Raw genomic sequence first — 57,671 nt, 5'->3', positions numbered from 1 at the left:
AACGTTCGCCTCTTTTTTTTATATTTTTTGTTAAAAAAACTAAATAGTTACATCGGTTACATAATCTTGGTTATCTTGTCCGCTGAACCAACTATTTAACGTCATGAAAAAAACTCTTCTTTTTGGAATTGTCAGTTTACTATGGCTGTCAATTCCTGTCAAAGCACAACTTCAACAGGGTACGAAGTATCTTGGAGCAACGATTAATTTTAATGGCACACATCGGGCTATTGATTACACGCCGAGTGCGAGTGATAATAACAGTAAGTATGATGTATTTAATCTGAATCCTTCTTTTCAGTATGGGAAGTTTGTAAAAGAAAACAGAATGATAGGAATTGGCTTTGGTACAAGTATGGCTTTTTCCAAAAACAAAAGTACCTATGCCGGCCAGGATTTTGTTTATAAAGGCACAAGTATTGCTTACAACCTGTCACCATATATCAGACAGTACAAATCGCTTAGTCCAAAATGGGCAATCTTTTTAAATTCTTCGGTACGTCTATCTTATATGCATTTCAAGAATTCAAGTAACGACGAGGTTAAAAAAACAGACGGCTACGGTGCCGGCATATTTCTGGTGCCAGGTATTTCCTACTGGATAACACCAAGGTTTGCTCTGGAAACTGATCTGAATTTTTTGTCACTTTCAGCAGGTTATAATCATCTGCCAACATCTAAAAATGTGTATTTCAATTCGATTGTGACCACCAATTTAAGCAGCTATTTTTCCGTAAGAGCATCCTGGTATCTTCAAAAAAACTAAAATCCTGTTATGAAAAATATACATTACTTAATTGCATTGCTCATCCTGGCTTCATCCCAGATGGTGTTTGCACAGTTGGAAGGCCAGAAATTTATTTCCGGAACCGCGTCTGTTAATTTTAATAACACCGATCCCGATTTACAAGAATCTTCCAACAATTACGGCTATAGTTTCAACATAGGTCTGGGTAATTTTAAGACCAATACGAGGGCTTCAGGCTGGAATCTCAGCACGTCATTAGCTGGTAGTAAGCAAAATTTCCTTACCAATGTTAACGGGAATCCGATAAATAGAGAGAAAAATGGAATCAACGGTTTTGGGGTAGGCGTGGGGCATTTTTGGCAATTTTACAAACATTTTAACGAGAAGGTCGGGATTTATGCAGGACCTGAGATTAATGCTCGTTATGATAATTCAAAGACTTATCAAACTAGCCGCGATGGTTCGGCTTTGGAGGAGAACAAAATAAATACGTTGTCACTTTCAGCCGGTTTAAGTGCGGGATTATATTATAAATTGTCCCAAAAATGGTGGATTACGGGTAATATCGCCTTATCGGATTTTGTTGGCGTAGATTATTCCTATCTGAAATCCGGTGTTGAAAGCAGTGATAATACATCCCGGCAAAAAACATTTAATTATCAATTTTCTCCGTCATTCCGTTTTCCGGTCGTAGGGTTTGGAGTGCGCCGCTTTTTATGACAATGCCATACATTTGATAAATAATTAAAAAGGTAGTATTAGAAAAACGATAGAAACGCCTTCTTTGGGTATCTATCGTTTTTTTCTTTTTAATGAAAAAATATCTTGTTCTCCTTGGCGTGTTGTTAATTTCTTCATGCCACAAGCCAAATTTTACATCCATAGCTCAACCATGGACACCCGATTATCCACTCGGCCGCTCCGAAAGTGCCATTAAAGAATTTGAGAAAAAGGATGCTGAAAAGATGCCTGAACCCGGAGGAATCGTGCTGGCAGGAAGCTCAACATTTACCAAATGGACGAATGCTGCAAAAGATCTTGCTCCTTTACCCATTATCAACCGCGGTTTCGGCGGTTCAACTTTACCGGAAGTGATTCATTATGCCGATCAGACGATCCTTAAATATCACCCTAAAACAGTAGTCATTTATTGTGAAAATGATATGTTTGGCAGCAAACCTAAATCTCCTGAGCAGGTGCGCGATGCTTATGTGACACTTACCAAAATCATTCACGACAAAGAACCGGATGCAAAAATTTATGGTGTGTCGTTAAAGCCGTCACCATCCCGCTGGAATAAACGTCAGGATGTCGAGAAGGCCAATAAGCTGATTCAGGATTTTATAAAAACCGACCGCAGTCATGAGTATATTGATATTTGGCCGGTGATGATGAAGGACGGAAGACCAGATGGTACAATATTTTTAGATGACAGCCTGCATATGAACGAAGAGGGATATCGTCGTTGGACAACAGTTTTGAAACCGATTCTTGAAACATCGAAGTAGAAAACTGATCTTCCGGCATTAAGCTATTCGTTGAATAAGTAAGATTTTAAAAAGTCAGGTTAGGGGTATAGCTTTTAAAGTAAAGTCACTATATTAACCGAAAAAATAGGTTTCCGTAGATTAAAAGTGATAGCGCATTCAAAATAATGAAAGTAACGGCGGTTTTTGATATTGGCAGGACCAATAAAAAGTATGTACTTTTTGATGAAAAGTATCAGATAATTGAAGAAGTTACGGAATCACTTCCGGAAACTACGGATGAGGATGGATTTCCAACAGAGAACATTGAACTTCTTACCGAATGGGTTCAGGAGCGTTGGGCTGATCTGAAAAATAATCCTAAATATCAGATCCAGGCTGTGAACGCGGCTGCTTATGGCGCAAGTTTGGTGCATTTGGATGCTAGTAACAAACCGGTCACACCGTTATATTCTTATTTAAAACCGCTACCTGAGTCTTTATTAAACCAATTTTACAGCACTCATGGCGACCCGACGAGAATTGCTCTTCAAACGGGTTCACCACCAATGGGCATGTTAAATTCGGGTATGCAGCTCTACTGGCTGAAATATACCAAACCGGAAGTTTATGCCAAGATTGTTTCTTCGCTGCATTTGCCCCAATATATTCTTTATCTGTTGACTGGTAGAAAAGCGAGTGATTACACATCAATAGGTTGTCATACAGCACTCTGGAGTTTTGAGATGTGGGATTATCATGACTGGGTGAAGAATGAAGCGATTCAGAAAAAACTTCCTCCGGTACTTGCATCGTCCTCTTTCATCTATCGTGACGGTGAAAAAGCGATTCAGTCAGGATTTGGTTTGCATGATAGCTCTTCTGCGTTGGTACCATACCGGATGGCTGTCAAAAAGCCGTTTGTTCTTTTGTCAACAGGGACCTGGTGTATCAATTTTAACCCGTTTTATTCTAAGCCGTTAACATCTCAGCAGCTCGACCGGGATTGTATGAATTACCTGACTCCGGAAGGAAGCGGGGTGACTACTTCCCGTCTTTTTATGGGCCGAGAACATGATTTTCAGGTAAAAAGAATTGCTGATTATTTCCATGTTGATGGTGATTTTTACAAGAAAGTGGCCTTCAACGAAGATATTTTAAAAGCAGATACACCCAAATTTTATGCTGCCTGCATGACTGGAAACGGGCCGTTCCCGGAAGCAAACACAAAGGAATGGCAAGTGAGCGCTTTTGCTACTCCGGAAGCTGCATATCACCATTTATTGAAAGGACTTACCGATATGCTGACCGTTTCCTTGAACCTGATTGGTATAAACGAAGTACAGGCAATTTATATTGATGGTGGATTTTCGAAAAATGAGATCTTTACCAGACTTGTAGCGCGAAATTTCCCTGAGCATAAAGTTTATGCAACTGATCTGCCTTATGCCACTTCGCTTGGTGCGGCACTTCATGTTACACGTCCTCAGTCATTTGAGTTTATAAATGAGATCCTGGAAGTTGTAGCTTAGATAGTTTTTGATAAAAAATAGCGGGATTCTGGTTTTGCAGAATCCCGCTATTTAGTTTTAGTATCTATCAACTAATCCGACTCCAGTTCGTTTCCTCCTTCCGCATGTTATTAATGTGATTCCGAATCGGGGCATTTTCGGGTGTTAGTAAATCAGGATCCGTATTTAAAATCGCTTCTGCTGAAATTCTGGCTGCTTTTAAAATTTCCCCATCCTGCGCAAGATTAGCAATCAACAAATCCATCAGTCCGCTTTGCTGCGTTCCGGAAATATCTCCCGGACCACGAAGTTGCAAATCAACCTCAGCGATTTCAAAGCCATCGTTTGTTCTGCACATGGTTTCGAGCCTGAGTTTTGTTTCCTTGCTGATTTTATAATCCGTTATTAAAATACAGTAAGATTGCTCGGCACCCCGGCCAACACGTCCACGTAGCTGATGAAGCTGTGATAAACCAAAACGTTCCGCATTCTCAACGACCATTACCGACGCATTAGGAACATTCACGCCCACTTCAATAACGGTGGTTGCCACCATTATTTTCGTTTCGCCTTTTACAAAACGAGCCATTTCAAAGTCTTTGTCCTTGGGCTTCATTTTGCCATGCAGTATGCTCAGTGGAACATCCGGAAAAGCACGGGAAACACTTTCGTAACCATCCATGAGATCCTTCAAATCCAGTTTTTCAGATTCTTCGATCAGCGGATAAACCATATAAACCTGCCGTCCTTTCGCGATTTCATCTTTTAAAAAGCCAAAAACAGAAAGGCGGTGTGCGTCGTATCGGTGAACGGTTTTGATCGGCTTTCTTCCGGCCGGCAATTCATTGATCGCAGAAATATCCAGATCTCCATAAAGGGTCATCGCCAGCGTTCGGGGTATCGGCGTTGCCGTCATCACCAGCATGTGCGGATTTGTGGATTTATTTTTCGCCCATAATTTGCTTCGTTGCGCCACGCCAAACCTGTGTTGTTCGTCAATAACACAAAGCCCAAGATTTTTAAACTGGACAATATCTTCAATCAAAGCATGGGTGCCCACGATGATCTGCATGGAGCCGTCCAGCAGCTGTTCATGAATCACTTCCCGGTCTTTCTTTTTTGTAGAACCGGTGAGTTTGCCGATATTCACGCCCAGCAAGTCTGCAAATTGTTTCAGCCCCTGGTAATGCTGATCCGTCAGGATTTCCGTCGGTGCCATTAAACAGGCTTGTGCATCATTATCCAGAGCCAAGAGCATTGTGATGAAAGCAACGATTGTTTTTCCCGAACCCACATCGCCCTGCAGCAGGCGGTTCATTTGCTTACCCGTTTTCAGATCTTCACGGATTTCATGCAGCACGCGAACCTGCGCTCCCGTTAATTCAAAAGGCAGATGATTGTCATAAAATTCTTTCAGCAGAGCCGTTTTGGTAAAGACAAGTCCGGGAAATTCTGTCTTATGAAGAAGCTTGTTTTTGATCAGCCTGAACTGATTGTAAAACAATTCTTCAAATTTTAGTCGTCGCTGAGACTGGTGAAGCCAGGCCTGACTTTGTGGATTATGAAGATTAAAAAGCGCGTCAGATTTCGTGACCATCCGATATTTCTGAACCAGGTTTTCCGGTAAAGTTTCCCGAATGTAGGGTCTGGCAATTTCCAGAAGATTGGTGATCATTTTGGTGATCGCCTTACTATCAACAAATTTCCTGCGAAGTTTTTCTGTAAGCGGATAAACTGGTTGCCAGTAGCCGCCTTTTTCATTGTCCGGCGTCAATAATTCGATCTCCGGGTGCGTAATACTCCATTTGGAACCAAACAACACGGGTTTTCCATAGACGATATATTCACCATTCGGACGAAGATATTTTTCGAAATAATTTATGCTTTGAAACCAAACGAGGTCCATGGTCCCGGTACCGTCCGTAAATTGTCCGACAAGACGTTTTTTGCCTCCTTCCCCAACAATTGCCCACTCTCTAAGCCTGCCTTTGATTTGGGCTGCCGGCATCACTTCTGTTAACTGGCTGATCCGGTGAAAGATGGTTCTGTCTTCATGGCGAAATGGATAATGCTGAAGTAAATCGCCATAAGTAAAAATCCCCAATTCCTGGTTGAGCAAAGCCGCTCTTTGCGGGCCAACGCCTTTGAGGAATTCGATTTTAGTATCGAAGAAATTGTTACGTACTGGTATTTGTGCTCCGGAACTCATTTTCCAAAAGTACGAAATTTGAACTAAATCACTTGATTAACAACTTTTGAATTGCGTATTTCGTTAGTCAAAATAACAACCATCATCTTAACCAAATTTATGAAAGCAACATTTTTCACTTTATTCTTAACATTAGTAGGATTTACGTTTGCATCGGCACAAAAAGCGCCTGACAGTCCAAGAATTACAGCAGAAAGTCAGAATGTTTCTGTTGCTTACGGACAGCCATCAAAACGCGGACGCGTTGTTTTTGGAAAAGAAGGTTCTGAGGGCTTAGAAAAATATGGTAAAGTTTGGAGGATCGGAGCGAATAACGCAACCGAGATCACTTTCAAGAAAGACGGCAAATTTGCTGGCAAACCTGTAAAAGCGGGTACTTATTCTTTGTTTGCTATTCCTACTGAAAAAGAATGGACGCTTATCCTGAATAGCGAATTGAAGCAATGGGGTGCGTATAAGTATGAAGAAATTAAAGGAAAAGATGTTTTGAAAGTTACTGTTCCTGCAAAGACATATCCAACTTCTCAGGAAAAACTTACTTTCACTGTTACAGATAGCAAACTTGATTTTCAATGGGATAAAGCTGGATTCTCAGTTCCTATGAAATTCTAAAATAACACCACGTAACTAAAAAGCAGAGCCTTCACGCTCTGCTTTTTTTATGGGTAAACTTTGAAATGATCACTCACATATTGGAGCGAATCATATTTTCCAATACTTGCAGGTGGTCTGTGAAAGCTTTCTGACCAGCTTCGGTTGCTTTGTATGTAGTATTTGGCTTTCTTCCTAAAAACTGTTTTTGAACAAGAATGTATTCTATTTCTTCCAATGCTTTTAAGTGTGACGCAAGGTTGCCATCAGTAAGCTGAAGCAATTCCTTTAATTCATTAAAACTTACGGCATCATTAACCACTAGGACCGACATCAGTCCAAGGCGAATTTTACTTTCAAAAACTTTATTAAATTTCTCTAACCATTCCATCCTGCCTGCAAGTTATGAAGTCATTTTTTAACTACTTGTTGACTTCCATAAAAAGTAGTGCGTCACGATTTCTCAGCCATACTGCCTGGTCGCGCTCATTGTTGGCCTGTGCTGTGATGATCGTAGAGGCCAGGCCTGTCCCCAAAGAAACCCAGAAAAACTTTCTTAATGCATCCCGGTTGCCTGTTATCAAAGAAGCAATGGACCCCGCCGAACCGGCAAGAGATATTACCAACGCAATATTTCTTTTCTTTCTTGAACTCAGATACAATTGCATACCACCCGGAGAAATCATGAACTCTCTCTTGATGGCACTTTGTCCTTTATAAATAATGTTATTCTTGATAAAACTGTTACTGCCTTGCAGATAAATAGTTTCTTTATCATACCACTTTCTAGCCGTACTGTCAATCGGAATTGCGATTGGCGTGGAGATCTGCGCGTGGCAAAATGACGCTCCGAAAAGAATAAAGAGAATCGTTACGATGCCGCCTTTTTTTGATGTACTAACGGTCTTTTCTCCTTCACGGTCATATTTATTATACATGGCAAAACCATAAACGATATGTAATACTCCGAAACCAATTGCCCAGAATAGCAATGAAAACCCGGTAAAGAACAGGGCGAGACAGCCGATAAAAATTTCAAAAATTCCCATGTAGAAAACCTCCGGCCAGGTGTAGCGGCTTGCGTTAACCAGAGCAAGACCATAAAAAATCAGTGTTGCCGGCAAAACGAGCCAGATATAACCATAGGAAAGCACTGCCAGGCAAAATACCCCACCTGTTACCAGCGGGATCATCATACTCAAAACCAACCGGCGGGAATTTTTATTCCAGACCTGAAAACCTTTTTTCTGGCTTTTTCGAATGGTTAGAAATATACCAAAGGCCAGAGAAAGGAATAAAACAAGAAATCCGTCAAGAAGCAAAAAGCGGATAACCTCACTTTGACTGAGTGCATTGGTGTTGTCGTAAGAAGAAAAACTTTGCGTAAACCAGTCGGTTTTTAAACGTACGTAAGCCACCGCTGCGCCGATGAGAGCAAAGACGCCGGCGAATACACCACTTAATCCGCTTAATGACAAAAACTTATTTGACCGCTCCATCAGGTCGCGGATTTCATTCAAGGTATGTAAAGACTCCTGATTTGATGACATGTTGAAATCTGGTTCGGACATTAAAATATTAATTCAGGCACATCCAAATTTTAGGGAAAAAGATTATAGCTGCTACGATAACTGCTGAAATAGCCAGGATCAAAACACCAGCCGCAGCTACATCCTTGACGATTTTGATGGAAGGATGGTAATCCGACGTAACCGTATCAGCGAGTTTTTCAATGGCTGTATTAAATGCTTCTGCTGACCACACCAGGGCGACCTGGATAATGATAATGCACCATTCTGTTACGGAAAGACTAAACCAGAAACCTGCAATAACAATCAGTGCAGCAGCAATTAAATGGATCTTCGCATTGTTTTCCTGCCGGAACAGATCGTACATGCCGACGCCGGCATAACGGAAACTTTTAAGCGCTTTACGAATATTTATGGGTTGACTCATTTCTTTTAAGTTCTGCGAAAATATGGAACGCAAAGTACAACAACATCAGCACGAACGAAAACGTGAAGGTATGTTTTATGGCGAAAGGATCTTTCATACTATACAAAATACCACGCGCCAAAGACATGGGTTGTGTAATGATATCCCAACTGTTCCACCGCCCATATCTTCCCAGAAAAACCCCAAAGCCACTCAGAAACATAGATCCTGCAACGAAAAACCAGGCAGCTTGTTGATTGAAGCGATAGGTAATCAGCCGGTGTACGATCCTGATTGAGTACAGTCCGGTTAGAAATCCTGAAACAGCAAATGTGAAAATCATTAATGCGTCAAACCAGATCATATCCTCAGGTGTCGCTCTGAGATGTAACAGGTCGGTGATGATATAGGGTGCATTGGGGAAAAATAATAACCAGATACTTAGGTGTATCGCCAATAGCCAGATCGGTTGAGGTTTTGACAATTCTTTTTCCCATACCCATTTGATATAAAATAGCGGAATCCAGGCAAGAAATAAATTCCAGGGAAGAAAAGCGAATCCAAGATGTCGTGTGGTTAATATCCTGAAAAACAGCAGTATCAACGAAGAGGCGGAAACCAGCGCGAGGAGCGCAATTTTATGATTTCCTTTGAAATAGCGGAGTAGTTTTTCTAATATCATATTTTATATAAAGTACTTTGTATTGCAAAGTAAATAGATAAATGTTGACTTATTCAAATCTTCAAAGATAATTTATCTTCAAAGCCTGCTTTTATCCGAATCCTGGTATTTCAAAAAGTGCTAAAAACAATGACCCGACCAGGAAAATATCCTGATCGGGTCATATATTAAAAAGGGAAAAATTTTATTTCTTAGCTGAAAACTCTTCCATCATCTTCCATTCTCTGCCGGCTGTTGGTGCTTTAAATGTTTCCAGGCAACCGCGGTCCTGCAATGTGATGTAGCACGTTTTTCCATTTTTTCCTCCAAAACATATATTGGAAACTTTTTTGCCAATGGTAGTAATCGTGTGAAGAACTTTTCCTTCCGGGGACAAAACGGCAACTTCACCTTTTCCGTGACGGGCGATGTATAAATTGCCCAGAATATCGCAGCGCATTCCGTCCATTCCGCCATCTGCAAAAGTATGGATCAGGCGTTTGTTTGATAAACTGCCGTCCGTCGCCAGATCAAATGCCCAGACATTTCGCTGAACGCTCTCGTTGACATAAAGAGTTTTTTCATCGGGACTGATATCAATACCATTTGTGGTACCCATTTTTTCGGCAACAAGCCTGGTTTTTCCTTGTGGAGATACGTGCCAGATTTGCCCTGTTCCTTCTTTCCAGTTCGGATCCGAGCAGAAAATATTTCCGCTTTTTGTTATCGCCAGATCGTTTGGCTGATTCATGCTGGGCTCATTAGCGAAGACGGTGATATTTTTCGTTATAATGTCAACCTTCAAAATATTATGACCTGTAAAATCGGCTACGAAAAATGTATTCTTATCTGCAAAACGAATGCCGTTTCCAGTGCTCCCTTTTGGTAAGGTCACAAAAAAACCAGATTTCCCTTTTTTGTTCATTTGAGCAATTGTACCATCCCTCGCAAAATTCACCGCATAGACATTTCCTTCGGAGTCAACGGCCGGTCCTTCGCAATTGGCAGTAAATTCACCTTCTGCAGAAAACTTTTTGCTATTTTGGGCAAAGGAAATAACGCTTAAAAAAAGCAGTGTCAGGGACAGGGGATAGGAGAGGTTTTTCATGCGCTAAAACTAAAAAATTACCTTGGTATTGATTCGATTAAAATGAATTTAATTTTTCCATTTAATTGCGCAACCAATAGGTTTGGTAGACATTGTTACGACTGGTTTGCCGGAAATTAAATTGCTGACCGCTTCATCCACATAAAATTTACTTGCACCAGCCGGGTCCTGTGGGTTATCATCAAGCATACCCATATACCGCAAAGTGAATTTGCCATTGCTTTTTGACAAAACATACACTTGCGGCGTACGCGCTGCGCCAAAAGCCTTCGCAACAGCCTGAGATTCATCAGCCAGGTATGGATAATTATATCCCTTCGAAGACGCACGTTCTTTCATTTTGTCAAATGAGTCGTCCATATGCGTTCCCGGATCGCTGGGATTAATGGCAACAACCGGAAATCCCTGAGACGCATATTTATTATTTAGCGCAATAATGCGATCTTCATAAGCTTTGGCAAAAGGACAATGATTGCTGGTAAAAACAACAATAATTCCTTTGGAAGCACTGAAATCAGAGAGTGAGATCATTCTTCCATCAACATTTTTCAGGCTGAAATTTCCGACAATATCGCCGATCTGATAACCGCCTGCTTGAAAAATTTCACTTTTACCGTCCTTTGTTGAAGGAAAGTGGATAGATGCAAACGAGGCAACGCCTGTAACGGCAATAAGAGAAATCCACAAAATGAGTCTCATCTTTATAAATTTAGTATTCATTCAATGCTCATGACGTTAGAAAATGTAAAAGTAACCGAATGAAATGTTATCTATTGTTAATGAAAACAAAAGTGTCTTCATTAACCTGATTTAAGGTATTTACAATCCAATATTCAGGTTGGATCGAACTACTTCTAGAACGTACGAATTTACCTAATTATTCGGGTTTCCAACAAGCCGCTGCTCCAAATGGTAATAAGAAGTAATTTATTTTTCCATAGGGTGCAGGAAATTTACTTTAAAGCATTGTGATTCTGTGGATATCTGCATATCTTTGCACCTCGTTTTTGAATATCAGTTTATCATAAATTATTATCATGTACGCAATCGTAGAAATCGCAGGTCAGCAATTTAAAGTTGAAAAGGGTCGCGAAATCTTCACGCATAGGCTTGAAGGTGACGTGAACGCTGCTCTTGTGTTTGAAAAAGTCCTACTCGTTGACAACGAAGGCGCAGTACAAGTAGGTGTTCCTACAGTAGCAGGTGCTTCTGTAAAAGTTACGATACTTGAACACCTGAAAGGTGAAAAAGTGATCGTCTTCAAAAAGAAGAGACGTAAGGGTTACAAAGTTAAGAATGGTCACCGTCAGTATTTGACTAAGATCAGCATTGACGAAATCGTAGCTTAATTAAAGGCGGTATTCCGCTGCGGCTGAGATTTTCAGGAATTGCAGCTTATTCACAATCATCGAAAAAACAAAAAAGTAAGATATCATGGCACATAAGAAAGGTGTAGGTAGCTCAAGAAACGGACGTGAATCAGAAAGTAAGCGTCTTGGTGTTAAATTGTTCGGCGGTGAGCACGCGAAAGCAGGAAATATTCTTGTTCGTCAGCGCGGAACAAAACACAATCCAGGTAATAACGTAGGTATCGGTCGTGACCATACTTTGTTTGCTTTGGTTGAAGGACATGTTGTTTTCCGTAAAACACGTCTTAACAAATCTTTCGTTCACATCGAACCTATCGCGGTTGCAGCTGCTCCGGTTGAAGTTGTTGCAGAAGCATAGTCAAAAGATTTTCGGCTAAGTCCGTAAGAGATTTCAAAAACCCGCAGGAGTAATCCGGCGGGTTTTTGTTTTTATTTGGATTGGTTTAAACCAAAATATAAAAACCAGTGTTCTAAGCAAGGATCGAAAGAATTGTCCTATACCAGATATTATTGAATACCATGTTAAAACGTCCCGTATTTGTATATACAGAATTAAGCCCGAACCCTAATTCTATGAAATTCGTTTTGAATTTCGAATTGGTTCCCGAAGGGCTTTCATTTGATTATCCTTCGCTTGCATCGACCATGGAAGAGGGTAGTGGTTCTCCTTTGGCGGGAGATCTTTTTCAGTTTCCTCATGTAAAAAGAGTATTTATTGCGAGTAATTTCATTACGATTTCAAAGAGTGAGGATATTGCATGGGAAGAAGTTCTACGCGACACCAAGCAATTTATAAAAATATATTTCGAAGAAAATCATCCTGTATTTTTCGAAAAAACCATCGAGAAAAATACACTGATCGTTGATTCAAGAGATTCCGATACGGTTCAAAAAATAAAAGCAGCTTTGGATACATACGTTCGTCCGGCAGTTGAGTCGGATGGAGGAGCAATCAATTTTCATTCGTTTGATGAGGAAACGGGTAGGGTTAAAGTGCTTTTGCAAGGATCGTGCAGTGGATGTCCTTCATCTACTTTAACCTTAAAAGCGGGTATTGAAAACCTGCTTACCAGAATGGTTCCTGACGTTAAGGAAGTGGTTGCAGAAGGCGTTTAATCGTTTCTGAAAATATATAAATGAAACCTTGTCTTACCGGCAGGGTTTCTTTTTTTGTGGTAATTGGTTAGTTTTCCGTTGATGAATGAAAATATAGAATCCTTTATTGAAAAAATTGACGCTCTTCAATCAGATGGAGATCGGTATTTTCCTTCCGGAATATTTCCTGCATACCGAACCAATAAACTAGCAGGTTACAAAAGGGCGGATACAACGATTTTTTTTTCAGCAATTATTTGCTTTACGCTGCAATCAATTCGTGGCAAACTCACTTCTGAGCAGACTTTAATAGTTGACAGAATTTGTGAAAAAGTCGTCAAAAACTACCCTGATTTTCAAAACAAAGATGGTTTAAAAACCTATAATTTCTGGAAAACAAAGCCATCCCGGCACTTTCCAAACGGGAACATTTTTCATCGTTTTGAACATTTCAGAATTCCCGACGATATTGATGATACCGCATTTGTTTATCTGACAACAACGCCATCTTCAGATGAATTATCCTGGTTAAAACAGAAATTACAATTACATGCAAACGGGTCAAAACAATGGATTAAAAACACTTATCCTGAGTACAAACGCTTGAAAGCATATTCAACCTGGTTTGGGAAGAATATGTATATTGAGTTCGATGTCAGTGTACTTTGTAATATGCTGTATTGTGTTTTTAAATATGAACTGCCTTTGAACGAACATGATGAAGCAAGCCTTCAATACATTCGCTCGGTAATTGAAACAGATCGCTATTTACATGAACCCTTCCGTTGCGCACATCAATATCCGCGCACTTCTCTGATCATTTACCACGTTTTCCGCTTTATCGCTGCATTTAATCCTGTTGAGTTAATGGATGTAAAAACGAAATTGATAACCGACACGGGACGTTTGCTTACGAAAACTGTGAGCCCAATGGACAAAGTTATCTTGTCAACATCATTAATGAGATTGGGGGTCAGAACAGAACGTATTGCGGTTGAAGAGTTTACTTCAAAAGAATTTGACGGGTTTTACTTTTTTATCGCAGGCTTATTAACGGCCTACGAAAATTCTATTTTATACCGTTTCTCAAATTCTCCTTTGTTTCACATGCATTGGATTTGCGAAGCACATTGCTGGACATTACTTGCAGAATATGAAGTTTTGTGGAGTTCTTTGGAAACAGAGTCTTAGTAATTTTAATAATTAATGCCTTAAATTTTCTATGTCCGATTCACTCATTTTTTTACGGGTAAGAAATATAATTATTGAAAAATTCAATGTTAAAACATTTGTCTTCGAGCGAACAGATGGTGAAAAGCTAAATTATTCAGCTGGACAATTTCTGACATTTTTGATTGACATGCACGGTCATGAAGTACGTCGTTCTTATTCAATGAGCTCTGCACCGGAAGTAGATGCGTTTCCTGCCATTACTGTGAAAAGGATTTCGAATGGAGAGATATCGCGTTTCTGGCTGGATCATGTTGAGGAAGGTGACGTTTTTAAATGTTTGCCGCCCTCCGGTCGGTTCATTTTAGAGATATCCAAAGGAGAACCGAGAGATATTGTACTGATTGGCGCAGGAAGCGGAATTACACCACTTTTTTCCATTTTAAAACAAGCGCTTATTACCGAAAAAGAAAGTGTTGTCACATTAATTTATGCAAACAGAAGTCAAAACCACACCCTGTTCTGGGACCATATTCTGGATTGGCAACATCAATTTCCTGCAAGGTTAAAAGTGATTCATATTCACAGCCAGCCTTCTGACGAATGGAACGGTATCCGCGGGAGGATCAACAATACCCGGCTTGAACAAATGATCGGCAAGTCGCTGGTTCATGACAAAAACAAAGCGAAATTTTTTATTTGCGGGCCTTTTGAGCTGATGCGCTCGGTTGAGATCACGCTGCACTATTTGCATTTTCAAAAAGATCAGATTCGCAGGGAAAATTTTGTGATCAGAAACCCACCTTCGGAGCCAAGAGTAGAAATTGCACAGGATGTGCGACTGATTTTTAAAGGTAAAAGATATGATTTGCATGTTCCGGTAGATAAGACCATTCTTCAGGCTGCGCTCGATTCTGGCATTCATTTACCATATAGCTGTAAAGGTGGGATTTGTGCGACATGCGCCGGTATTTGCAGATCAGGACAAGTGTTTATGACAATCAACGATGTTTTGACAGACGCAGATCTCTCGCAGGGATGGATTCTGACCTGTACAGCTTATCCGCAAAGCGAAAATGTGCTGATTGAAATGCTGTGATGTAAACAAAAAACGTGCAGAAGTTGCCTTCTGCACGTCAGGTTCAAGAGTCTAGAACTAGTGGGTATTTTTATAAGAGTTTAGGAATAGTAATACAATCAGAAAGTAAGTGCCTGAAATAACGTCGTCGTTTCAGTTGGACAAATTTTCTTTTTATATTTTTATCTAATGCAAAATTACTTGTAATACGTTACCAAGCAAGAGTTTTCTTATAAAAGTGTTCGAACACGCATGATTTTTTTCGGGATGTGTTCGTGCACATACGTTTTTGTACCTATAAGTGGTTAGATTTGTAAATATGTTATAGCGTTATTTAAAACCTAAAAAATATTTAAATATCTGTTGAAATTTTATTGTTTTACCAACTGGTTGACCAGTAACTAAGATTTTGACGCGTGATATTTTGATTGTATTATTTTTATACAAATGAAAAACCGGGTATATTCCCGTTCGTTAGCGTTGACACAGTGAAAAAAAAGATTGTTCGAATAAAAGATATTGCCGAACGGGCCGAAACATCCAAAGGAACGGTAGACAGGGTTTTGCATAACCGGGGAAGGGTTGCAGAAGATGTGCGTGAAAGAGTATTAAAAATCATAAAGGAAATGAATTATGAGCCCAATTTTCTGGCTCAATCGTTGAAAACACAACGCACTTATAGTTTTATTGCACTTGTCCCCGACCCAAAATCGGATCCATACTGGGAGGCTCCTGAACACGGAATTGCGAAGGCAGAAAAAGAACTAAGGCAATATGGTATTTCGATTACCCGCTTTACGTTCGATCCGCATGATGTTAATTCCTTCATAGAAAAAGCAAAACTCGCAAGTAAGGAACATCCCGACGGACTTTTGGTTGCTCCTTTGTTTTACAAAGAAGTGCTGCCGTTTTTCGAAGAGTGGGAAGCATTGAAGATTCCCTATGTGCTCTTTAATACCCAGATCTCAAACATTAATCCACTTTGTTATATAGGTCAGGATTCTTACCAGAGCGGGTTTTTAGCGGCTAAAATATTAAGCTTTGGTTTGCCTGAAAAATGTTCGATGGTGGTTTTGCATATCGACGAGGACTTGCCAAACTCTGCTCACCTGATCACGAAGGAACAAGGTTTTAAAGACTATTTCGTCAAAAAGAATCTGACAGATAAATACCGGGTAATTGGCGCGGAGCTGGATTTTGCAGAGAATGATAAATTTGATCAGAACATGGATCAGTTATTACGCAAAGAGCAGAATCTGAGGGCAATTTATGTTACCAACTCCAAAGCTTTTGCGATAGCGCAATATTTTGAAAAGAAAAAAATTGACCATATAAAATTGGTTGGTTATGATTTGATTCCTCAAAATCTGAGTTATTTAAATCTTGGATTAATTGATTTTCTAATCAACCAAAATCCGTTGGGGCAAGGATACTGGGGTATTTATCAACTGGCAAATCACCTCGTTTTCAAAAAAGACATCCTGCCGATCAAGTTCTTACCGCTGGATATTATTACACAGGAAAACCTGGAATACTACCTCGATCCGGAAAAATAATAGTTGATATAAACGAAAAACGGGAACCTGATTGTCAGATTCCCATTTTTTGTTTACAAATTTTCGAATCAAAACTCGCCAAACTGCGTATACATTTCTTTAAGCTTTGGCTCAGTTTCTTTCGCACGAATATCTTTTCTGATCGCCGGTACGCCTTGAATGTCGGTCAGCAAACCAAGTGCCTGATAAGCTCCAAATCGTACAAAATAAGACGGACTGTTCCTTGCCATACCTTCAAGCACCGGAATACTTTGGCGCTGAACATCCTGTTTCGACTTGATCAGATATTTTCCGAAAACCTGCAAGAAATTATATTTCTCACTCGCTTTCATGCGCTTCATTTTTTCTAAAAACCAGTCATAACGTTCAGGTTGAGCGAGTCCTGCATAATAATTACCAACGGAGGTTACAATGGCGTCATTCGGCGAATCCTCAAATTGCGCAGCCACATCATTTGCGTCTGAAGGCCGCCCAACAAGATATTTATCCAGCGCCACAGAAACAACCTGATAAGAACTATCGCTTAATGCCTCACGAAAAACCGGATCATTGTTATTGTCTCCAAAAGAAGCCAGTGTAATAATGGCTTCCGCTCGTACTTGTGGATGGCGGTCAGAGCGTGCACGGCTCTGAATAATTTTTTCTATGTCTGCAAAGCCTTCTCCATCATACTCGGCAAAATTTGAAATTGCCATTTGACGCAGTTTCCAGAACGGATCAGTCATTGCTTTTATCAGCACATTCCGGGCCGTCGAATCCTGAAGTTTTCCTTCAAGTGCAGCAAGTGCTTCATATTTTGGTAAAAACTGCTGCGAGTGGTTATACTGATAAACCAGTTCAGGACGGTCTTTGTCTTGTTCAATGTTGGCCAGAAGTTGAGATTCTGCATCAAAAATAACCAGATCCGGTTTTTTAGCGGATGGGAATTCCAGCGTCTGATTCACTTTGTCAATTACAACATCATAACGGTTTCTTTTGCCGCCGGTCCAAACATCTACTTTCAATGGTAATCTGTAAACCGTAGTCGCCAGCGTGTCCTGCGCCTGCGTCACTTTCAGCTGGACTTTATTTGTCGTGGTAGAATAGTCCTGTTTGATTTTCAAAACCGGATGACCCGGGCGTAAGAACCACTGGTCAAAAAACCAGTTTAAATCTTCACCAGTTACTTTTTCAAAAGACATGCGCAGGTCATTGATTTCTGCTGTGCCCAAAGCATGCGTTTTTAAATAATTTTGAAGAGATTTAAAAAAAGCCTCATCGCCGACATATTTCCGCAGCATATGCAAGATTCGGCCTCCTTTTGCATAAGAGTGACTGTCGAACATATTTTCCGCGTCTTTGTAAAAATATCGTATCAGTGGCACCTGCTTTGTTTCAGCCTCTGTCAGATACTGTTTCAATTCTTGCAAATTCTGCCAGTCCGCTTCGTTTTTTCCAATATAGTATTCGCTCCATAGATATTCGGAATAATTGGCAAAAGATTCATTCAAGGGAAGTTGACCCCATTCTTCCGCCGTAACATAATCCCCAAACCAGTGGTGGGCCAGCTCATGCGCGATAACGGCGTCTGAATTTCCATCCAGGATCGAACGGGCATCTGTTTGAACTCCTTCCTCATGTACCGTAGCCGTTGTGTTTTCCATTGCACCCGCAACAAAATCACGGACAACAATTTGCGCGTACTTTTCCCAGGGATATTCAACGCCAAAAATATTGGAGAAAAATGCCATCATTTCAGGCGTTCTACCAAAAATCGCGTGTGCATCTCCGCCGTATTTTGGCTCAACATAATAGCTAAGTTCAAGTCCGTTCGGCATCATATCCGTAGCAATCGCATAATCACCGACAGCGAGCATAGTCAGGTAAGGCGCATGTGGAACTGTTTGTTTCCAGTGATCTGTACGCTGCCCGCTTTGATCAGGTTCCTGAGAAATCAGCAAACCGTTTGACAATGTTTTATAAGTACTATCAACCGTGATATAAACATCCTGCGTGAATTTCACATTTGGGGAATCAATAGTAGGAAACCAGCATGAACTTCCTGCGGTTTCTCCCTGCGTCCAGATTTGTTTCGGCTTACCTTCTTCCTGCCCGTCTGCATTGATGAAATACAAACCTTTATCGTTCGGATTGTCATCCTGCTGATCTCTTGGTAAGTCGTTTGGCTTCGCAACGTAATCAACTTTTATATAGAGCGTATCTTTGGCCGTATATTCCTTTCCAAGCTTGATCGTTATCTTGCGCTTATCGTAAGTGTAATCGAGCTTTTTTAGCGTCCGACTGTTGATATCCTTTGTAGACGCAGAGCCAAAATCATGTAGAGTGTCCAGCTGAGAAATTCCTTTTATATCAAATCCCTTCGCATCCAGTTCAATAGTGTTTTGCGGATAAAAATGGGGCTTGAATGATATTACAGCCGAACCATGGACCTGTTGGCGTAACCAGTCAAATTCAACATCGAGCCGCGTATGAATAAGGTCATGTTTTAAAGTCCGGACGGGGCGATATGGCCCTTGTTTTGAAATCACGCCGGGATTTCTTCTATAAAGCGTATCTATTTCACTATGATGATCTTTTGCATCTACACTAAAAGCGGCAAACAAAAGTGCTATTCCAAAAAAATTGCAGAAACCGTTACGCATCGATACGTTCATTTTCTTTCCGGTCATTCCTGCTTCTGGTTTGGACATAAATTTGAATTTAGTCAAGTGTTTGGTATTAAGTCGAATTATTTATTTATCGGCTGTTCTGTCAGACGGCGGATCTCTGCCCGGACATAGCTGCGCGGCGAGCCGGGATGTACGAAACGGCCAGGGTTATGATAACGATGATGACACCGGTAAAGAATATATCCTGCCATATTAATTTAACAGGATAGGCATCTACAAGCGCTGTCGTCATGCCCATAGACACAAATCCATAACTAATTTGAAGCCAGCAAATCAAAACTCCAAAAATGATTCCAACAATCGCGCCAGAAAGTGCAACTATGGCACCTTCAGCAAGAAATATTTTTCTGATTAACGAAGGTGTTGCGCCAAGTGCATAAAGCATCGACACATCTTTCTTCTTTTCAATAGCCAGCATACTAAGTGAAAAGAAGATATTAATGGCTGCTACTAAAATAATAAAGGAAAGCGTAACAGATACGAACAACTTTTCAACACGGATCGCACGAAGGAGATCTGCGTTCATCGCATCACGGTCGCGAACTATAAATTTGTTGCCTAATTTTTCTCTAAGCGCTTTGGCAACCTGTTTTTCCGTAAAACCTGGTGCTGTTTTTATTTCAAGGGAAGAGCGCTGCCCATTGTATTGCAGAAGCGCATCAACGATTGGAAGCGGAGCAATGACATAATCGTCATACCTGCTTTCAATAAAAAAAACGCCACCCGGACGAATAACTGTCTGGTTGAAAGCTTCCGTGGAAGTAAGGTTTAGTGTTTTGGTTCCTGTTCTGGGATACCAAAGTTCAAGTGGCGTCAAAATATCTTCAAGCGATATGGTCAGCGCATTTCTGACGCCTTCCGAAATGACGGCAAAAGGGGTTCCGTTGCCTCCATACAGGTTTAGAGAGCCTTCAATTAAAGCAGTATCCAACTGGCCGCGTCGGGAAAAAGTACTGTCAACACCTTTCAGTTTGACAATCGTTTGCTGATTTCCATAACGCGCCAGCGCATTGTCTTCAATGACCTGCGTAATTAACTGAACGCCATCCACCGATTTAACCATTTTTAAAACCGAATCTGAAACCGTAAAACGTTTACCTTCCGAGGGTGTAACGGTTACGTCAGCATCGAAAGTTTTAAACATTTTACGGTTAAGCTCTTCCATACCATTAAAAACAGAAAGAACAACCACCATCGCCATTGTGCCGACTGCAACGCCAGCCATAGCAATACGTGCGATCACACTGATGAAACTACGCTTGTTACGGGAAAAAAAATAGCGAATGGCAATTCTATACGAAAAATTCATTGTCAGTTACGCTTGTGATCAGTTCTTCTCTTCTTCTTCGTCGTCCGGTTGTGCAGGCGGAATGACCAAATCTGCAAAAAGAAGATCCATCTTTGCTGCGTATTCAGCAGTATCATCGATATAGAATTGTAAATGAGGCACAATACGCAACTGGTGACGAACGCGTTCAGCCAGTTTTTGTCTGATGAATTTTGTATTTTCCTTAATTGTTTCGAGTAAAAAACCTTTATTTTTATCAGGTAAAAAGCTCAGGTATGCCCGCGCAATCCCAAGATCCGGGGAAACGCGGACTGCAGTAATCGTAACGAACGAGCCGTTTACCAAATGTTGTGCGTCTTGTTGAAAAATTTCACCTAAATCCTTCTGGATTTGTCTCCCTACCTTTTGTTGTCTCTTCGATTCCATCTTTTTCTGATTGCGGACTTTGGACGTTTGATTATTTTTAATGAAATTTTCAAACCTTCCGCTATCCTCCTTAACTTCTGCTATCTACTATATTTAATACAAATATCCATACTTATTTTGTTTTTGTAGACCCCTCGGTTGTAATTTCGTGAAAGTATTCATGTCGTCCTATCTAACCATCCAGTTTCTTGCTTAGTTTTTTTCGGGTTAATGCGGCTTATCAGATGATCAGTGTGGTAGTATTTTTTCTACTGCTGAGGCTGCCGTTCTTTTTTGGAGGAATACCGTTATTGATACCAGAACTGAGCTGGATGCTTGTCGGAGAGCAAATGAACCACGGTTTTATGCTTTATCGGGACGTTTGGGACAACGTCAGTCCCTTTTCCGGACTTGCCTACTGGCTCATTGATTCTGTTTTCGGCAGGTCGCAGGGAGTATATCAGCTCATCGCGGCCGGACTTGGAATTATTCAAATTCTGTACTTCAATTACGTTATATTTTCAAGAGAAGTTTTTCCTGAACGCACCTATATTCCGGGCGCACTCTACGCCATTTTTCTGAACATCTCATTTGACCTCGGCACGCTGTCGCCGATGTTAATGGCCAATACTTTTTTGCTTTTTGCGTTTGGTTTAATCGTTAAAATTCTGGTTCGCCGGGAAGCTACAAATCAGGTTTTTGAAATGGGTTTGTACATTGGTATAGCGACGTTGTTTTATTTGCCAGCTTCTTTGTTCATGGTCTGGGCATTTCTGGCATTGCTTTTTTATACCGGCGCAACGATAAGGCACCATTTATTAGGGCTTTTTGGTTCGCTCTTTCCTCTGCTGATGGTGTTGTTATTTTTCTATATGAATGATGGAATTGAGAGTTTAAACCGTAATTTGCTGACTTCTGTTTTTCAGGTAAAACAATATAATCTTACCGACTTTTCTTCACTTTTAGCTTCTTTGCTCTTGCCGCTCGGTTTTGGGATTTTAGGTTTTATGCGGATTTTTACGACTTTACGGTTCGTGAACTACCAGACCAGGATCCAGCAGGTGATGGCACTTTGGTTTATCGTTTCCGTTTTTACGATTCCATTAATGCAGTATCTGGCCCCAATGCAGTTTGTGATTTTCATTCCACCGGCGGCTTTTTTTGCAACACATTATTTCCAGAGTTTCAAGCGCAAAAGTTTCGGAGATGAGTTTCAGTTTATACTGATGACTGCGGTTATCGTGTTTATCCAGTATCAGGGGACACGTGGAATTTTGCCGGGCATTTCGATGGGGAAACTCGAAAATCTTCGATCGAAGTCGGCCTCGCTGCCGGCAGAGATCAAAAATAAGAGAATACTGGTTTTAGGGCAACATGCCGGGGAGTATAAGGAAAATTATTCCGCTACGCCCTACCTGAACTGGGATCTGTCAAGTTACGACTTGAAAAATCTGGACAATTTTGACAGTGTGATCCATGTCTACGACAATTTCAGGAAGGATCCGCCGGATTATGTGATTGATAAGGTCAACATTATGCCCAAACTTTTATCCAGGGTTCCTGCGCTTCAAAGCCAGTATAAGCTGAGCCCGTGGAAAGGGATTTACCAGAAAATTCAATAGTAAAAAATAGGACCGGCCATCAACGATGACCGGTCTTATTTTTTTTATCGTGATTTATATATTAACAAGCGATTTTGTTCACGCGTGTCTGGTGTCTTCCTCCTTCAAAATCAGTATTTAAAAATGCCTCGATACTCGCGATCGCAGTTTCCAGCGTTATAAAACGTACCGGAATACAAATCACGTTAGCATCATTATGCTGGCGCGACAATGCCGCAAGTTCTAGATCCCATACCAAAGCGGCACGAATTCCCTGGTGTTTGTTTGCGGTGATACACACGCCCTGACCACTGCCACAAAGCAGTATCCCTTTTTCAAATTCTTTGCTCTCAACACCGCTTGCAACGGGATGTGCAAAATCTGCATAATCGGCAGAATCCGGGCTGTATGTTCCAAAATCCTTCACTTCATAACCATTATTGGTAAGCCAGGTGGTAATTGGTTCTTTGTAGGGGAAACCAGCATGGTCGGAACCGATCGCAATTTTTTTCATTACTTTTTTGTTAATTGTGTCCAGGTAAATAACGATTCTGTCTTAGAAATTGTTAAATTTTCCAGATTAAGTTAAACTGGAAAACAAAGTTAACAGCAAATCAATGAACTAAAATAATTTTGAGAATATGAATGATGAATTAAAAAATGAAAATTCGAAATTAATAGATGTTTCGCTTCTTAATGCGGCCGTGCCGGAAGATGAAATTCAAATAAAAGCGGCTTTTGAAGATCGGAACTGGAGTGAAATAAAAAGTGCTGATTCCTGGGTTATATTTAAGGTAATGGCGGAGTTTGTCGAGGGTTTTGATAAGCTCGCGAAAATCGGTCCCTGTGTTACGATTTTTGGCTCGGCCCGCACGAAACCTGATAATCCTTATTATAAAGTGACGGAAGATATTGCGGCAAAATTGGTAAGACACGGCTATGGCGTTGTTACCGGCGGTGGGCCGGGTATTATGGAAGCGGGTAATAAAGGAGCCTTTGAGCAGGGTGGGAAATCAGTCGGTCTGAATATTAAATTGCCTTTTGAACAACATAGCAATCCTTACATCGACCACGATAAAAATATCAATTTCGACTTTTTCTTTGTCCGGAAAGTAATGTTCGTAAAATACTCGCAAGGTTTCATCGTCATGCCAGGTGGATTTGGAACTTTGGATGAGCTTTTTGAAGCGATGACACTGATCCAGACTAAAAAGATCGGACGTTTTCCAATAGTTTTGTTTGGCAGCAGTTACTGGTCAGGTTTACTGGACTGGATCAAAAGCACGATGCTGACCGAAGGAAATATAAATCCGGAGGATATGAAACTTATCAGTGTTGTGGATACGCCGGATGAAGCAGTACATGTGATAGACGAATTCTATTCCAAGTACTTGCTGAAGCCAAACTTCTGATGAATTATTTTATTGATTATCTAAATAAAATAGTCCCGTTGCCGGCAGAAAGCGCGGCGGCAATCAATGCCATAACAGTTCATAAACAACTTTCTAAACATACATCGCTGCTTCAAAACGGCGATGTATGCAAAGAATTTCACTTTATAGAAAAGGGCATTGCCCGAGTTTTTTATTATAAAGACGGCAAGGAAGTGACTGCATGGTTCGCAGGCGAAAACCAGATTGTCAGTGCCATTGACAGTTTATTTACTGGCAATGCTTCTTCTTATAACATTGAGGTTTTAGAAGATTCTTCGATATGGAGTCTACAATACAACAAAATTGAACCGGTTTTTCTAGACCATCCGATCGTGGAAAGGCTAGGACGGTTGCTGATCACGCAAAATTATCTTCTGCTTGACGAGCGTATGAAACTCTTTGCGTTTTGTACGGCTGAGGAGCGTTACGAACGTTTATTGCTTCAAATTCCGGATATTCTTCAGCGGGTTAAACTCGGACAGATAGCTTCCTATCTGGGTATTTCACAGGAGCATCTGAGCCGGATCCGGGGCAGGATGTGAGGGTTGGTCGTTAGGAGTTAGCGTTTAGATATTTTTTAGTAATCGTGACCTGGTATCGAAAGTTATTGTGTTTTTTACACGATTTTGATAATTGTCAAAGGAATCTGTGGTGAGAATGTGGAAGTTTGAGTTGTAAATCTCACAATTCAAACTTCTTTTTATGGATACTTCACTTAGAATGTTTCTGCATATTTTTTATCTCATTGCAGGAACCGTGCTTGCATACTTTGCAACGCTGTTTATCTCAAATCTGTTATTTCCGGAAACAGGATGTATATCCCTGAAAGGTATTTTCTGGGCAATAATTTACATCGCATTTTTCATCACAACCGGAGCTCAAATTTTTTCAGGGAAGGTGCTTACCAGCAAAATGGTTACTAAGAATTTACTATTCTGCGCAGTTACGCCCTATGTTTTATTGGCGGTTATATCTGTTTTTAGTTAATCAAATAACATCTAAAAATAGAAATTATGCTGACGATCATATTCCTAGTTTTTGGCCTTTGTTTTATCCTGGAACGAATGATTCCGGGATGGAAGTTGCCGGAAGTTCCGACTTGGACAATCCGAGTGCTGGCCATCAATTTTGTTCAGCTGGGCGTTGTCACGCTTGCAGGTTTGACATGGGAGAAGTGGTTTTCTTCGGTAAGTATTTTCAAAATGTCAAATCATGTCAATGATGTTGCCGGAGGAATGATTGCCTATTTCATTGCAACTTTTATTTTTTACTGGTGGCATAGATGGCGGCATACGGTTGATTATTTATGGACTCATTTTCACCAGATTCACCATAGTCCTCAACGGCTGGAAGTTATTACTTCCTTTTACAAACATCCGTTAGAAATGACTGTCAATTCTCTGATTGGGAGTTTGCTGGTATACACCTTGTTAGGACTAAATGTTGAGGCAGGCGGAATTTATACGCTTTGTACTGCGCTGGGTGAATTTTTCTATCATACCAATGTAAAAACTCCTCAATGGATCGGTTACATATTTCAACGGCCTGAAATGCACAGAATTCATCATGAATATGAAAAACATACGAATAATTATGGTGATATTGTCTGGTGGGATATGCTGTTTGGCACCTACGAAAATCCGAAAGAGTTTAAAAGTTCGTGCGGTTTTGATAATGAAAAAGAGCAGCGTTTAACGGATATGCTAAAATTTAAAGATGTCCATAAAGAATAATTTGACACACTTTATCCTAAAAAAATGAATAATTCCGTCCGAATTTGTCTCCTTGCCAGTAACCTGGCTTATCCATTTGTTTCGAGCATCGGTGTTAAATTAGTATTGCCCAATTTATTTTTTCTACCTGTATGTCTTGTTGAATGCTCGCTGGATGGGAAAATTCTTAGTTTATTACTTCTTATCACTTGGTTTTATTGTTGGGTGATGTTGTTAAAAATGCACGGTAAACTATTGCCTGTCTTAATCTGCCAAAGCATATTTATGGTTCATGTTGGCCTGCTGGCTTACGATGCTATTGTTGCGCGGAGCTTTTCTGTCTTGCTAACGGTGCACATGCTTCCAAGTTACATTGTACTCGTTTGCTATCTAGTCGTCTGTTATGAATATTATTTATTCAGATTTAAACCCACCTTTCAAAACTCCAAATAAGGCTCAATCTTCTCAATTAATTTTTCATCCAGGACCCGAACTTTTTTCAGGTCATCAATTGATTGGTAAGGTCCGTGCTGGATTCTGTAATTTATTATGACAGCATTTATTTTCTTTTTACGTAAATACGAATGTTGCCCCAATTCTTCGGCCGTCGCGGTGTTTAAATTGATTTTCTTAACGCGGCTTTGAACTTTTGCATATTTGGTTAGCTCCGATAATGCAAGAGAATCGAGGCCGAAAATTTCAGAGAACTGGCTTGTGGAATGAAATCCGCCAAGACCATCACGGAATTTTAAAATACGAACGGACAATTTACTGCCGATTCCTTTCAACCTGATTAGTTGTGTGGTATCCGTTGTGTTAATATCGAAAGGAGCAATAATTGCTTTCGTAAAAACCTTGGCTTCTTTTGGTGAGGGGTTATTTTTATAAGATTTGTCAGCATACTTCGTGGCAGAAGATTTAGTTTCAACTGCCGGAAGTTTGATATTGATATAAGATTCCAGGTTTTTGTAAACATCAGAAGGGAAATCATAAATGTGCAACAGATCTTCTTTTTTTCTAAATTTTCCGCCTTTGGATCTGTACTTATCTATCCTTTTGGCAATGAATTTTGGTATGCCAAGTTCTTGAAGTTGTTCAATTGAAGCCGTATTGGGGTCAAAAGAAGATAGACGAACCGGGCGATCGGGTGTTTTATTATATTCCTTTTTAGGATAGCTATTTTCTCTTTCAACTTCACCCGCAGCTGCATCTATCTCTAACTGCGAAACAATGCTGTCCAGTTTTTGTGTATCAATAGGTTCGGAGGATACCGGGAAATGCGGTAATATCCATCGTCTGAAAACAAACGGCGTCCAGATTAGCACGAATGACAAGAGTATCAGTACGAAACCAGCGCGTGCCTGTTTTCTGGATATACCGAAATAATCTTCAAGCTGATCGATGATGCGTCGGAACATAAGTCAAAAGTTTAGGACATAAATAGTAGTCCTGCTTTTGACGCTGAAATGTTATATTGGTTTCCAGATTTTTAGTGAAGTATTTTCAGCGATACGATCAAAGTCAATGTCGTTATGACAAAGTTCAATATCAAAAAACATACAATAGTGAGCAATCAGGCAGTCGTTAGTTTTGCGGATTGTTATCCCTTTTTTGCGAAGAGTTCTATACAATTGGGCTGAGCCGTCATATAATTCGAATGTCGGTGCTGGGAGTGATGGAAGACTTTTAAAATGGCTTTTAATAGCATTATAGGTAGAGTCATTTTTAATTCCTTGCAACACTTCCAAAGTAATAATTCCAATCATGCAGACTTGGCCCTTGTCAAGACATTGGTGAAGGAAATCTGTTCCTGGGTCCTTAATTCCATTGAAGTAGTTAATCCAAACTGACGTATCAAATATCTTGTACATCCTGAGATCTCATTTGGTCTAAATTTCCTTCCCATTCTACTTTTCCCCGTAACGACATTAACTGTTTACGGTGTGTTGCTGAAATGAATTCTTTTAACGCAGATTCGATGATCTGTTTTTTTGTTTTGATTTGAGTAAGCTGCATTGCTTCTTCCATTAAGGCATCATCAATTTCGACATTCGTTCTCATAATATTTGATGTTGAATACACACAAATATACAAATTTTATACACATGGTTATGCTTTGCCACCAAATTCCCTAATTTTGCCAACTGATTGTAAAAAACGGTAAAAAATACAGTCTGAAAACCTTACGTTTATTAATCAATTGTCTGAATCAATAATGAGCCAATCACCTGCTACCTCTTTACAAGACATTGTAGGGCATGCCAAAGAATACGGATTTGTGTTCCCTTCTTCCGAAATATATGATGGATTACAAGCTGTTTATGACTACGGTCAGAATGGTGTGGAACTGAAAAATAACCTGAAAGCCGTGTGGTGGAAGGCCATGACGCAGCTCAATGATAATATCGTTGGTATAGATGCTTCCATTTTTATGCATCCGCTGACCTGGAAAGCTTCCGGACACGTGGACGGTTTCAGCGATCCGATGATTGACAATAAAGATTCAAAAAAACGTTATCGCGCCGATCAGCTTTTGGAAGCAAAAGCTGAACAATATGAAGCGGATGGTCAGCCGGAAAAGGCGCAGGCATTACTTGCAGAAATGGGACGCTTGTTGAGCGCCGAAAATCTTGAAGCGGTTCGTGAATTAATTATCGCAGAAAATATAAAATGTGCTGTCTCCGGAACTGCCAACTGGACGGAAGTTCGTCAGTTTAATCTGATGTTCAGCACACAGGTAGGTTCGGTAGCTGAGGATTCAAGTTTGATATATCTTCGTCCGGAAACTGCTCAGGGAATTTTCGTAAACTTTCTGAATGTGCAGAAAAGCGGACGGATGAAGGTTCCTTTTGGTATAGCACAGATTGGAAAGGCATTCCGTAACGAAATCGTTGCGCGCCAGTTTACTTTCCGCATGCGTGAATTTGAGCAAATGGAAATGCAGTTTTTCATTCGCCCTGGTACTGAAATGGAATGGTATAACAAGTGGAAAGAGGCACGTATGAAATTTCACATAGCTTTGGGCTTACCAGCTGACAGTTTGAAATTTCATGATCATGAAAAACTTGCCCATTACGCAAATGCGGCGGTAGATATCGAATACAAATTCCCGTTTGGGTTCCGTGAAATGGAAGGAATTCACTCACGTACTGATTTTGACCTTCGTAACCATCAGGAATTGTCAAGGAAAAAGCTTCAATATTTTGATGCAGATCTTGATGAAAATGGAAAACCTTACGGAAACTATATTCCTTACGTTGTAGAAACCTCGGTAGGTGCTGACCGCCTTTTCCTTGCCACATTCTGCAATGCTTATACCAAAGAAACGGTAGGTGAGGGCGATTCTGAAAAAGAACGTACTTATCTGAAATTACATCCGGCATTGGCTCCTTTCAAAGTTGCTGTTTTACCATTGGTTAAAAAAGATGGACTGGCCGAAAAAGCGCAGGCGATTACAAATTCTTTGAAATCTGCTTTCCGTACTACGTATGACGACGGAGCGGCCATTGGAAAACGTTATACTCGCCAGGATTTAATTGGTACTCCATTCTGTGTGGTGGTAGATTATCAAACGATGGAGGATGATACAGTGACGATCCGTCACCGTGATTCGATGGAACAAGAACGTGTTCTGATCGGTGAGTTGAAAGAAAAAATAGGCTATCAGGTTTCAATTGAAAGAATTCTGGAAGCGATCTGATCATTTCACCAGCATTTATAAAATCAAAAAAGGGTTTTCGATATCGAAAACCCTTTTTTGATTGATATTAAGTCCTGATTATGCAAGCTTAACATTAACGGCGTTTAGCCCTTTGCGACCCTCCTGAAGATCATAAGTAACTTCGTCGTTTTCGCGTACTTCGTCAACAAGACCTGAGATATGTACGAAATAATCCTGTCCTGTTTCTGCGTCTTTAACAAACCCGTAACCTTTTTCGTCGTTAAAGAATTTAATTGTTCCTTGATTCATAAAAATATTATATTGAAATTATTTTAAACAAATATAATAAGAAGCGTAACTTATTTACAAGAGTTAATAATAAAATAATGAAGTATTTTCTTCGCTAAGCCATAGAGATTTATAATATTTCAACAGTTTTTTTGATATTTTTCTTTCTATCATTGTAAAACTGTACCTTTGCGGTTTATATCGCATTTTCTATGACTGAACAGATTCTTATTCTAGATTTTGGCTCACAATACACGCAATTAATTGCGCGTCGGGTTCGGGAACTCAATGTTTATTGTGAAATCCATCCATACAATAACTTCCCGGAGCTCACTCCGAATATCAAAGGTGTTATCCTTTCAGGCAGCCCCTGTTCCGTAAGAGACGAAAACGCTCCTTATGTAGACCTCGATAAATTCAGGAAGGTTGTTCCTGTGCTCGGTGTTTGTTACGGTGCCCAATTAATGGCGCAATTGATGGGTGGCGAGGTGAGAGCTTCACAACATCGTGAATATGGAAGAGCTCGTTTGGAAATAGATGATGAAGATTCGTCATTGCTTGCCGGACTTTCTGCAACTTCTCAGGTTTGGATGTCACACGGCGATACAATTGTTACAATTCCGGAAAGTTTTAAAATCATTGCTTCTACTGAGTCGGTAAAAGTTGCTGCTTTTAAAATTGCGGAGGAGCTAACCTACGGAATCCAGTTTCATCCGGAAGTTACACATTCTACGGAGGGAAAACAGCTTATGCACAATTTCGTGGTTGGCATTTGCGGGTGCAAGCAAGATTGGACGGCAGATGCTTTTGTTGAACAATCGATCAGTGCCTTGAAAGCGAAACTTGGAAATGACCGTGTTGTTATGGCTCTTTCCGGTGGGGTTGATTCCACAGTTGCAGCAACACTTGTACACCATGCAATCGGTAAAAATCTGTTCTGCATTTTTGTTGATAACGGATTATTGAGAAAAGGTGAATTTGAGCAAGTGCTTGAATCATACCGCGATATGGGTTTAAATATTAAAGGTGTTGATGCAAAAGACTTGTTTTATAACGCTTTGGACGGTTTGTCTGATCCGGAAGCAAAAAGAAAGGCAATCGGAAAAGCATTTATCGATGTTTTTGATCAGGAATCTCATTTAATCGAAGATGTTAAATGGCTTGGTCAGGGAACAATATATCCTGATGTTATTGAATCAGTTTCAGTGAAAGGCCCATCAGCGACTATAAAATCGCACCACAATGTAGGTGGTTTACCTGATTTTATGAAGCTGAAAATTGTTGAGCCGCTTAATACCTTGTTTAAAGACGAAGTAAGGCTGGTTGGAAAAACATTAGAGATTGACCCAACGATATTAGGTCGGCACCCATTCCCGGGTCCTGGTCTGGCTATCCGTATTTTGGGGGATATAACACCCGAAAAAGTAGCGATTTTACAGGAGGTTGATGCCATATTCATCGGAGGACTTAGAAAATGGAATCTTTACAACGAGGTTTGGCAGGCTGGTGTTATGCTTTTGCCGGTTAAAAGCGTCGGCGTAATGGGTGATGAGCGCACTTATGAAAGTGTTGTTGCTTTGCGGGCTGTAACCTCAGTGGATGGTATGACGGCCGATTGGGCACATTTACCTTATGATTTTCTTGCAGAAGTTTCGAATGATATAATCAATAAAGTTAAAGGCGTTAACCGCGTCGTTTATGATATTTCGTCGAAGCCACCGGCAACGATTGAATGGGAATAAAGATATTTAATTTACGTATATAAAAGTAAAAGCGGGCTGGTTTAGCTCGCTTTTTACTTTTATATTTTTTGGGATATTTATCACTACATCAGGATCGCCCGACCCCGCGGCTTATCAAACTCAATACGAATAAAACCAGGAATACAAAGAAAAGTATTTTAGCTATTCCAGCAGCACCCGCTGCAATTCCACCAAATCCAAGTACCCCGGCAATGATGGCAACGATCAGAAATATTACTGTCCATTTTAGCATAATTGACAAATAGTTAGTTGATTAATAAAATATGAAATGATTTCTACTATTTATATGCCAGAAGTATATTTCAGAAAATAACACCCTCAGAGCTCTGAATCGACTGAATCTGACTGGAATTGTAGATTTAATGTAGAGATTGCTTCCCAATTTTATTTGATAATGGAATAAAAAGTTACATCAATTCTTGTTTGAGATAGAATTTGACTTATTCGAAGTTAAAATATAAGTTTTAAACTGATTTGATTAATCAATAAGGCTAGCTAACGGGTTTGCCTTAATTTGCGTAATATTTAATATGTAATTTTAGTTTTTACGAATGAATAAACTGCTTTTCCTTGTTCTGGCTGCTTTCAGTTGTACAGCCGCATTTGCTCAGTCAGACCGCTGGCAGCAACGTGCTAAATATCAGATGAATGTCGATTTTGATGTGAAAACACATCAATACAAAGGCGTACAGAAACTTGTTTATACTAACAATTCTCCCGACACGCTAACCAAAGTATTTTACCATCTTTACTTAAATGCTTTTCAACCGGGAAGTCAAATGGATGTGCGTTCAAGGACGATCAGCGATCCGGACCCACGTGTGAAGGACCGTATTTCCAAACTTTCTCCAAGCGAAATTGGCTACGAAAAAGTTCTTTCCTTAAAACACAATGGAAAACCGTTGAAGTACGAAGTTGTCGGGACGATATTGGAAGTAACACTTAACGAAAAAATTCTACCTAAAACGCAGCATACTTTTGATCTGGAATTTGAAGCACAAATGCCAATCCAGATTCGTCGCAATGGACGGGACAACAGCGAAGGAATTGATTATTCCGTCGCGCAATGGTATCCTAAAATGTGCGAGTATGATTATGAGGGCTGGCATGCAAATCCCTATATCGCCCGTGAGTTTTATGGTGTTTGGGGAGATTTTGACGTGAAAATTACGCTTGATGCATCCTACATGGTTGCTGCAACGGGTTATCTTCAAAACGCGGACAAGATCGGTTATGGCTATTCCAAGAAAGAAGTAAAACATAAGGCAGGTGAAAAATTAACCTGGCATTTCATCGCACCGGAAGTGCACGATTTTATGTGGGCAGCCGACCGCGACTACAAACACGATGTCGTTAAAGTGGACGATAATCTCGATCTGCATTTTTTCTATCAAACGGATACTTTGGCTAATGTCTGGAAAGAAATGGAGCCTCTGGCAGTTCGGGCTTTCAAGATTATGAATGAAAAATTTGGCCGTTATCCTTATAAACAATATTCGATTATTCAAGGTGGAGATGGCGGTATGGAATACCCAATGGCAACGCTGATTACCGGGCGTCAAAACTTACCTGGTTTGTTAGGTGTTGCAGTCCATGAATCAATCCATAGCTGGTTCCAAATGATTTTGGGTACTAATGAATCCAAATATTCTTGGATGGACGAGGGTTTCACAACGTATGCGCAGAATATTGTAATGTCGGAATTATTTCAGTCCAAAACGGATCCGCAGCGCGCGACGACGAACAGTTATAGAAATCTTGTCAAATCAGGTTTGGAAGAACCTTTGACGACGCATGCGGATCATTATAATACCAACCGGGCTTACAGTATCGCAAGTTATTCAAAGGGTGCGGTTTTCTTAAATCAGCTTGGTTACATAATCGGACAGGATAAGCTGGAATCGGGCATGAAACGTTATTTTAATGAGTGGAAGTACAAACATCCAAATCCAACGGATTTGAAACGGATTATTGAAAAGGAATCAGGTTTGGAATTGGATTGGTATTGGGAGGATTTTGTCGGAACTACAAAAACCATAGATTATGGAATTAAGGAAATCGTTCCGATTGGTGGAAAAACGGATGTTGTGATCGAGAAAATAGGGCAAATGCCGATGCCTCTGGATGTTGTTGTTAGTTATAAGGATGGCACGCAGGAGAATTTCTATATTCCGTTGGAAATGATGCGTGGAGAGAAGGGGGAGAAAATGTATTCCAAAACGACATTGTTGTCAGATTGGGGCTGGACATATCCGGAATATACTTTTACAATCGATCGCATATCCACTGATATCGACCGCATCGTGATTGATCCAAGCCAGCGTATGGCAGACATTAATCCTGAAAATAATAGTTATCCCTCTTTGCCAAAAGTTGCGCCAAGATTTAAGGGGTCAAAAGTAAAATAAAACGATCGGTCAGGCGCCGGGCATTCCATTCTGGCTCCTGGCCAATTTTTTATTTTAAATCTGCAAGACTAAATGTGGTTCCCAGCCGGAATTCGACTTTATTGATTTTGTAGCTGTCAAATTGTACGACTGTTTCAATTCTGAAAAAGCGCAGTATATGATCTATGCCATAGACCAATTCACCATAATGACGCGACGTTGGTGAAAATAGATAATGCAACTGAACCGTTTCTTTGAGTCCCCGAAGACGAAAAACAGGTAACTGTGTAATTATAAATCGCTGCATTGCCCATAATGCGTGCCCTTCGACAAACCATTGCTGTGTGCTGTGTTCGTAATAAGGTAAACTTCTAAACTGGTTAAGCGGATCGCCCAGACGGAAGAAAGATTCGTTGCCGAGGAAATGTCGGAAATCAGGAAAATACATTTCTTTATTACTTAAAAAACCTCCGCCTTTTACAGAATAACCGATAGTATTTCTCGGGCCGAGATCAATACTTTGACGGATACCTCCCTGCAAAAAGTCATAATTAACGTCACCTCCAAAACCTAATCCGGATTTGTAAAGAACACTGAAAGATGGTTTTTTACTTCTCAAATATCGCTTTTCACCATTGCGGACCAAATACCTGCGCCAAGGCCGGATATCTGCGCTGATCTGAAATATCAGCGCGTCATGGTTAGGGAAACCGGTATTTTCCAGCTCATCATTTATGGGCCTGTTGGGTATGAAATTTCTCTTAGGCCAGTCGATAAAGGATTTTATGTTTTCCATATCAAACAATTCCTGGCGCTGTTCGTATTCCAAACTGGTATTGAAATTAAAAACATCAAAAATATTTCTGATAGAATATTCTGTTTTCAGGAATTTGGACTGATAAAGTTTCGCCCGATTTCGTTCAAAAATCAATGTGGAAACGGTATTCCCAAACGGTGTGATCGGATTATCTCGATTGATCTGATTGACCATTTCACCACCAGTGATCAGGAAATTAGAGTTCTTGTTACCGATATTGGCTTCCAGATTTCCATTAAAACGATCTCGGCCAAAGGTATAACGTCCATAAGGCCGAACTGTAAAGTAACTGGATTTACCCCAGCGTTTCTGATATTCTGCGGAGAGATTTAAGGCGTAACCTTCTACGGTGTTATAATAAAAAGCAAGAAATGGACTTTCTATCCGTAAAAAATTCTGCTTTTTGAATGAATAAGTATTCCCGACCAGGATGTGCTGTAATTTAAAATTCGTGGAATCCGGGCGACTATTAAATTTATGGGCATCCTTAATCACTCTGATACTATCCTGCATAGCATAACTCTGAACTTCGGAATTGGTCAATGGAATCGGACGCAGGTTTTCCCAGTAAGTGGTATCTCTTTTATTCGCCATCGTGTCAACGATGATAGAATCTTCACGTACAATTCTGGTGTCTTCGCCCTTATTTTTCCTTTCCTTTTTAAGCTCCTTATCGTATTCTTTTGTAAACTTTCGAAGGTTTTTGGTTGAAAACGCTTTTTGTTCCTGAATCATCTTTTCGAGATTTTTCTTACGGATTTTTTCAGAAACTTCCTCGTCGACCTTTGGATCTTTTACCACGATATCTTCCTTCAATCCCGGATCAACATCCATTTTCTGATAGGTCAGCGAAACCAGGTATTTAAATTCTCCCGCGAAACCCAGATAACTACCTTTGATCCTGAACTGCTGGTTGACAGGAAGCCAGACATTTTGGATCGGGTTGAATATTTGCCTGGCAGAGATGTCCAGACCACTATTCGTCGTTTCAAGATCATAACTATGAATAGCCCAGCGTTCGTCGATTATGTACAAACTGCCGCGAAAAACGCCTTCGCCATAAGCTCTGGGAATTACTTTTATTTTATTGATAATCTGTCCGCGGTCCTCGAAATAACCTTCATATTCAAATTTGTAATAAGCAAAAGATTTTGGTGACAGCGGAGAAATCGTACCCGCAATTTCCGGACTATACAAGCTGGCTAAAATATATTCGTTGGGCGATGGGATGCTATTGTCGAGGCTATTCCGGGTGGAAAGAATATTCTGTTTGAAATTGTTTGGTCGGCGATATTGTATTTCTGCAACGCTCTCGTTAATGATGGCTTTTCCCTCCTGGACACCTTCTTTTTTCAATCTACGCTCAACCAGATATGGTATTTTCGTCGGAAGTGCCGTACTTCTTGAATAAACTTTGGCAGTATATGCCCGAACCTGGAGCTGATGAAAACGGGCTTTGGCAATCGCTTTCCGCATGATCGTATAAGCGGGATCTTCTCTTTTATTGTCAACCTTTACTTCATCAAGGTTCAGTGCCTGCTCTTCCAGGACAATATTCAATTCCTGGAAATCATTGCCCACAACAACCGATTTTGTGAGTGTTTTAAAGCCCAGGTACTGGAAAATGATCTCGTAAGTTCCTGCTGGTAAGGTAAATTCGTATAAACCTTCATCATTCGCAATGGTACCTTCACCGCTTGTTTTTACAACAATTCCTGCATAGGGCAGGGCATCGCCTGTTTTATTTGAAATACGCCCTTTGATTCCTCCTGCCTTCGATGCGGCAACAATGAAAAATAGAAAAACTGAGCAAAGAATAAGGCGCATAACGTTGATAAAGGATACTAGGTTGAAATCAGAAGATAAATCTGCCGTTATTCTTTAAGGGAATGTCCGCAATTACTGCAAAAATTGGCGTTTGATGGAACACTTTTACCACAATACAGGCATTCAAAATTATTTTCGGTTTTAATAACTGGTAACGATCTTGACATTTCAACTGTTACAATTCCTGTTGGGACAGCAATGATCGCATAGCCCATAATCATCACCAGAGACGAAATAACCTGTCCAAACGGCGTCTGCGGTGTCAAATCTCCATAACCAACAGTTGTAATTGTTACAATTGCCCAATAGATACTTTGCGGAATACTGGTAAAGCCATTTTCTTCTCCTTCAACTACATACATAATCGTGCCTATGATCAGAACCAGGGCAACGATAAACAACATAAAAACGGTTATTTTTTGCAAACTGGCAGCAAGTGCGCTTTTAAGAACCTGCGCATGATGCACAAAACTGCTTAATTTTAGAATCCTGAAAACTCTTAGCAGGCGCAATATCCGGATAGTGATCAGATAATGTCCGGAAGGCATAAAATAGGTAAGGTAAAATGGAATGATCGATAACAAATCAATGATTCCATAAAAACTTAGCAGGTATTTGAGGGGCTTGGGGTGGCTGTAAATCCGAAGGAAATATTCAATCGTGAAAACGACGGTAAAAAATGTTTCCAGATAAAAAAATTCTGGTTCGTAATTATTCCGGATTTTGGGAACACTTTCGAGACAAACGATCAAAATACTAATCAGGATGAAATAAAGCAGGAAAACGTCAAAAAGTCGCCCCTTTTTTGTATTTGCTCCGAAAATGATAATAAAAAGTTTTCCCCGTAATGAATTACGATCTATGGCCATAACCTACATTTAATATGTAAGCCGGCAATGTAAGAAAAGCCCGGGGATTGCACAAAATACAATGTCCCGGGCTTTTGTTTTATGTTAACTTAAAATCTAGCAAACGCCGTCCGTAGTGCAGCTATCGCCTTGTGCATAGGTTTGAATTGGGGCCGGGTTTTCTTTTTCCCATTCCTGAAAAGATTTTTGAAGGGCACCCAGAAAAGTGTCTGACTGCTGCGCACCTGACACTGCATATTTTCTGTCCAAAACAAAAAAAGGAACACCTCTGGCTCCAACTTGCTGCGCCTCATACACATCCTTGCGAACTTCGTCGGCATATTGGTTACTATCCAAAACACTTTTAACTGTCCCGGCATCCAACCCGATTTTCACACCAAGATCAATGAGTGTATCATGGTCAGCCGTATTTTTTCCTTCTGTAAAATAAGCGTGGAACAATTGTTCTTCTGCCTCATCACCCTTTTTATTTTTCTTGGCAAACTGGATAAACCGGTGGCTGTCAAAGGAATTTGCCAGAACCGCTTTGTCCATGTGATATTCCAGCCCAACTTCTGCCGCAACATGAGTCACATTGTCAAGCATTTGCGTGGCATGATCCGCAGTTATACCTTTTGCTTCAACCAGATAATCGATAATATTTTTACTTGGATCGGTTTCCATATCAGGATTTAACTGAAAACTTTTCCATTCCACTTCGATTCTGTCTTTTTGCGGAAATTGTTCCAGTGCTTTTTCAAATTTTCTTTTTCCTATGTAACACCAAGGGCACATTACGTCACTCCATATTTCAACTTTCATTGTCTTTTAGTTTAGTTTTTAAATTATGTCACGATCTCATTTTAGATGGTAACAAAAAGCTTTTCTTTGGGTCTTCTAACTTTTTTAGCTTTTGCCAAAACGTCATTTTACAATAACTGCCGTCTTGATTAGAACACTAAGCAGATCTTTTTCGTTTAATCGCAAAATTGCATCCAGACTCTCTGCGTATAAACCTTCCATGGGTGTGGCGTCAATTTGTTCATAAACGGCTGCAGAAAGTGCATTCCCCGATGCGGTATAGGCGTGTTCCACTGCCCATGATTACAATTCGACCGTACAAACTTAAATAAATAAACTATATATTTGTAAGTGCTATACAATAGGATAGTAATAAAATAGAAAGACGGATGGAAGCGAAGCAGGAATTTTTAGAAGAAAAATTAAATCATAGCGATTGCACAAAAAGCCTTTTACCGGTACGTGACGCTCTGGATGCGCTCAATGGGAAATGGAAACTTCAGATCGTAATTTCTTTGATGTTTGGAAATAAACGTTTCACGCAGATTGCGAAGGAAATTCCGAATATTACAGACAAAATGTTATCGAAAGAATTACGAGATCTGGAAGCACATCAGTTGGTGAAGCGTACGGTTTATGATTCCATACCAGTGGTGGTAGAATATACCTTGACCGAACATGGAAGGTCCTTGCGTGATTTAATCGATGTGCTGCGTGTTTGGGGAATTAAACACAGAAATCAGGTAATGGGGAAACTGGAAGTAAGTGAGGCTTTGGAAGTATAAGCGGAAATATCTGAAAGCTGCGATATAAAAAAAAGTGAGGCTTCGATCGTTTTTACGCTTTCGAAACCTCACTTTTTTATATTGCTTTGAACCGGAACAGATTATGCCAGACGGTTGATGCAGTTCAAATCTTCGAAAGCAACTTTCAAACGAGCGATCATGCTTTCTTCGCCTTTACGTAACCATACGCGTGGATCGTAATATTTTTTGTTTGGAGAATCAGCACTTTCAGGATTTCCTAATTGAGACTGAAGATATCCTTCTTTGTCTTTGTAATATTTAAGAATTCCTTCCCAGGTTGACCACTGAACGTCTGTATCGATGTTCATTTTGATCGCACCGTATTCGATCGCTTCACGGATTTCCTCACGGGAAGAACCTGATCCACCATGGAATACGAAGTTTACAGGAAGATCACCTGTTCCGAATTTTTCCTTGATAAAGTTCTGAGAATTAAGAAGGATTTTCGGCTCCAATTTCACATTACCTGGTTTGTAAACACCATGCACGTTTCCGAAAGCAGCAGCGATCGTGAAATTAGGAGAGATTTTACTCAATTCTTCATAAGCGTAAGCAACTTCGTCAGGCTGAGTATACAGTTTAGAGCTGTCAACGTCGCTATTATCAACGCCATCTTCTTCTCCACCCGTAACACCTAATTCAATTTCAAGGGTCATGCCAATTTTAGCCATACGCTCGAAATATTTGCTGCAGATCTCGATATTTTCTTCAATCGGTTCTTCAGACAAATCAAGCATGTGCGAGCTGTATAAAGGCTTGCCATATTGGTCAAAGTGACGTTCACCAGCTTCCAACAGACCGTCGATCCAGGGAAGAAGTTTTTTCGCGCAATGGTCTGTATGTAAAATTACAGGAACGCCATAAGCCTCAGACATAAGGTGTACGTGCTGAGCGCCTGAGATACTTCCTGCAATGGCAGCTTTCTGATCTGTATTTGAAAGGCTTTTTCCTGCGTAAAAAATTCCGCCACCATTCGAAAACTGAATAATAACAGGACTGTTTACAGCCGCAGCTGTTTCTAAAACTGCATTCACTGAGTTAGTGCCTACAACGTTGACAGCCGGAAGGGCATAATTATTTTCGTTGGCATGACGGAAAATTTCGCTGATACCTTCACCCGTAATTACACCGGCAGGAAAGCGTTTTGTGGTTTCGCTCATAGTAAAGTAAGATATTTTATCAAGAATAAATTTTACAATTCGGGTATTGCGGCCCGATTGTACAGGAATTCCCGCAAGTTAACGATTTTACAGAAAATGGGAGAGATAAGTAAAGGATATTATAAGGCAAAATGACGATTTTTGTCAGTAACCATTTTGAATCATTCTGTGTATATTTGAAAAAAGAATAGAAAATTAATATTGCATGTCTCCAAAATTAACCCGAACCATTCTTCTTGCCGCCACGCTCGGTTTTTTAATTGTATGGGTACTTGAATTCCGCCGCACCACGTTATTTGAAAGTTACTGGCTTTTATTATTAAGTATTACCTGTCTTTTATTTTTTCAGTTCAGCCGGTTGAAGTCGTCGCTTGAAGCCAAAAGAAAATTGGAGCATGAAGAGAATGCTAAAATTGCAAAAACCACCAAAACGATAAAGAAATGAATGTTCTGCTAGTTGGTTTTGCTGTTTTCTTTTTCATTCTTGCCGGTTATTACGGAGCGGTTCGGGCTGTGCTTCTGGATGTTTCCATTGACCGCTATTCCCTTAGGCACGAAAACGCTGCTGAAATTTTTCAGACGCTTTATTGGCGACGTCTGTTGCGGATGATTCGTCTGGCCGTGGTGGCATTTGGCTGTTTTTACGCAGTAGCATTCGTATTCCCTATTTTACATGATTATCTGGGTCTCGCAGAAGGTTTTACCTTCGCTGTCCTTTTTATATTCCTGGCTATTCTGTGGATACTATGTTATACTACATGGGTGCGGATCGGACGTAGTTTTCCGAAAATTCTTGATTTGAAAGCTTTTCCTGTGCGTTTTGCAGAATGGGCCATGACGCCGCTTTATTGGTTGGTCGAGCCTTTTGTGAAAGAACATGCTTTGTCATATTACTTGCGGGATGAGGCTGCTTCTGCCGATGATCCTGATTTTGACGATCATAGTATCGAAGAGCGAATGTTCATCAACGCGCTTGATTTCAAGGATTTACGCATCCGCGACTGTATGATTCCGCGTACAGAAATTTCGGCTGTGAACGTAAACGACACGATCGATGATTTGAAAAGGACTTTTTTAACTAGCGGGCATTCCAAAATTATCGTCTACCGCGAATCAGTCGACGACGTACTTGGTTACTGTCACGCCCTATCACTATTTCGGAAACCGAAGGAAATCAGCAGCATCGTCACGCCGATTTTGATTGTTCCGGAAGCGATGCCAGCCAGTGATCTTATGCTTCGTTTTTTGGAAGAAAGAAGAAGTCTTGCTTTGGTCGTTGATGAATTCGGAGGAACTTCCGGATTGGTAAGCGTCGAGGATGTCGTGGAACAGATTTTCGGAGAAATTCAGGATGAATACGATTCAACGGAAGACTGGACGGAACGAAAAGTGGATGACAATACCTACCTTCTCAGTGCTCGCCACGAAGTTGATTATCTAAACGAAAAATATGGTTGGGAACTTCCCGAAGGTGATTACGATACACTTGCGGGTATGCTTATTCAATTACACGGCGATTTGCCGGAAGTGAACGATGAAATAGATATGCCGCCATATTCGTTTCAAATAATTTCTATGCAGGATACCAGGATTGAGCTGGTGAAATTGACAAGGATAAGAAATGGAAGTACTCAAACCATAAATGAAACGAGTGAAAATTAACCTGTACAACCCTTATTAATCATTCCGATGAATTCCCGTACGCAGCTCAAAGTATTTCCATTGCTCTTGATGGCCTTGTTTTTGTTGGCGAATAACCATGTGAGCGCGCAAAAACAACACGATATTTTTCGGCAGAAAATAGAAAAAATTCTTCCTCAGGCGAAAGGAACGGTTGGTGTTGCAATTATGGGTTTGGAAGACCGAGAAACTTTTTTGTTCAATGAAGGGCTGAAATATCCAATGCAAAGTGTGTATAAATTCCCGCTTGCGATGGCTGTTCTGGATCAGGTGGATAAGGGGAAACTGTCGTTGAATCAGAAAATCCGTATTACGCCAAAAGATCTGTTACCTAACACTTGGAGCCCGATCAGGGAAAAATATCCGAAAGGAAACGTTGACTTGAAACTGTCAGAAATTTTGGCTTATACGGTTTCTCAAAGTGACAATAACGGCTGTGATATTTTATTCCGGCTGCTGGGAGGGACGAAAAAAGTAGATGCATATGTCCAAAGTCTGGGGGTGAAAAGTATCGCTATTGCTGCAACAGAGGAAGAAATGCATAAAAATTGGAATGCTCAGTTTACCAACTGGTGTAAGCCAAGAGCGATGTTGCGTTTGCTGGATATCTTTTACAAAGGCAAATCATTGTCCAAAACAAGCAACGATTTTTTGTGGAAAATTATGACGGAAACAACTTCCGGACCTAATAAGATCAAAGGAATGTTGCCGAAAAATGCCGTTGTTGCGCATAAAACGGGTTTGTCAGATAGTAAAGATGGTATCCTGGCAGCAACAAACGACGCTGGGATTATGACGCTCCCAAATGGTGAGCACGTAGCCATTGTAGTTTTTGTGTCAAATACTCCGGTTGATGAAAAAACACGGGATGGTGTAATCGCTCAGATTTCTAAGGCAGCCTGGGATTATTATTTAGCAAAAAAATAAAAGGATGGAGTATTATCTTCAATCCTGAATCGAACAATACATTGTGCAGATAAAAGTAGAGAATATAGGTAAAAAATTCATTCAGGAATGGATTATCCGGCGGGCAAGTTTTGTACTGGAAGAAGGACAGAAATACGTTTTTGTCGGACCGAACGGAAGTGGTAAATCAACACTGTTGCAGTTGATCACCGGTATGACCCCTGCCACAGAAGGTACAATAGAATACATCACCAAAGATGGGAAAAGTATTGATGTGGACGACTGGTATAAACATTTGATTATTGCAGCACCTTACCTTGAATTGATCGAAGAATTTACCCTGAGAGAGCTGGTCGATTTTCATAAACAATTCAAGCCCCTTAAAAACAATATTTCAAGCTCTGATTTCGAAGATTTTATCCACTTATCTCACGCGCGGGGAAAAGTAATCCGCCATTTTTCATCAGGAATGAAACAGCGGGTCAAACTTGGACTTGCTTTCATGTCTGATGTCCCAATTATTTTTCTTGATGAACCCACAACAAATTTGGATGTAACCGGTATAAACTGGTATCTTGACAACGTTACGAAAGCTACTGAAAACCAACTTGTTTTGCTGGGTTCAAATGTGAAGCAGGAATATGAATTTTGTGAAAATATCATATCGGTTTCTGCGTTCAAATAAAAACGTATTATCGGCGGGTTATGACAAAAACTATACAATGTCTTTTGATTTTGGTACTGGTTTTTTTGGGATCGATTGCAGAATCGTCCGGCGCCGGAATGTATTTTATTCAAAATAAAGGTCAGTGGGATTCAGATGTTTTGTTCCGTACCGAAATCCCGGGAGGCTTTTTATTCCTTAAAAATAATTCGCTGGTTTATTCCCTTTATGACGCTTCCCAGATATCAACGGCGCATACGAAAGCAACTCCGTCATCTCCCAATGCGAAATTCTCACCGGCGAAGCCAAAAATAATCAATGCCCATGGCGTTGAAGTTTTGTTTGAAAATAGCAATACCCAAATTAAACACGCAACAAAATACCCTGTAAAAACACGCTTCAATTATTTTTTAGGAGGTTCTGAAACCTCACGTGTGGGTGACGTTGGTGCTTTCCTGGAAGTTGTTTACGAAGGAATATACCAGGGAATTGATCTACGTATCTACATTTATGATAATACCCTTAAATATGAATTTATTGTTCATCCGCAGGCTGATCCTTCGCAAATCAGGTTGAGGTATGAAGGAGCGAGTAGTGTGGCGGTGAATGAATCCGGACAAACAATCGTGAAAACTTCGGTTGGACAATTTAAGGAAGCGCAACCATACTCTTTTCAGGAAATTAACAAAAGAACACATGATATTGCTTCAAAAGTGGTCCTGACGGAAAACAACCGGATTGGATTTTCTTTTCCAAAAGGGTATATCAAATCGGAAACTTTGACGATTGATCCGGAATTAATATTTTCTACCTATTCAGGATCAACTGCTGATAACTGGGGGCATACCGCTACCTATGACGCAGAAGGAAATTTGTATTCGGGCGGAACGGTTTTCGGTGTCGGTTTTCCGGCAACGGTAGGTGCTTATCAAGTTAGATTTTCAGCGCTTGTCGACGTGGGAATTTTGAAATTCAGCCCGGATGGAAGCCAGCTTTTATATGCGACCTATCTCGGAGGAAATAATACAGATATACCTAATAGTTTGATTGTCAACAGTAAAAATGAATTGTTGATTTTTGGAACGACTTCTTCGGGTAATTTTCCAACCGGTTCAAATGCATTTCAAAAAACTTTTGGCGGAGGTATTGCGATTGAACCAGTCAACGGGCTGGAACTATTCAATGGCAGTGATATTTTTGTTTCAAAACTTAGCGGTGACGGAACACAATTACTGGCGTCAACATTTGTCGGTGGAAGAGGTAACGACGGAATCAGCAGTGTTGGTCCGGTAACAATAAAAAATTATGGCGATAGTTTTCGGGGTGAAATCGAGCTGGATAATCAGGATAATGTTTTTGTCGTTTCTTCGACGAATTCGGACAATTTTCCTCTGCAAAATGCTGCTCAAAGCCAGCTTTCCGGAATTCAGGATGGTGTTTTGATTAAACTTTCGGCTAATTTAAATGCCCTGCTTTGGGGTACCTATGTCGGCGGGAACGGGTTTGATGCTGCTTTTTCAATAAAACCTGCGAAAAATGGGGATGCTTATGTGACGGGTATTACGCAGAGTACAAATATAGCCACAAACAGCACTTCCTATCAGTCAAAAATAAACGGAACGGAAGATGCTTTTGTAGCGGTTTATGCCAATGGAAAATTAACAGCTGCAACCTATTTGGGGACGCCAGCTGCCGATGGTGCTTATCTGCTTGATTTTGATCCCAATGAAAATGTCTTTGTGTATGGTTTGACGACTGGTGAGTATCCGGTAACCAAGGGGCTGTATAGCAACGCAAAAAGCAACCAGTTTATCCACGCGCTGGACCATAATTTGTCCAGATCAATTTTCTCTACAACCATCGGATCGGGGAGAGGAACACCTGATATTTCTCCAACGGCATTTCTGGTCAGCGAATGTGGAAATATCTATATCGCAGGCTGGGGTGGTGATGTCAATATTCAGACTTCTAGCAATACGGCGAGCAGTACCACAGGGCTTCCTGTAACAGAAAATGCCATTCAAAGGGTGACGACGGGAAGCAATTTCTATATCGCCATTTTAGAAGAAGGAGCGAAGTCGCTCTTGTATGCTACGTATTTTGGAAGTGGTAACCGCCAGGCAGAGGGTGACCATGTTGACGGTGGAACAAGTCGTTTTGATAAAAACGGAGTGATTTATCACGCTACCTGTTCGTGTGGAGGAAGTAATTTTCCAGTTACACCACAAGCCTGGTCAAAAACGAACCAGAACGAAAATTGCAATAATGCAGCGTTCAAGATCGATATTGATTTGCTACGGGCAGATTTTGATGTTTATCAGGGTGAAAATAAAAATGTACTGCAAGGTTGCGCACCGCTTACGCTGGAATTTATTAATGCCAGTGAGGGCGGAGTGGAATATTTCTGGGAGATCAACGGGAATGGGATTTCACGGGAAGAAGATGGTGGAAGTTATACATTTTCCGAGGCCGGTGAATACAAGGTTACCTTGAAAGCATATAATAAGCTGAGTTGCAAGCGAATGGATATGGCTGAGAAAATTATCAGGGTAGAAAGTGTTAACGCAAAGGTAATCAGCGACACATTGGTGTGTGAAAATAAAACGATCAGCCTTTTTGCCAGCGGCGGTACAAAATACAAATGGTCGCCGGCGACTGGTTTGGATAATCCCACCATTGCGAATCCGAAAGTCACCATCGATAAGTCTACAGAATATACCGTTGAGATCAGTACAGAAAGAGGCTGTGCTGTTACAAAGAAAGTGAACGTTACGGTTGAGGAAAATGCAGATTTCACAGCGATGCAGAATGTTACTTCTTGTGCCGGCAACCCAGTGACTTTAACGGTGTCGGGCGAAGCCACAGCATACAACTGGACAGGGGATTCAACGATGAGCGCAACCACTGGGAAATCGATCACGGTAAGTCCATCTCAGACGACCACCTATACGATCGAGGGAATGTATGGAAATGGGTGTCGTCCAAAACGACAGATAACTGTGATGATCGATAAAGCGCACGAACCTGCGTTCGAAATTGTCAGGTCGGGTGGAGAATGTAACAAACCGGTTAAATATTCGATGTTGAACAAAACCTCCAATGCAGAACGATATGAGTGGAATCTGGGAACGGTTAATGGTTTGAATACAACAAATATTGAAGATTACAGTTATGAATCGCCTGGGAAATATATTGTGACGCTTACTTCTTATAATACTGCGGGTTGCGCACTTTCAATGGCAAAAGAGTTAAGCGCCGAACCTCCGCTCATTTTAGCAAACGTGATCACGCCCAATGGCGACGGGAAAAATGACAGTTTTGTGGTTCCGGTTTCCGGATCGACCCTGGAAATTTATAACCGTTGGGGCAAAAGTGTTTTCAAATCGGTCAACTACAAAGATAATTGGGGAAAGGGCATTGCAAACGGGACTTATTTCTATGTCGTCGATACGCCCGGCGGCAATCATTGTAAAGGATGGCTGGAAGTTTTGGAATAATTGGTTTGTAGTGAAATCGGTATTTTGGATCAAATTAATTAGCTTTAAGTATAATTAAGGATTTCAATAAATTAACGTTTGACACGATGAAGAAATTACTCATATTGATCTTCGCATTGGCATTTTCGTCAGCTTCTTATGCACAGACTACCGCTCATTTTGGAAAAGAAATCAATGATAAGAAAGCAATTGACGCCAAGGTTTTGCCTGAGAAAATGGCTGGAAAGGAAGAATTAGCTACAAAGGTTACAGGAACGGTAGAATCTGTTTGTCAGGTGAAAGGCTGCTGGATGAAGGTGAAAATGGATAATGGCGAAACGATGCGTGTGATGTTCAGAGATTATGCATTTTTTGTTCCAAAGGATATTGCCGGAAAAACCGTTGTCTTTGAAGGTGATGCACAGATGAAAACAGTACCCGTTGAACATTTGCAGCATTATGCTAAAGATGCCGGAAAAAGTGATGAGGAAATTGCTAAAATTACTGAACCTAAAAAGGAGATGACGTTTATTGCAGACGGGGTTTTGGTGAAGTAATAGGAAACCGGTAGCGTTCAGTAATTGGTAAAAGATTTTAAGGAGGCTCCGAAGGAGCACGAGTTTTATATTTGAACTGCTATGGCTATAAACAGGTAGCTCCAAAGGAGCTTGAATTAGAAACACCCTGTCTTACCAATTGTCACTGGAATGTGAAATTCTAATATTTTTGTGAAATAAAACGACGGCTATGTAGAGCGTCCGTTTAAATTTAAAGCAATATTCTTTCAAACAAGATTCTCCGAAAGGACTTGATAAGTAAGAACTACATCAATGGATACTTTTGTAGCAATACAAAAAGTGTCCATTTTTTATGAAAGCCAGACTTCTATTCTTTATTTTTCTTGTTCTTAATAATTCATTTTCTTTCTCCCAAACTACACAAATCACCTGGTGGAATCCGGTAAGCAGCCAATTTCCGGTTATTGAGGGACAAGCCTGGCCGGATCAGGTTAAAAATCGCTACGACCGGCTGCCTGCCCGGACTGAAAAATTGGTTAGAGAACAGGTTTGGGATCTGTCAACGCAATCCGCTGGGCTCATGATTCGGTTCAGGGCCAATTCGGGCGAAATCAAAATCAAGTATCAGGTTGGAGGCAAACTGTCACTTCCACATATGCCTTCTACGGGAGTAAGTGGCGTGGACCTATACGCTATTTCAAATGACGGCGAATGGCGTTGGTGCGCCGCTAAATATGCTTTTGGCGACACAATAACTTATAATTTCAAGAACATAGACCCTGTCGATCAGAATCATAAGTTGGGCAGAGAATACCGGTTGTTTTTACCCTTATATAACAATGTGAAATGGCTGGAAATCGGCGTTCCGGATGGAGCTAGGTTTGAAGCTCTACCTGTTCGTCCGGACAAACCTATTGTGGTTTATGGCACTTCCATCGCGCAGGGAGCCTGTGCTTCCCGACCAGGAATGGCGTGGACGTCGATTTTGTCGAGAAAAATGGATGATCCTTTAATTAATCTTGGATTCTCGGGAAACGGTCGTCTTGAAAAAGAAGTGGTTGATATGGTTTCTGAAATCGATGCGAAAATATTCGTTCTGGATTGTCTTCCAAATCTCGTTGCGAGTGTGAAAATCAGTTTGGTCGAAGTAAAGGCCAGGATTTTAAATGCTGTACGCGATTTAAGAAAAAAACATAACTCGACTCCGATTTTATTGGCAGAACACGACGGTTATACAGACGAGGCGATCAATTCCGTCAGCCGCAAAAATTATCAGGAAGTTAATACGGTCATGAAGGAAGCATTTACGCAGTTGAAATCAGAAGGTATCAAAGACATTTACTTGATTCCCAAAGAAGATTTCCAGCAGGATATTGAAACAATGGTAGATGGCACACATCCAACTGACCTGGGAATGATGCGTTATGCAGAGGCTTATGAAAAACATATCCGGAAGATTTTAAATGAACCAACAGGCGCATTCGCAACAACAAAGCCGTGCACGCAACTTCGCGAACTGAATAATTACGACTGGGAGACGCGTCACAGGGAGATACTAACTTTAAATAAAACAGAAAAGCCGAACACAGTTGTCATCGGAAATTCTATCACACATTTTTGGGGAGGTCTGCCAAAAGGTCCGCGTGCTACCGGCGAGGATTCCTGGAATAAGACCTTTGGTATGACGGGCGTGCGTAACATGGGTTATGGCTGGGACCGAATTGAAAACGTGCTTTGGCGTGTCTATCATGGGGAACTCGACGGGTACAGTGCCAAAAACATATTTGTAAATATCGGAACCAATAATCTTCAATGGAACAAAGACGAAGAAATTCTGGAAGGATGGAAATTGTTGATCGAAGCAATCAAATTCAGGCAACCTGATGCTGATCTGATGATGGTTGGGATTTATCCGAGAAGGGAACAGGAAGACCGCGTCAGAAAATTGAATGTTGAATTAAAACAGCTGGCAAAAACGATGAATGTAAATTTCGTCGATCCGGGTCTGGTGTTGGCAACGAAGAACGGAAAAATTGATGAAACGCTGTTTTCAGACGGTTTGCATCCGAATGCCAGAGGATATGCGATTTTGGGAAAAGCTTTTGAACCGTTTGTGAAATAAACGGTTCAAAGTTTAGCTCATAATATTACGCCAATACCAAAAAGGATGACGAACAATAAAGTTGAAAGCGCCATTTGTTTCAGATAAGGATCAAGTTCGCTGGCTTTTTTCAAGCGGGAAACAGCCAGCCCATTTTTAATAAATAGCGGAAAGCTTAGCAGAAATATCAGACTGGTATAACCTGAGAAGTTCTGGATTGTATAGATCAATATACAGGACATTCCGATTAATAAAATAGCCCAGTGATAAAGCACCGCTTTCTCTCGTCCCAGGCGCACCGGAATAGAATTTTTGCCAGTCGCTCTGTCAGATTCGATATCCCGAATGTTGTTAATATTTAGTACTGCCACCGCAAACAAACCGCAGCTCGTAGCCGGTAATAACAAATCCCAATTCCAGCTATGTGTATGTAAATAACTGCTCCCAAGAACGCCGACCCAGCCGAAGAAAATCAGCACGGACAAATCTCCCAAACCCACATATCCGTAAGGGCGTTTTCCGGCAGTGTAAGTAATGGCGGCGATGATACAGGCGATCCCAATGCCTAAAAATACCCAGAATGTATTTGCTGGAGCATCTTTCAACGCGATATACAGCAACGAAATTCCTGAAATTAATGACAATATGGAAAATAGAATAATGGCTTTCAACATCGCCGACGCCGGAATACTCCCTGAATGAACTGCTCTGCGCGGGCCTTCCCGAAGTTCTGTATCTTTCCCGTTTACAGCATCGCCATAATCATTCGCAAAGTTGGAAAGTATTTGTAAAAGCGTTGTTGTGAGTATGCTCAACAAAGCAACGGGCCAGCTGAGCTGACCCGTTGATGCCGCTAAAAAGCAGCCCATTAATATGCAGGAAAGCGCCAGAGGTAACGTACGTGGCCGGGCAGCTTCTATCCAAGATTTCATTTTACTATCACTTAATATTAAGCCTGGGCCCTTTGTTCAACCCAGGCAATTATTTTTTCTGCGTCTTCAAGACCGGCCGTTGCTACCTTGGAATTTAGATTTCCATCATAACTCATCGCCAAATGTAATGTGTCATAAGCAGCGAGAAAAGCGGAAAGGATCTTTTTATCCATTTTTGCCAATTCTTCCTTATACCATTCTACACTTTTACGGCCTTTTTTCTTGTCACCTAAAATTGAATCCAATGCTACCAGCACGCCGGCATAAGCCGTATGGCCAGCCATTTTTACATACTTCCGATCCTGATAATAACCATTTTCTTTTCTGGCCTTCTCACTCAACAGATCTTTTGCATTGGTAATATGTCTTTTAGCTTCCAATAACTCTTTCATATAATGTGCGTGGTGAAGTTTGTGAACTGATTGATCAGATACCGACGGCTTTCAAAAACTCAGGATCTGTCGGCAAGATTTTCGAAGCGAAGAAATTTGTCAATTCGCCTTTTTCGTTTACTACATATTTGCAGAAATTCCATGTAGGTACTTTGTCATTCCAGCCATTTAATTCTTTGGTAGAAAGCCATTTGTAAATCGGAGCCTGGTCGTCGCCAACAACTGAAACTTTCTCAAACATCGGGAAAGAAACGCCATAAGTTTTTGAACAGAATGTAGCGATTTCCTCGCTTGTACCTGGTTCCTGTCCACCAAAATTATTTGCAGGGAAACCTAAAACAACTACTTTATCGCCATGCTCTTTATTGAATTTTTCCCAGTCAGCATACTGTTTTGTGTATCCGCATTTTGAGGCAACATTCAGGATAACTACTTTCTTTCCTTTGTATTGGCTCAAATCAACAGTTTTTTCGCCAACAAGTGATTTAACTTTAAAATCGTACAAAGTTTGTTTTGCAACAATATGCTCGGCTGGTTTCTGTGCAATCTCACTTTTATCAGCAAAAATGCCTGAAATAAGAGAAGTAATCATAATAAAAATTGATTTTAACAAGTCCATAACAAATCGATTTGGTTAAGTAATAGGTTGGAAATTTGATTTACGAAAAATGGCTTTCAAACGATTGAAAATCAGGTATAAAATTAACGTAAAAAAATGCATTTACATTCTTTCAGGTACATTTATTCCTAATAACCCCAACCCCTTCTGAATCGTTTCCGCTACAACTTTTGACAAAGCGACGCGGAAGCTTACTGCAACCGGGTCCGGGTCGGCAAAAATGGAAACTTCCGCGTAAAACTGGTTGTAAACTTTCGCCAGTTCGTACATATAAAACGAGACTACCGAAGGCGCAAATTCAATCCCTGCTGTCTGCACACGCATTGGAAATTGTGATAATGTGAAAATTAATTCCCGCTCAACCTGATGCAGCTCGTAATTTGCCGGTGGTAATTTTATTTCAATACCGGATTGTTCCGCTTTTCTCAAAATAGACCGCATTCGGGTATAGGTATACTGAATGAAAGGTCCTGTGTGTCCCTGGAAATCAATTGATTCTTCCGGGTTGAACAACATTCTCTTTTTTGGGTCAACTTTAAGGAGATAATATTTCAATGCACCAAGTGCCAGGGTATCATAAAGCTGCGTGGCTTCTTCACTCTCAAAATCATCGATTTTTCCAAGCTCCTGTGTTCTGGCTGCGGCCGTATCGATCATCTGCCTGACAAGGTCATCAGCATCAACAACAGTGCCTTCCCGAGATTTCATTTTCCCCGACGGCAGATCAACCATTCCATAACTGATGTGATAACAACCATCTGCATACGGGCGCCCCAAACGTTTTAAAATTGCAAAAAGCACGTTGAAATGGTAATCCTGCTCATTTCCAACAACCCACAAATAGCGGTCATTGTGAAAATCGCCAAATTTCAACTCAGTAGTTCCTAAATCCTGCGTGATGTATACCGAAGTCCCATCGCCGCGAAGAACCAGTTTTTCATCCAGCCCTTCTTTCGTAAGATTTATCCAAACAGAATTATCTTCTTTTTTGAAGAAAACACCTTTTTGTAAACCTTCATCAATGATATCTTTTCCGAGCAAATAAGTATTGGATTCATAGTAGGTTTTATCAAAACTCACACCGATCTGGTTGTAAGTCTGGTTAAATCCTGCATAAACCCAGGTATTCATTTTTTGCCAAAGTGCCACCGTTTCCGCATCGCCCTGTTCCCACAGCAAAAGCAGTTTTTGTGCTTCAAGAATCCACGGTGCTTTTTTCGCCGCTTCTTCCGCTGTCAACCCGCCTGCGACCAGCTCGTTAATTTGCTTTTTATACTCGATATCAAACTTTACATAATATTTTCCTGCCAAATGATCACCTTTTATACCGGATGATTCAGGCGTTTCTCCGTTCCCCAATTCGCGATATGCCAGCATGGATTTACAGATATGAATTCCCCGGTCGTTGACCAGACATGTTTTTACAACATCATATCCATTGGCCTTTAAAATTCTTGAAAGTGAGTCGCCAAGGAAATTATTTCGTAAATGACCAAGGTGAAGCGGCTTGTTTGTGTTCGGAGACGAGAATTCTACCATTACCGATTTGCCATTCGAAGGTGATGTTCCAAAATCAGCATCGGAAGAAATATTTCCAAATAAATCCAGCCAGGTTGTGTCTTTAAGGCTGATATTTAAAAATCCCTGAACAATATTACAGCGGTCAACCACCGTAGAATTTGCTTCAAGGTCAGCACCAATGATCTGTCCGATTTCTGCCGGGGCGCGTCTTGTTGCCTTGGTTAACGCGAACGTAACAAATGTATAAAATCCTTCAAATTCCTTTTTGGTGGGTTGCAGTAAAATGTCTTCAACGGTGATGTCAAAATTTTTGTGGACCGCTTTTTGAATGTCTGCTTTCAGTATTGCTTCAATCGTCATGGATTTTGTTTTTATAGAATTTCGGAAGTGTTAATCAAAAATTAAATAACATTCCTCTAAGTTTTTATTTGATTAAAAATATTTTTACATTAATAGACGTTATCACGGATTCAATTAAAATACTATTTCTCTAATCGTTTTTCGGAAGCATCCGGACATTTATAATGCTGTTTTTGCTATTGAAATAACAATTTAAAAGCATGGAAAAGCGCCGAAAAGCATGTTATGGAAATGTTGATAAGCTTTGCTGATTATGTTTTTCTTTTGAATACAAAATTAGGGTAAATATTGAACAGACTTACACCCCGCGACAAGAACTTATGAAGAACCGTTTACTATTTGTGATACAAAGTTGTCTGATCATACAATTTTGCTTCATTGGACCTTCGAAGGTTCAAGCACAATTAGAGCAATCTGATCGTTTAGAAATTCCGACAAATTCGTCTCGTTCAGAGATCTTTGAAGTGTTCACGCTGGGCAACGGTGGTCTTTTAGCGCTTGTTCGCGGCGACGCCAGTTTTGGGAACAGAAATGAAAGCTGGGACTTCACGCGTTATGATACATCGTTGAACCCGGTTTGGCGAGTGAATTATAAGTTAGATTATCGATATGTCCCGGTTATGGCCTATCAGGGAGAGCATTTTGGCTATTGGTTATTTGCCCAGCCGGACACTGATCATTTCCTTTTTCTTCAAATGAATTACAGCGATGGGTTGATCGAAAGTTATAAAGGAAATTTACTTTCGGGGATAGACGTGCAGCAGTTCAAAGTAATTGGAAGCAAAGCGATTGTGGCCGGATATCATCGGTCACGACCTGTTGTTGTCGTTCATTCCTTTTTTGATCAGTCGTCAAAAGTTTTGCCTGGACTCTATGAAAAAAATACCGAACTGAATAATGTCGATATCAATGAACAGGACGGGATCATTAATGTTATCACCTATGCTTATAGAAAGAAAAACTGTGTATTTGAAATCAAAACTTATTCTTATGAGGGGAAATTTCTTAAAAAGACTGCTTTGAGTGATCCAAGAAATAGTTTGATCTCCGGTCAAATTGTACCTCTGAATGCTGATGATTCTTACCTGATCGGAAATTATTCGGTCGGCTGTACGCCTTATTCGCAGGGTTTGTATGTTACGCATATTGCTGACAATGAACCTGAGAAGCCTGAGTTTATAGAGTTTTCAGAATTGCAGAATTTCTTCAATTATATGAAACCCAAACGTCGTCAGCGAATGATGGAACGGATTGGAAAACGGAAAAGTCTGGGCAAAGAAAATAAATTCAGATACCGTTTGCTTGTTCATGAACTGATCCAGACGGAGGACGAAATCGTTCTGGTTGCAGAGGTTTATTATCCAAATCAACGTGCAGGATCTCCGATGATGGTTACGAATGGAGTCACTCGCCCATATTACGCACGTTCATTGGAGGGATTTCGCTATACACATGCGATTGTTTGCGGCTTCGACCGAAATGGAAAATTCAAGTGGGACAATTGTATTCCGATTAAAGACCTGACAAGTTTTGAGTTGCAGGAAATGGTGCAGTTAACGCCCGTCAACGATTATTTTATTCTTGCATATCCACAGGAAGGTACCATTCACACGGAGGTCATCAACCGGGATAAGGTTGTCGTTGAAACTGAAAAATTTAAAATTAGTGCAAAATCTGAATCAGATAAGGTTATAAATAATGAGAACGCCTATCTGGCACCTTGGTATGGCCAATACTTTCTTGCTTACGGAATGCAACGTGTAGGTCCGTCTTCAATCGGGCAGGGCAGGGATGTTTTTTATATCAACAAACTAACCTACAAAACGGAAAGCATAAATAAGGCGGAAAACAGAGAAGGATTGAATGTGCCGCGATGAAGTTAGTCTTTAATGGTTAAGGTTTAATAATTAATGGTTAATGCGCTTGCGCAGGTAGTTCCCTGAGTTATACTTATTGATCCTTTTAAGTTAACTATCAATTCTTTTTCAAAACAAAGCGGAGTCCGTGGTTCAGCATTGCAATTTCTCCAATCATTAACCCTTAACCATTAATAATTAACAATTAATAATCAGTCCACCATCCAGATATGGTCCGCTTCGAAGCCTTGTTCTTTCCACTCCACCAGAACGCGCTGGCTTTCGAGGGTATTTACCTTCATTCCGAAATAATCCGGTTCAATCGGCAGTTCCCGGTTATATCTGCGGTCTATCAGTACCATAAGTTCAACCATTTTCGGTCGTCCAAAGGCTGTCATAGCATCGAGCGCAGCGCGAACCATACGGCCACTGGCCAGCACGTCATCAATTAGTATAACTCGTTTCCCCTCAATCAAAAATGGGACATTTGTTTTATTTGGTAATAACGGAGAATCTCTGCGACGAAAATCGTCACGATAAAAAGTTGCATCAAGATGTCCTAATGGAATATTCTTTCCGGTTCTTTCACGCAATTCAGCAACAACACGCTCTGCAAAGAAAATACCCCTGGGCTGCAATCCCATGATCACAGTATTGTCAAAGTCCTGGTGATTTTCAATAAGTTCCTGACATAACCTGCTGGTCATAATCTCTAACAGAGGGCTGCTTAAAATAAGTCGTTTGATAGACATGGTAATATTTCGCTGAATTTTAGCCTAAATTAAGCTCACAATAACGAAATCAAAAACTTTTCATATTAATAAGTGGAATTTTTGCCGGAAAGAAGATAACCGCATGATAACTAATTTCATGATTCGAGTGCTTTAATCTAATTTTGGGCTATAATTTTAAAAATCTTGCGTTTGACAGTGTTGACTTTTGACACGGACATTAAATTTTTCATCCAGGTGAGCCATTGAATTCGGTTCATTTAATAATTAGATAAGTAGTAATGAAATACCTGATCGCGGGACTGGGAAATATTGGCCCGGAATATGCATTTACAAGGCACAATATCGGCTTCATGGTTCTGGACAGACTTGCAGCGCAAAACGATTTTAAATTCTCTTTTGAAAAACTGGCGTTTGTGGCTGAGTGGAAATACAAAGGCCGGCAGTTTTATTTCATCAAGCCAACCACCTTTATGAATTTGAGTGGGAAAGCCATCCGTTATTACATGGATCAGTATAAGATTCCGAAAGAAAATTTGCTGGTCATTGTTGATGAATTGCAGCTGCCTTTCGGCACTTTAAGGATTAAACCAAAAGGAAGTCATGGCGGTCATAATGGGTTGAAGAACATTGAGGAAATGTTGGGTACGGCTGAATATCCTCGGCTGCGTTTTGGAATAGGGAATAATTTTTCTCGTGGAAGGCAAGTAGATTACGTCCTAAATCCATTTTCCAAAGAAGAAATGTCAGAAATACAAATATTTTTGGACACAGCCGGTGATATGGTCGTTGCCTTTTGTACTTTGGGGATACAATATGCTATGAATAATTACAACCAATGATTGTACTTTTTAAAGAATATATAAATATTTCAAGAATGTAATTTATTTGGTTATTTTAATTTTTGTAAAATATTATTTTTAGTAGTACGTGATAATCAGATGTTAATTGTAAATATTATTAAAAACAATGGCATTTATTCCAAACAATATTCTGTTTTCAGTATTATTACGAATTTGTAATATCAAAATTTATGATGACATTTGTATAAGGAAACAACGCTATAAGAATTGAATAAATCCATGACGCTGAATTAAATATGTATTATATTTGTATTCATACATGGAGTGAAGGTTTTAGTGAAATCTTCTAATATTATCAAATCTTAAATACTTTTACTCCTGATTGATCTAAAATAAGGATTTAATCGTATGTCGATTAAATAATTCAATTTGGTGAAACGAGAAAATTGGAGTATTATTGAAGCTTGTGTGACTTTGTTAAATAAAATGAGTCCTAAGAAAGTAATTAAAAAAGGGACGATATATAAAAGATATAGTTTTGGCTAAATGGTCTGACATCTGATAATTACTAATTTTTGAAGTGAAAAAAGATCTACTATCAGTCTGTAATTTAGTCAAATAAAGATAAGAAAAGGTTAAGGGTTTAGGAATAGTCAGTATAAAGCCGTCTTCATGAGATGGCTTTATCTTTTTATAGGCTCAGCCCAAACTTCTACGCGACGGTTTAACCTGCGTAACTCTTCTGATAAATTTTTTTGATTTGGTCGCGTAGAGCCGTACCCAACCCCTTGGATGCGATCATTACCAATTCCTTTTCTTTTCAGATATTCTCGTACAACATTGACCCGCTGATTGGATAAAAGTAAGTTTTTATCAAAATCACCGATGTTATCCGTATGCCCTTTAAGCATAATTTTTAAATCGGTGCGTGTTTGAAAATAGGAAATCATAGAATCCAGCTGCGCTTTTGCGGGCAATTCCAGGGTATCATTACTTTGATTGAAGAGTAATGTTAACAAAGGGCTATCAAATGTTTCAGGTTTGAGACTGATCAGTGACTTCACTTCCGTAGAACGCGCCGTAGTTTTCACAGGAATACTTCGGGTTTGAAATCCCGGTGCGTTTACAGATATTTTATACGACTCATG

Annotated in this window: 56 protein-coding genes (1 of these 56 only partly in view); 29 read left to right on the top strand and 27 right to left on the bottom strand. The window is 40.3% G+C overall.

Translation table 11 applies throughout. From position 1 onward, the window contains the following. Positions 1–103 precede the first annotated feature (103 nt). The 4 genes from AC1XUO_RS01745 to AC1XUO_RS01730 all read left to right on the top strand — a co-directional run bounded on the left by AC1XUO_RS01745 (position 104) and on the right by AC1XUO_RS01730 (position 3,746). On the top strand, positions 104–766 hold the full coding sequence (locus AC1XUO_RS01745; protein WP_483328033.1) for a hypothetical protein: 663 nt from the start codon (positions 104–106) through the stop codon (positions 764–766). A 9-nt stretch (positions 767–775) separates the two neighbouring features. Continuing rightward, on the top strand, positions 776–1,468 hold the full coding sequence (locus tag AC1XUO_RS01740; protein ID WP_483328032.1) for an outer membrane beta-barrel protein: 693 nt from the start codon (positions 776–778) through the stop codon (positions 1,466–1,468). 92 nt (positions 1,469–1,560) lie between these two features. After that, complete coding sequence (locus AC1XUO_RS01735; protein WP_483328031.1) at positions 1,561–2,256, top strand: GDSL-type esterase/lipase family protein; 696 nt, start codon at positions 1,561–1,563, stop codon at positions 2,254–2,256. A gap of 146 nt (positions 2,257–2,402) precedes the next feature. Continuing rightward, positions 2,403–3,746: an FGGY-family carbohydrate kinase gene (locus AC1XUO_RS01730; protein ID WP_483328030.1), complete on the top strand. Its 1,344-nt coding sequence runs from the start codon at positions 2,403–2,405 to the stop codon at positions 3,744–3,746. 67 nt (positions 3,747–3,813) lie between these two features. On the opposite strand, the gene recG is transcribed toward AC1XUO_RS01730, so the two are convergent. Then, the gene (gene recG / locus AC1XUO_RS01725; protein WP_483328029.1) at positions 3,814–5,934 is read right to left on the bottom strand and encodes an ATP-dependent DNA helicase RecG; all 2,121 of its coding nucleotides are present in this window, start codon (positions 5,932–5,934) and stop codon (positions 3,814–3,816) included. A gap of 99 nt (positions 5,935–6,033) precedes the next feature. Between recG and AC1XUO_RS01720 the strand changes: the two genes are divergently transcribed. Next, entirely contained in the window at positions 6,034–6,546 is a 513-nt protein-coding gene (locus tag AC1XUO_RS01720; RefSeq protein WP_483328028.1) for a DUF2911 domain-containing protein, read from the top strand. 73 nt (positions 6,547–6,619) lie between these two features. Here AC1XUO_RS01720 and AC1XUO_RS01715 read toward each other — a convergent pair whose 3' ends face one another. The 6 genes from AC1XUO_RS01715 to AC1XUO_RS01690 form a co-directional block, all read right to left on the bottom strand. Then, entirely contained in the window at positions 6,620–6,916 is a 297-nt protein-coding gene (locus AC1XUO_RS01715; protein WP_235148909.1) for a winged helix-turn-helix domain-containing protein, read from the bottom strand. 31 nt (positions 6,917–6,947) lie between these two features. Then, positions 6,948–8,096, bottom strand: coding sequence for a hypothetical protein (locus AC1XUO_RS01710; protein ID WP_483328027.1), 1,149 nt, complete (start codon positions 8,094–8,096; stop codon positions 6,948–6,950). 7 nt (positions 8,097–8,103) lie between these two features. Beyond that, on the bottom strand, positions 8,104–8,481 hold the full coding sequence (locus tag AC1XUO_RS01705) for a diacylglycerol kinase family protein (protein WP_483328026.1): 378 nt from the start codon (positions 8,479–8,481) through the stop codon (positions 8,104–8,106). Next, positions 8,456–9,142 (bottom strand): DUF1361 domain-containing protein, encoded by a 687-nt coding sequence (locus tag AC1XUO_RS01700; RefSeq protein ID WP_483328025.1) that lies wholly within the window; start codon positions 9,140–9,142, stop codon positions 8,456–8,458. Before AC1XUO_RS01700 ends, AC1XUO_RS01705 begins: the two co-directional genes overlap by 26 nt. Before the next feature lie 184 nt (positions 9,143–9,326). Beyond that, on the bottom strand, positions 9,327–10,229 hold the full coding sequence (locus AC1XUO_RS01695) for an SMP-30/gluconolactonase/LRE family protein (protein ID WP_483328024.1): 903 nt from the start codon (positions 10,227–10,229) through the stop codon (positions 9,327–9,329). A 48-nt stretch (positions 10,230–10,277) separates the two neighbouring features. Beyond that, positions 10,278–10,928, bottom strand: a complete 651-nt coding sequence (locus AC1XUO_RS01690) for a thioredoxin family protein (RefSeq protein WP_483328023.1) — start codon at positions 10,926–10,928, stop codon at positions 10,278–10,280. Between the two features lie 338 nt (positions 10,929–11,266). Here AC1XUO_RS01690 and rplU point away from each other — a divergent pair, with 338 nt between their 5' ends. From rplU to AC1XUO_RS01660, 6 genes are all read left to right on the top strand, one after another. Continuing rightward, positions 11,267–11,578, top strand: coding sequence for a 50S ribosomal protein L21 (gene rplU / locus AC1XUO_RS01685; RefSeq protein ID WP_483328022.1), 312 nt, complete (start codon positions 11,267–11,269; stop codon positions 11,576–11,578). Positions 11,579–11,663: 85 nt separating this feature from the next. Further along, positions 11,664–11,957 (top strand): 50S ribosomal protein L27, encoded by a 294-nt coding sequence (gene rpmA / locus AC1XUO_RS01680; RefSeq protein WP_137340813.1) that lies wholly within the window; start codon positions 11,664–11,666, stop codon positions 11,955–11,957. A 161-nt stretch (positions 11,958–12,118) separates the two neighbouring features. Continuing rightward, positions 12,119–12,715 (top strand): NifU family protein, encoded by a 597-nt coding sequence (locus AC1XUO_RS01675; RefSeq protein WP_483328021.1) that lies wholly within the window; start codon positions 12,119–12,121, stop codon positions 12,713–12,715. Between the two features lie 81 nt (positions 12,716–12,796). Then, on the top strand, positions 12,797–13,885 hold the full coding sequence (locus tag AC1XUO_RS01670; RefSeq protein WP_483328020.1) for a hypothetical protein: 1,089 nt from the start codon (positions 12,797–12,799) through the stop codon (positions 13,883–13,885). 31 nt (positions 13,886–13,916) lie between these two features. Then, positions 13,917–14,963, top strand: a complete 1,047-nt coding sequence (locus tag AC1XUO_RS01665) for a 2Fe-2S iron-sulfur cluster-binding protein (protein WP_483328019.1) — start codon at positions 13,917–13,919, stop codon at positions 14,961–14,963. A gap of 467 nt (positions 14,964–15,430) precedes the next feature. Next, complete coding sequence (locus AC1XUO_RS01660; RefSeq protein ID WP_483328018.1) at positions 15,431–16,498, top strand: substrate-binding domain-containing protein; 1,068 nt, start codon at positions 15,431–15,433, stop codon at positions 16,496–16,498. Between the two features lie 68 nt (positions 16,499–16,566). On the opposite strand, the gene AC1XUO_RS01655 is transcribed toward AC1XUO_RS01660, so the two are convergent. The 3 genes from AC1XUO_RS01655 to rbfA all read right to left on the bottom strand — a co-directional run bounded on the left by AC1XUO_RS01655 (position 16,567) and on the right by rbfA (position 20,881). After that, entirely contained in the window at positions 16,567–19,188 is a 2,622-nt protein-coding gene (locus tag AC1XUO_RS01655) for a M1 family aminopeptidase (protein ID WP_483328017.1), read from the bottom strand. A gap of 61 nt (positions 19,189–19,249) precedes the next feature. Next, entirely contained in the window at positions 19,250–20,476 is a 1,227-nt protein-coding gene (locus AC1XUO_RS01650; RefSeq protein WP_483328016.1) for an ABC transporter permease, read from the bottom strand. An 18-nt stretch (positions 20,477–20,494) separates the two neighbouring features. Then, on the bottom strand, positions 20,495–20,881 hold the full coding sequence (rbfA, locus tag AC1XUO_RS01645; RefSeq protein ID WP_235148921.1) for a 30S ribosome-binding factor RbfA: 387 nt from the start codon (positions 20,879–20,881) through the stop codon (positions 20,495–20,497). Positions 20,882–21,069: 188 nt separating this feature from the next. On the opposite strand from rbfA, the gene AC1XUO_RS01640 reads away from it, so the two are divergent. Then, entirely contained in the window at positions 21,070–22,482 is a 1,413-nt protein-coding gene (locus tag AC1XUO_RS01640; protein ID WP_483328015.1) for a hypothetical protein, read from the top strand. Between the two features lie 61 nt (positions 22,483–22,543). Here the strand turns inward: AC1XUO_RS01640 and rpiB are convergent, their stop codons facing one another. Further along, positions 22,544–22,975 (bottom strand): ribose 5-phosphate isomerase B, encoded by a 432-nt coding sequence (gene rpiB / locus AC1XUO_RS01635; RefSeq protein ID WP_483328014.1) that lies wholly within the window; start codon positions 22,973–22,975, stop codon positions 22,544–22,546. A 127-nt stretch (positions 22,976–23,102) separates the two neighbouring features. On the opposite strand from rpiB, the gene AC1XUO_RS01630 reads away from it, so the two are divergent. The 4 genes from AC1XUO_RS01630 to AC1XUO_RS01615 all read left to right on the top strand — a co-directional run bounded on the left by AC1XUO_RS01630 (position 23,103) and on the right by AC1XUO_RS01615 (position 25,627). Then, positions 23,103–23,873, top strand: coding sequence for an LOG family protein (locus AC1XUO_RS01630; protein WP_235148924.1), 771 nt, complete (start codon positions 23,103–23,105; stop codon positions 23,871–23,873). Next, complete coding sequence (locus tag AC1XUO_RS01625; RefSeq protein WP_483328013.1) at positions 23,873–24,436, top strand: Crp/Fnr family transcriptional regulator; 564 nt, start codon at positions 23,873–23,875, stop codon at positions 24,434–24,436. Before AC1XUO_RS01630 ends, AC1XUO_RS01625 begins: the two co-directional genes overlap by 1 nt. A gap of 160 nt (positions 24,437–24,596) precedes the next feature. Further along, positions 24,597–24,881, top strand: coding sequence for a hypothetical protein (locus tag AC1XUO_RS01620; protein ID WP_483328012.1), 285 nt, complete (start codon positions 24,597–24,599; stop codon positions 24,879–24,881). A 26-nt stretch (positions 24,882–24,907) separates the two neighbouring features. Beyond that, a complete protein-coding gene (locus AC1XUO_RS01615) occupies positions 24,908–25,627 on the top strand; it encodes a sterol desaturase family protein (protein WP_483328011.1) in 720 nt (239 codons plus the stop codon). Between the two features lie 416 nt (positions 25,628–26,043). On the opposite strand, the gene AC1XUO_RS01610 is transcribed toward AC1XUO_RS01615, so the two are convergent. From AC1XUO_RS01610 to AC1XUO_RS01600, 3 genes are read right to left on the bottom strand one after another with little or no spacing between them, the layout of a single operon-like run. After that, positions 26,044–27,024, bottom strand: a complete 981-nt coding sequence (locus AC1XUO_RS01610) for a ComEA family DNA-binding protein (protein ID WP_483328010.1) — start codon at positions 27,022–27,024, stop codon at positions 26,044–26,046. A gap of 51 nt (positions 27,025–27,075) precedes the next feature. Next, on the bottom strand, positions 27,076–27,477 hold the full coding sequence (gene vapC, locus AC1XUO_RS01605) for a type II toxin-antitoxin system VapC family toxin (RefSeq protein ID WP_483328009.1): 402 nt from the start codon (positions 27,475–27,477) through the stop codon (positions 27,076–27,078). After that, entirely contained in the window at positions 27,461–27,667 is a 207-nt protein-coding gene (locus AC1XUO_RS01600) for a type II toxin-antitoxin system VapB family antitoxin (protein ID WP_483328008.1), read from the bottom strand. Before AC1XUO_RS01600 ends, vapC begins: the two co-directional genes overlap by 17 nt. 154 nt (positions 27,668–27,821) lie before the next feature. Between AC1XUO_RS01600 and AC1XUO_RS01595 the strand changes: the two genes are divergently transcribed. Then, complete coding sequence (locus AC1XUO_RS01595) at positions 27,822–29,306, top strand: glycine--tRNA ligase (protein ID WP_483328007.1); 1,485 nt, start codon at positions 27,822–27,824, stop codon at positions 29,304–29,306. Between the two features lie 78 nt (positions 29,307–29,384). Here the strand turns inward: AC1XUO_RS01595 and AC1XUO_RS01590 are convergent, their stop codons facing one another. Continuing rightward, positions 29,385–29,576, bottom strand: coding sequence for a cold-shock protein (locus AC1XUO_RS01590; protein WP_090335282.1), 192 nt, complete (start codon positions 29,574–29,576; stop codon positions 29,385–29,387). Positions 29,577–29,767: 191 nt separating this feature from the next. Between AC1XUO_RS01590 and guaA the strand changes: the two genes are divergently transcribed. Beyond that, positions 29,768–31,297 carry a glutamine-hydrolyzing GMP synthase gene (gene guaA, locus AC1XUO_RS01585; protein WP_483328006.1) on the top strand — a complete coding sequence of 510 codons (1,530 nt, stop codon included), beginning with the start codon at positions 29,768–29,770 and terminating at the stop codon, positions 31,295–31,297. Positions 31,298–31,385: 88 nt separating this feature from the next. On the opposite strand, the gene AC1XUO_RS01580 is transcribed toward guaA, so the two are convergent. Further along, a complete protein-coding gene (locus tag AC1XUO_RS01580; RefSeq protein WP_138477434.1) occupies positions 31,386–31,550 on the bottom strand; it encodes a DUF1328 family protein in 165 nt (54 codons plus the stop codon). Positions 31,551–31,869: 319 nt separating this feature from the next. Between AC1XUO_RS01580 and AC1XUO_RS01575 the strand changes: the two genes are divergently transcribed. Beyond that, positions 31,870–33,726 (top strand): M1 family metallopeptidase, encoded by a 1,857-nt coding sequence (locus AC1XUO_RS01575; RefSeq protein WP_483328005.1) that lies wholly within the window; start codon positions 31,870–31,872, stop codon positions 33,724–33,726. A 49-nt stretch (positions 33,727–33,775) separates the two neighbouring features. Here AC1XUO_RS01575 and AC1XUO_RS01570 read toward each other — a convergent pair whose 3' ends face one another. The 4 genes from AC1XUO_RS01570 to AC1XUO_RS01555 all read right to left on the bottom strand — a co-directional run bounded on the left by AC1XUO_RS01570 (position 33,776) and on the right by AC1XUO_RS01555 (position 38,292). Further along, positions 33,776–36,349, bottom strand: a complete 2,574-nt coding sequence (locus tag AC1XUO_RS01570) for a DUF5686 and carboxypeptidase regulatory-like domain-containing protein (protein WP_483328004.1) — start codon at positions 36,347–36,349, stop codon at positions 33,776–33,778. A 47-nt stretch (positions 36,350–36,396) separates the two neighbouring features. Further along, positions 36,397–37,218: an ion transporter gene (locus AC1XUO_RS01565; protein ID WP_483328003.1), complete on the bottom strand. Its 822-nt coding sequence runs from the start codon at positions 37,216–37,218 to the stop codon at positions 36,397–36,399. Positions 37,219–37,314: 96 nt separating this feature from the next. Next, complete coding sequence (locus tag AC1XUO_RS01560; protein ID WP_483328002.1) at positions 37,315–38,019, bottom strand: DsbA family oxidoreductase; 705 nt, start codon at positions 38,017–38,019, stop codon at positions 37,315–37,317. Between the two features lie 102 nt (positions 38,020–38,121). Next, positions 38,122–38,292 carry a hypothetical protein gene (locus AC1XUO_RS01555; RefSeq protein ID WP_483328001.1) on the bottom strand — a complete coding sequence of 57 codons (171 nt, stop codon included), beginning with the start codon at positions 38,290–38,292 and terminating at the stop codon, positions 38,122–38,124. A 95-nt stretch (positions 38,293–38,387) separates the two neighbouring features. On the opposite strand from AC1XUO_RS01555, the gene AC1XUO_RS01550 reads away from it, so the two are divergent. Next, positions 38,388–38,783, top strand: coding sequence for a winged helix-turn-helix transcriptional regulator (locus tag AC1XUO_RS01550; protein ID WP_483328000.1), 396 nt, complete (start codon positions 38,388–38,390; stop codon positions 38,781–38,783). 101 nt (positions 38,784–38,884) lie between these two features. Here AC1XUO_RS01550 and fbaA read toward each other — a convergent pair whose 3' ends face one another. Then, complete coding sequence (gene fbaA, locus AC1XUO_RS01545) at positions 38,885–39,964, bottom strand: class II fructose-bisphosphate aldolase (protein ID WP_483327999.1); 1,080 nt, start codon at positions 39,962–39,964, stop codon at positions 38,885–38,887. Between the two features lie 205 nt (positions 39,965–40,169). Here fbaA and AC1XUO_RS01540 point away from each other — a divergent pair, with 205 nt between their 5' ends. From AC1XUO_RS01540 to AC1XUO_RS01510, 7 genes are all read left to right on the top strand, one after another. Beyond that, positions 40,170–40,409: a hypothetical protein gene (locus AC1XUO_RS01540; RefSeq protein ID WP_483327998.1), complete on the top strand. Its 240-nt coding sequence runs from the start codon at positions 40,170–40,172 to the stop codon at positions 40,407–40,409. Beyond that, complete coding sequence (locus AC1XUO_RS01535) at positions 40,406–41,626, top strand: hemolysin family protein (RefSeq protein ID WP_483327997.1); 1,221 nt, start codon at positions 40,406–40,408, stop codon at positions 41,624–41,626. The genes AC1XUO_RS01540 and AC1XUO_RS01535 overlap by 4 nt, the downstream gene beginning before the upstream one ends. 27 nt (positions 41,627–41,653) lie before the next feature. Continuing rightward, positions 41,654–42,571 carry a class A beta-lactamase, subclass A2 gene (gene bla / locus AC1XUO_RS01530; RefSeq protein WP_483327996.1) on the top strand — a complete coding sequence of 306 codons (918 nt, stop codon included), beginning with the start codon at positions 41,654–41,656 and terminating at the stop codon, positions 42,569–42,571. Positions 42,572–42,614: 43 nt separating this feature from the next. Then, positions 42,615–43,235 carry an ABC transporter ATP-binding protein gene (locus tag AC1XUO_RS01525; RefSeq protein ID WP_483327995.1) on the top strand — a complete coding sequence of 207 codons (621 nt, stop codon included), beginning with the start codon at positions 42,615–42,617 and terminating at the stop codon, positions 43,233–43,235. A 20-nt stretch (positions 43,236–43,255) separates the two neighbouring features. Then, positions 43,256–46,711 (top strand): DUF7948 domain-containing protein, encoded by a 3,456-nt coding sequence (locus tag AC1XUO_RS01520; RefSeq protein WP_483327994.1) that lies wholly within the window; start codon positions 43,256–43,258, stop codon positions 46,709–46,711. Positions 46,712–46,797: 86 nt separating this feature from the next. After that, on the top strand, positions 46,798–47,247 hold the full coding sequence (locus AC1XUO_RS01515; protein WP_483327993.1) for a DUF4920 domain-containing protein: 450 nt from the start codon (positions 46,798–46,800) through the stop codon (positions 47,245–47,247). A 313-nt stretch (positions 47,248–47,560) separates the two neighbouring features. Then, entirely contained in the window at positions 47,561–49,330 is a 1,770-nt protein-coding gene (locus tag AC1XUO_RS01510) for an SGNH/GDSL hydrolase family protein (RefSeq protein ID WP_483327992.1), read from the top strand. A 17-nt stretch (positions 49,331–49,347) separates the two neighbouring features. Here the strand turns inward: AC1XUO_RS01510 and AC1XUO_RS01505 are convergent, their stop codons facing one another. The 4 genes from AC1XUO_RS01505 to argS all read right to left on the bottom strand — a co-directional run bounded on the left by AC1XUO_RS01505 (position 49,348) and on the right by argS (position 53,133). Next, on the bottom strand, positions 49,348–50,241 hold the full coding sequence (locus AC1XUO_RS01505; protein ID WP_483327991.1) for a 1,4-dihydroxy-2-naphthoate polyprenyltransferase: 894 nt from the start codon (positions 50,239–50,241) through the stop codon (positions 49,348–49,350). A gap of 17 nt (positions 50,242–50,258) precedes the next feature. Beyond that, positions 50,259–50,633 (bottom strand): DUF5618 family protein, encoded by a 375-nt coding sequence (locus AC1XUO_RS01500; protein WP_483327990.1) that lies wholly within the window; start codon positions 50,631–50,633, stop codon positions 50,259–50,261. Positions 50,634–50,667: 34 nt separating this feature from the next. Beyond that, positions 50,668–51,225, bottom strand: coding sequence for a glutathione peroxidase (locus AC1XUO_RS01495; protein ID WP_235148947.1), 558 nt, complete (start codon positions 51,223–51,225; stop codon positions 50,668–50,670). Between the two features lie 129 nt (positions 51,226–51,354). Beyond that, positions 51,355–53,133 (bottom strand): arginine--tRNA ligase, encoded by a 1,779-nt coding sequence (argS, locus tag AC1XUO_RS01490; protein WP_483327989.1) that lies wholly within the window; start codon positions 53,131–53,133, stop codon positions 51,355–51,357. A 320-nt stretch (positions 53,134–53,453) separates the two neighbouring features. Between argS and AC1XUO_RS01485 the strand changes: the two genes are divergently transcribed. Then, complete coding sequence (locus AC1XUO_RS01485) at positions 53,454–55,010, top strand: hypothetical protein (RefSeq protein WP_483327988.1); 1,557 nt, start codon at positions 53,454–53,456, stop codon at positions 55,008–55,010. 191 nt (positions 55,011–55,201) lie between these two features. Here the strand turns inward: AC1XUO_RS01485 and pyrR are convergent, their stop codons facing one another. Beyond that, positions 55,202–55,741 (bottom strand): bifunctional pyr operon transcriptional regulator/uracil phosphoribosyltransferase PyrR, encoded by a 540-nt coding sequence (gene pyrR, locus AC1XUO_RS01480; RefSeq protein WP_483327987.1) that lies wholly within the window; start codon positions 55,739–55,741, stop codon positions 55,202–55,204. A 260-nt stretch (positions 55,742–56,001) separates the two neighbouring features. Between pyrR and pth the strand changes: the two genes are divergently transcribed. Continuing rightward, complete coding sequence (gene pth, locus AC1XUO_RS01475) at positions 56,002–56,562, top strand: aminoacyl-tRNA hydrolase (protein WP_483327986.1); 561 nt, start codon at positions 56,002–56,004, stop codon at positions 56,560–56,562. Positions 56,563–57,206: 644 nt separating this feature from the next. Here pth and AC1XUO_RS01470 read toward each other — a convergent pair. Then, positions 57,207–57,671, bottom strand: the final stretch of a protein-coding gene (locus AC1XUO_RS01470) for an OmpA family protein (RefSeq protein ID WP_483327985.1). Its footprint extends 942 nt past the window's final position; only the last 465 of its 1,407 coding nucleotides appear in the window; its start codon lies beyond the right edge, outside the window; it ends in the stop codon at positions 57,207–57,209.

Source organism: Dyadobacter sp. HNCC25DJ186 (genome assembly GCF_056895235.1).
This window is presented reverse-complemented; position numbering and strand designations above follow the sequence as displayed.

What these genes read in the sequence shown, in the direction of transcription:
- AC1XUO_RS01690 (WP_483328023.1), bottom strand. Translation starts at nt 10,928, where the DNA reads ATGAGACTCATTTTGTGGATTTCTCTTATTGCCGTTACAGGCGTTGCC.
- AC1XUO_RS01625 (WP_483328013.1), top strand. Translation starts at nt 23,873, where the DNA reads ATGAATTATTTTATTGATTATCTAAATAAAATAGTCCCGTTGCCGGCA.
- AC1XUO_RS01570 (WP_483328004.1), bottom strand. Translation starts at nt 36,349, where the DNA reads ATGCGCCTTATTCTTTGCTCAGTTTTTCTATTTTTCATTGTTGCCGCA.
- AC1XUO_RS01715 (WP_235148909.1), bottom strand. Translation starts at nt 6,916, where the DNA reads ATGGAATGGTTAGAGAAATTTAATAAAGTTTTTGAAAGTAAAATTCGC.
- AC1XUO_RS01520 (WP_483327994.1), top strand. Translation starts at nt 43,256, where the DNA reads ATGACAAAAACTATACAATGTCTTTTGATTTTGGTACTGGTTTTTTTG.
- AC1XUO_RS01485 (WP_483327988.1), top strand. Translation starts at nt 53,454, where the DNA reads ATGAAGAACCGTTTACTATTTGTGATACAAAGTTGTCTGATCATACAA.
- recG (WP_483328029.1), bottom strand. Translation starts at nt 5,934, where the DNA reads ATGAGTTCCGGAGCACAAATACCAGTACGTAACAATTTCTTCGATACT.
- AC1XUO_RS01745 (WP_483328033.1), top strand. Translation starts at nt 104, where the DNA reads ATGAAAAAAACTCTTCTTTTTGGAATTGTCAGTTTACTATGGCTGTCA.
- rbfA (WP_235148921.1), bottom strand. Translation starts at nt 20,881, where the DNA reads ATGGAATCGAAGAGACAACAAAAGGTAGGGAGACAAATCCAGAAGGAT.
- AC1XUO_RS01665 (WP_483328019.1), top strand. Translation starts at nt 13,917, where the DNA reads ATGTCCGATTCACTCATTTTTTTACGGGTAAGAAATATAATTATTGAA.
- AC1XUO_RS01495 (WP_235148947.1), bottom strand. Translation starts at nt 51,225, where the DNA reads ATGATTACTTCTCTTATTTCAGGCATTTTTGCTGATAAAAGTGAGATT.
- AC1XUO_RS01705 (WP_483328026.1), bottom strand. Translation starts at nt 8,481, where the DNA reads ATGAGTCAACCCATAAATATTCGTAAAGCGCTTAAAAGTTTCCGTTAT.
- bla (WP_483327996.1), top strand. Translation starts at nt 41,654, where the DNA reads ATGAATTCCCGTACGCAGCTCAAAGTATTTCCATTGCTCTTGATGGCC.
- AC1XUO_RS01565 (WP_483328003.1), bottom strand. Translation starts at nt 37,218, where the DNA reads ATGGCCATAGATCGTAATTCATTACGGGGAAAACTTTTTATTATCATT.
- AC1XUO_RS01590 (WP_090335282.1), bottom strand. Translation starts at nt 29,576, where the DNA reads ATGAATCAAGGAACAATTAAATTCTTTAACGACGAAAAAGGTTACGGG.
- AC1XUO_RS01610 (WP_483328010.1), bottom strand. Translation starts at nt 27,024, where the DNA reads ATGTTCCGACGCATCATCGATCAGCTTGAAGATTATTTCGGTATATCC.
- AC1XUO_RS01615 (WP_483328011.1), top strand. Translation starts at nt 24,908, where the DNA reads ATGCTGACGATCATATTCCTAGTTTTTGGCCTTTGTTTTATCCTGGAA.
- AC1XUO_RS01535 (WP_483327997.1), top strand. Translation starts at nt 40,406, where the DNA reads ATGAATGTTCTGCTAGTTGGTTTTGCTGTTTTCTTTTTCATTCTTGCC.
- AC1XUO_RS01510 (WP_483327992.1), top strand. Translation starts at nt 47,561, where the DNA reads ATGAAAGCCAGACTTCTATTCTTTATTTTTCTTGTTCTTAATAATTCA.
- AC1XUO_RS01550 (WP_483328000.1), top strand. Translation starts at nt 38,388, where the DNA reads ATGGAAGCGAAGCAGGAATTTTTAGAAGAAAAATTAAATCATAGCGAT.
- AC1XUO_RS01630 (WP_235148924.1), top strand. Translation starts at nt 23,103, where the DNA reads ATGAATGATGAATTAAAAAATGAAAATTCGAAATTAATAGATGTTTCG.
- AC1XUO_RS01560 (WP_483328002.1), bottom strand. Translation starts at nt 38,019, where the DNA reads ATGAAAGTTGAAATATGGAGTGACGTAATGTGCCCTTGGTGTTACATA.
- rpiB (WP_483328014.1), bottom strand. Translation starts at nt 22,975, where the DNA reads ATGAAAAAAATTGCGATCGGTTCCGACCATGCTGGTTTCCCCTACAAA.
- vapC (WP_483328009.1), bottom strand. Translation starts at nt 27,477, where the DNA reads ATGTACAAGATATTTGATACGTCAGTTTGGATTAACTACTTCAATGGA.
- AC1XUO_RS01740 (WP_483328032.1), top strand. Translation starts at nt 776, where the DNA reads ATGAAAAATATACATTACTTAATTGCATTGCTCATCCTGGCTTCATCC.
- AC1XUO_RS01670 (WP_483328020.1), top strand. Translation starts at nt 12,797, where the DNA reads ATGAATGAAAATATAGAATCCTTTATTGAAAAAATTGACGCTCTTCAA.
- AC1XUO_RS01710 (WP_483328027.1), bottom strand. Translation starts at nt 8,096, where the DNA reads ATGTCCGAACCAGATTTCAACATGTCATCAAATCAGGAGTCTTTACAT.
- AC1XUO_RS01700 (WP_483328025.1), bottom strand. Translation starts at nt 9,142, where the DNA reads ATGATATTAGAAAAACTACTCCGCTATTTCAAAGGAAATCATAAAATT.
- AC1XUO_RS01600 (WP_483328008.1), bottom strand. Translation starts at nt 27,667, where the DNA reads ATGAGAACGAATGTCGAAATTGATGATGCCTTAATGGAAGAAGCAATG.
- AC1XUO_RS01720 (WP_483328028.1), top strand. Translation starts at nt 6,034, where the DNA reads ATGAAAGCAACATTTTTCACTTTATTCTTAACATTAGTAGGATTTACG.
- AC1XUO_RS01675 (WP_483328021.1), top strand. Translation starts at nt 12,119, where the DNA reads ATGTTAAAACGTCCCGTATTTGTATATACAGAATTAAGCCCGAACCCT.
- pth (WP_483327986.1), top strand. Translation starts at nt 56,002, where the DNA reads ATGAAATACCTGATCGCGGGACTGGGAAATATTGGCCCGGAATATGCA.
- rpmA (WP_137340813.1), top strand. Translation starts at nt 11,664, where the DNA reads ATGGCACATAAGAAAGGTGTAGGTAGCTCAAGAAACGGACGTGAATCA.
- AC1XUO_RS01650 (WP_483328016.1), bottom strand. Translation starts at nt 20,476, where the DNA reads ATGAATTTTTCGTATAGAATTGCCATTCGCTATTTTTTTTCCCGTAAC.
- AC1XUO_RS01620 (WP_483328012.1), top strand. Translation starts at nt 24,597, where the DNA reads ATGGATACTTCACTTAGAATGTTTCTGCATATTTTTTATCTCATTGCA.
- AC1XUO_RS01655 (WP_483328017.1), bottom strand. Translation starts at nt 19,188, where the DNA reads ATGTCCAAACCAGAAGCAGGAATGACCGGAAAGAAAATGAACGTATCG.
- AC1XUO_RS01540 (WP_483327998.1), top strand. Translation starts at nt 40,170, where the DNA reads ATGTCTCCAAAATTAACCCGAACCATTCTTCTTGCCGCCACGCTCGGT.
- argS (WP_483327989.1), bottom strand. Translation starts at nt 53,133, where the DNA reads ATGACGATTGAAGCAATACTGAAAGCAGACATTCAAAAAGCGGTCCAC.
- AC1XUO_RS01515 (WP_483327993.1), top strand. Translation starts at nt 46,798, where the DNA reads ATGAAGAAATTACTCATATTGATCTTCGCATTGGCATTTTCGTCAGCT.
- AC1XUO_RS01595 (WP_483328007.1), top strand. Translation starts at nt 27,822, where the DNA reads ATGAGCCAATCACCTGCTACCTCTTTACAAGACATTGTAGGGCATGCC.
- AC1XUO_RS01695 (WP_483328024.1), bottom strand. Translation starts at nt 10,229, where the DNA reads ATGAAAAACCTCTCCTATCCCCTGTCCCTGACACTGCTTTTTTTAAGC.
- AC1XUO_RS01500 (WP_483327990.1), bottom strand. Translation starts at nt 50,633, where the DNA reads ATGAAAGAGTTATTGGAAGCTAAAAGACATATTACCAATGCAAAAGAT.
- AC1XUO_RS01575 (WP_483328005.1), top strand. Translation starts at nt 31,870, where the DNA reads ATGAATAAACTGCTTTTCCTTGTTCTGGCTGCTTTCAGTTGTACAGCC.
- pyrR (WP_483327987.1), bottom strand. Translation starts at nt 55,741, where the DNA reads ATGTCTATCAAACGACTTATTTTAAGCAGCCCTCTGTTAGAGATTATG.
- AC1XUO_RS01505 (WP_483327991.1), bottom strand. Translation starts at nt 50,241, where the DNA reads ATGAAATCTTGGATAGAAGCTGCCCGGCCACGTACGTTACCTCTGGCG.
- AC1XUO_RS01580 (WP_138477434.1), bottom strand. Translation starts at nt 31,550, where the DNA reads ATGCTAAAATGGACAGTAATATTTCTGATCGTTGCCATCATTGCCGGG.
- fbaA (WP_483327999.1), bottom strand. Translation starts at nt 39,964, where the DNA reads ATGAGCGAAACCACAAAACGCTTTCCTGCCGGTGTAATTACGGGTGAA.
- rplU (WP_483328022.1), top strand. Translation starts at nt 11,267, where the DNA reads ATGTACGCAATCGTAGAAATCGCAGGTCAGCAATTTAAAGTTGAAAAG.
- guaA (WP_483328006.1), top strand. Translation starts at nt 29,768, where the DNA reads ATGACTGAACAGATTCTTATTCTAGATTTTGGCTCACAATACACGCAA.
- AC1XUO_RS01730 (WP_483328030.1), top strand. Translation starts at nt 2,403, where the DNA reads ATGAAAGTAACGGCGGTTTTTGATATTGGCAGGACCAATAAAAAGTAT.
- AC1XUO_RS01735 (WP_483328031.1), top strand. Translation starts at nt 1,561, where the DNA reads ATGAAAAAATATCTTGTTCTCCTTGGCGTGTTGTTAATTTCTTCATGC.